Here is a 56,485-nt window from a genome sequence, read left to right as displayed (position 1 = left end):
TCGACCGTGGCCCCGGCATTCCCGACTCGGTCGCCGAACGCCTGTTCCGCCCGTTCTTCACCACCTCCAGCCACGGCACCGGCCTGGGCCTGTATATCGCGCGCGAGCTTTGCCGAGCGAACCAGGCCTCGCTCGACTTCGTCCCGGTGCCCGGCGGCGGCGGCTGTTTCCGCATCCGGCTCGCCGGAGCGAGCGCGTTGTCCCTGGTCTGAGCCATACTTGCGTGAGCGGATTCCCGATCTGGGATTCCCGATCCTGTGCGTCTTGGCCGCGACGGCCTCGTTAAGCTATCGTGGGCGGTGGAGGGCGCAATGGCAGAAACTCGTAGTGCATTGGTGGTCGATGACGAGCGCGATATCCGCGAGCTCCTGGTCATGACCTTGGGCCGCATGGGCCTGCGTTGCGACACCGCATCGGGCCTCGGCGAGGCGCGCAGCCAGCTGCTGCGCAATCGCTACGACCTGTGCCTGACCGACATGCGCCTGCCCGACGGTTCGGGCATGGACCTGATCGCCGAGATCAGCCAGAAATACCCCAATACCCCGGTCGCGATGATCACCGCCTTCGGCAACGTCGAGGCCGCGGTCGACGCGCTCAAGGCCGGCGCCTTCGATTTCGTCGCCAAGCCGGTCGACCTGGCGGTGCTGCGCGATCTCGTGCGCCACGCCCTGGAACTCAACGACACCCGCCGCAGCGCCAGCGAAGCGGTCGGCTCGCGCCTGTACGGCGAATCGCCGGCGATGATCAAGCTGCGTCAGACCATCGGCAAGGTCGCCCGCAGCCAGGCCCCGGTCTATATCGCCGGCGAGTCCGGCGTGGGCAAGGAACTGGTCGCGCGCACCATCCATTCCGAAGGCGGCCGCGCCGACGGCCCGTTCGTTCCGGTCAATTGCGGCGCGATCCCGGCCGAGCTGATGGAGAGCGAGTTTTTCGGCCACAAGAAGGGCAGCTTCACCGGCGCCCACGTCGACAAGCCCGGCCTGTTCCAGGCCGCCGACGGCGGCACCTTGTTCCTCGACGAAGTCGCCGAGCTGCCGCTGCCGATGCAGGTCAAGCTGCTGCGCGCGATCCAGGAAAAATCCATCCGCCCGGTCGGCGCCCAGGCCGAGCTCGTCGTCGACGTGCGCATCCTGTCGGCGACCCACAAGGACCTGGCCTCGCTCGTCGCCGACGGCCGCTTCCGCCAGGACTTGTACTACCGCATCAACGTGATCGAGCTGCGCGTGCCGCCGCTGCGCGAACGCCTCGACGACCTGCCCGGCCTCGCTGCGAAGATCCTGCATCGCCTCGCCGGCAGCCAGGGCCGTCCGGTGCCGCGCCTCGGCGACGACGCCCAGGACGCGCTGCGCGCCTACGGCTTCCCCGGCAACGTGCGCGAACTCGAGAACATTCTCGAACGCGCACTCGCATTGGCCGAAGGCGAAGTCCTCAACGCCAGCGACCTGCGCCTGCCGCGCCTGGCCACCCAGGCCCCGCCGGGGGAACTGCAGAACCCGGGCGCAGCGCCGCAGCAAGCGGCCGGCGCCGTCGACCCGCGCACCCTCAACCCGCGCGACACCGCGACCAGCGCCCTGCCTTCTTATATAGAAGAGATCGAGCGCGCCGCGATCCAGCAGGCGCTGCAGGAAAACCGCTACAACAAGACCCGCACCGCGGCCGCGCTCGGCATCACCTTCCGCGCGCTGCGCTACAAGCTCAAGAAGCTCGGGATCGACTGACCCGCCGCACAGGCTCGGCCGAACGACGGCGTCGTTCGGCCGTGTGCTGTGTATGCGATGCGCGTCATGTGTGCCGACAATCACTCTTGTGCCCACTCGAGTGCCTGTCGCACACCTCGGAATGAATCGTCGCCATGAACATCGGCACACGATCATACGAACACACATTTACAAGTCAGCGCCCTCGACCGAGCGCATCAGAACCCGCGCTCACACGGCGATCGCGACGCCATCGCCCGCTGCATCAGCCATGGAGCAGCGACAGCAGCCATCCGGCGACTGAAAACCGCGCCCTCAACGCACTCACGATTCGCTCTATTGCCTCATCCCGGGTGGATTCCGGACCGGCCAAGCCATGCGTGACTGGCGCCTCAATTCCGGCCAGCCAATGTGCAACATGACGCATTAGGTCACCCTCACAGCCCTTCGACTGACCCTCTGCGTCACCCCGCCCGCCGTCCCCAACTCGCTTTACGTGACCTGACTATCACTTTCGATCCCCCGGTTCATGGGTATGAAGGTTGGCATGGGATGTGCGTATTCCTCTATGCACGTGCGGCACGCACGGCTGCCGAAGGACCGAGCAATCGAGCCTGCAGGCACGTGAAGCAACTCAATCACTCCTAGGGGAAATACCATGAAGAAGCAGCAAGGCTTTACCCTCATCGAACTGATGATCGTCATCGCCATCCTCGGCATCCTGATCGCCATCGCTCTGCCGGCGTACCAGGACTACACCGTCCGCACCAAGAACGCCGAGTGCATCAACGTCGCCGCCGCCGCCAAGCTGGCCGTGTCGGAAACCGCTCAGGACCGCGGCAACCTCGCAGCGATCACCAGCCAGGCCATCACCGGCTACAGCTTCGTTGCCTCGAGCTACTGCGCCAGCGTGACCATCGCTTCGGGCGGCACGATCACCGCGACCACCCAGGCCACTGGCGCCACCACCCTCGCCAAGTTCGAGCTGGTTCCGACCCTGGACGCCGGCCGCGTCGAGTGGGATTGCAACGAAACCGGCGGTGCCAAGAAGTCGCAGCTGCCGGCCGAGTGCCGCTAATAGTCGACTGATCGTCATTGCTTCAAGCGAGGGCCCCGGTTTACCGGGGCCCTTTCTTTTTGTGTCTCGGTCGGCGGGCAGCAGCCCCTGCCGCACGACCTTCATTGAATCCAGACGGGCCAACTTTCGGATATCGGCTGACCGAACACCTCTCGCCCCTCGCCTAGCCAGCAATCCGGTGCGATAGCCACAAAAGCCGCTGCCGATCACATTTTTCAGCCTCCTCCGCAAAACTTGGCACAGGCTGTGCTTGTACTTGAACAGGTGGCTGGACATCTCGCCGAAGGCGACGACAGCCGGCCCACGCGACAGCAAATATCCAGGGGGATACGCTATGAAGCGGCAAAAAGGCTTTACCTTGATCGAGTTGATGATCGTCGTTGCGATCCTCGGGATCCTGATCGCAATCGCACTGCCCGGTTATCTCGACTACGTCAGCCGGACCAAGAATGCCGAATGCCTCAACGTTGCCGCAGCGGCAAAGCTATCGGTATCCGAAACAGCTCAGGACCGGGGCCAGCTGAGCCAAGTCAACGCAACCAACACGGGTTACAGTTTTGCGGCTTCAAGCTACTGCTCCAGCGTCGTGATCGGCGCTAACGGCGTGGTCACCGCGACGACATCGCCGAACTCGGGAGTCCCGATAATTTTCACTCTGCGCCCGACCTTGGCGGCCGGCCGAGTGGAATGGGATTGCAGTGTCCCCAGCGGAACCGACTTGACTCGGGTACCCGCTGAGTGCCGTTGAAAGTCGCCGCGGTCTTAAGCGCGATCGAAACCGCGCGCTCGGTCACCGGCCGTGCGAGCAGTGCTCGGCAGAACCTCGGCCGGCCCGTATAGTCAGCGCCAATCTTTCTGCGGAACGGACTATGCCCGCTCGTATCGTGCTGCTGGTCGCGATGGCGCTGACCTTCTTGATCTACTGGCCGGGTCTGTCGGGCCCCTTCCTGTTCGACGATTTGCCGAACCTCAATCCGGTCCAGAGCTGGCTCACTGGCGAGCTGAGCTGGCAATCGGTGGTGTTCGGCAATCAGTCCGGGATGCTCGGACGACCGTTATCGATGGCGAGCTTTCTGCTCAGCGCGGAGCTGAGCGGTCACAGCCCCTACGCATACAAGCTAGGCAACCTCGTCATCCACTTGGCCTGCGGATTCTGCGGGTGGCAGGTGATCCGACGGCTGCTCGCACAGGATGAGCGGCTGTCCGCGAACTCCGACCTGTTCGCGAGCATCGTCGTCGCACTGTGGCTGCTGCACCCGATCAACGTCAGCACGGTGCTTTACTCGGTGCAACGCATGGCACAGCTGAGCACGCTGTTCGTGTTGGCGTCGCTGTGGACTTACCTGGTCGCCCGCCGCCAACTGATCGAGGGCAAGACCCGCAGGGCCTTGCTCGGCCTGTTCCTGCTGTTCCCCTTGCTTGTTCTCGCCGGCCTGATGAGCAAGGAGAACGCAGCGGTAGCGCCTGCGCTATGTCTCGTGATCGAACTGGCTTATTTCGTTTCGCGCCAGAGGCCCAATCGGGCCACCCAAGCCTTCTTCGGGCTGTTCTTGCTGCTTCCAGGGCTGGCGGTCGTCGGCCTGTTGATCGCGACACCCGACCGCCTGCTGAGCGGCTATGCCGAGCGAGACTTCACCCTGGTCGAACGGCTGCTGACCCAGTCGCGGGTGCTGATGGACTATGTCGGGACGGTGTTGGTTCCCCGTACGCCGCTGCTCGGCCTCTATACCGACGATTTCCAACCATCCACCGGCTTGCTGTCTCCCCCGACGACTCTGTTCTCTCTGCTCGCCTTGCTCGCCATCAGCGCCGGCGCTGTCGCGCTGCGCAAGCGCGCTCCCAGCGTGTTCGCCGGCTGGTTCTTTTTTCTCGTGGCCCACGGCGTTGAATCGAGCATTCTTGCCCTGGAGCTGTACTTCGAACATCGCAACTATCTTCCCGCGTTCGGCCTGATCTTGGCCGTGGTCGGCCTGACCTCACTGGTCCCAAAAGACCTGCACACGAATGTCTTCACTCCCCGTCAATTGGGACTGGTCATCGCTGCCGGATTCGCCCTGTCGTTCGCGTTTGCGACCGGCGGACGCGCGCATGTCTGGCAAGCCGAAGACCTGCTCCTGGAACAGGGACTCAAGCATCATCCGGAATCGATGCGTGCCCAGTTGGTCCGGGCTACGATCGCCCTGAGAACGGGCGAGACTCAAGCCTCCTACGATGCCTTCGCCGATCTGCTCGCCAGCAAGAATCCGCGTAACCGGGTCATCGGAAGGATCAGCTGGGTGACGCTCGACTGCATGCGGGGCGTCGACGTTCCCCCTGCGGACCTGCAGCGCGCCCTGATCGAAGCGCGCCCGAAGCTCAGCATGGCCGAGGTTCCTGCCCTGCGCTTGCTCGCCCGCGTGGTCAAGGAACAAGGCTGCGGCAAGCTGACCGACTCGGCGATCGCCGATGGCATTTCCGTCATGCTCGAAAAGGCCGCGGCGCAGCCGGAGTACTCGCGCTCGAAATGGCTGACCCGATTCCTGGCTGCGGAAATGTTCCTGCATGCCGGTCGCACGGCGGAGGCCCAGAAGCAGGCGGAACTCGCCTGGAACGCGAGCGGCGACCTGCCGACCGGCGCCCTGCTCGCGCAGATCTATGCGGCTCGAAAAATGCGCCCGGAAGCCGAGCGTTTGCTGGCCGAATTGGATAAGCGCATGGGGCCGTACGACACGCAGGGACGCGCGGAGCTCGCGAAGACGAAACTCCTGCTGGATCAACGGTGAAGTCGAAGTGGGCCAACGACGAAACGGCGGCCGCCGTCGGACCGCTGGCCCATCGTACTTCCTGCCCAGTCCGTGACGGAGCCCGCGTCTGATGCAGGCCGGATGGCTGCCGTCCCGGGCGGCGCGGAGCACCGTCTCAAGCCCGACATCCTTCCGCCCGGACACGCAATTCGCGACTTCACTATGATCGACCGACGGCCCTAATAGGTCGAAAGCGCAAGGAGGCTGCGTGTCGATCCGCACGACGAGCGCAGCCTGGGCAGTCTCAAGGCCACCGGGGGGACGTGCTTTCGAACAAGCCCCAATAGATCGTCACCCATTCAGGACATCGATCCGCCATGAATTCGACCGAAACCAAGCCTCCCTTTCTGGTCTTTGCCGCTCCGGACATCCAGGAACCCGAGATCGCGGAGGTAGAAGCCTGCCTACGATCGGGTTGGCTGGGCACCGGTCCGCGGGTCGCCCGTTTCGAATCCGACTTCGCCCGCTATAAGGACATCGAGCCGCAGTTGGTCGCAGGGGTGAATTCCTGTACCGCCGCCATGCACGTCAGCATGGTCGCGGCAGGCTTGGAACCGGGCAGCGAAGTCATCACCACGCCATTGACTTTCTGCGCAACCGTCAACTCGATCATCCATGCCGATCTGGTGCCGGTGCTAGCCGATGTGGATCCGGTCACCCAGAACATCGATCCGGACGCGATCGAGGCCGCGATCACGCCGCGCACGCGAGCCATTCTGCCGGTGCACTTCGCCGGGCGTCCGTGCGACATGGATCGCATCATGGCGATAGCGAACAAGCACGGCCTGATGGTGATCGAAGACTGCGCACATGCCATCGAGAGCGAATATCGCGGACAGAAGACCGGTACATTCGGCGACTTCGGCTGCTTCAGCTTTTATGTCACCAAGAATGTCGTCACCGGCGAGGGCGGCCTCATCGTTGGCCGCAATGCCGAATTGATCGCGCGTGCGCGCATGTTGGCGCTGCACGGAATGAGCCAGGACGCATGGCACCGCTTCAGCGACAAGGGTTACAAACACTATCAAGTCGTCGAGTGCGGCTTCAAATACAACATGATGGATCTGCAGGCTTCGATCGGACTGCATCAACTCGCGCGAGTGGAACAGAGCTGGCAACGGAGGCAGGAGTTGTGGGGCAGCTACAGCCGCGCGCTCGCGGAATTGCCATTGGGCTTGCCTGCCGATCCGGAAAGCCATATCCGGCATGCTTTCCATCTGTACACGGTGATGATCGACCCGGCCCGCACCGGGATCGAGCGCGACACCTTCCTGAATCGCATGAATGCCCACGGCGTCGGCACCGGCGTGCATTATTTGTCCGTTGCCGAGCATCCCTACTACCGCGAGCGTTTCGGTTGGGATCCCGACCAATGGCCGAATGCGAGAAGGATCGGACAACAGACCGTAAGCCTTCCGCTTTCGCCCAAACTCAGCGACTCGGATCTGGCACGGGTCGTGGATGCCGCAACCCGTTCGCTGACGAGCTGAAGCACGGGCTGCGCACCTGTCTTATGACCACTCCGCCCCTCAGCCCGAATGAGCCCGCGCGTGCGGCGATACCGCGCCCGGATCGGCCCTCGAATCCGATCCGCAAGGCCCTGACGTGGTTGTTGGTCCTCGGGGCATTGGGATTCCTCGCTCACGCGCTCGCGCCGGAAATCTCGGTGGTCCGCAGCTCGATGGCCGCGATCGGTTGGCCGCAGGTCGTTCTGGCCATGCTGGTCGCCATCCCGATGTATGCGATCAAGGGCTGCTATCACCTGAATCTGCTCGATCGTATCGCCGGGGAGCGCAGTTCGCGGCGGATTGGGCTGCCGATCTATTTGCAAGCCCAGATCGTTCGTTACTTGCCCGGCAAGGTGTGGGGCATCGTCTACCAAAGCCAGCGCATGTCGCGTACGCACCGCCCGAGCGAGGTAGTGATCGCCAACTTATGGCAAATGGCCACGACCAATGCGCTGGCCGCGGGACTGGTTATCGGGTTGCTGCTCGCTTTTCGCTATTCCTTGGCCTGGCTATTGCTGCTCGTTCCGGTGATCGGCGCGGTGGAATGGATGCACCGCCATCCCGCGATCGAATCGTGGATGCTGAAGCAACTGGCCCGTTTTCTGCCTCGTCTCGTCCCTTTGGCGAATAGCCGGCCCTTGCCGTCTATGCCCTGGAAAGGCACCGCCTTGCTTTGTTCGGAATGGATTTTTTACTTCGCGTCGTTTTCGATCATGCTTCACGGCTTGGCGGACTGGCCGGAGCGGTTGCTGCTCGGAACCTGGTATGGCGGCGCCTCCATTCTCGCATTGGCGGCGTTCGTCGTTCCCGCCGGAATTGCCGTACGCGAAGCGATTTTCGTCGCGGCGCCGGGGTTGACCGGAGCCGACGCAGCGACACTGGCCGTCACCGCAACACTGGCACGGCTGGTTTTTCTGGGGGCGGAAATCGCGGCCGCCGTACTGTCCAGCGCATGGACTCTCGGAGTCCGACGTGACCCAGCCTGATAGGAATCAACGCGAATACTGGAACTCGTTGGCCGGAATCGATCCGGACGCGGCGATCATCGATCCCCTGGACCGCCGAGGTCAAAAGAACGCCTACCTGGCGGGTATCCGCAACAATGCGTTTCTGCGCACGCTCGAGCGCAACGGCATCGAATCAGGCCGCTTGCTCGACCTTGGCTGTGGCACCGGCAGTTCCACACGACCGCTATTGGATGCCGGCTACGCCGTGCTGGGAGTCGACATCGCTCCGGATCTGCTGCGCCATGCACGGGCACGTTGCGGCGACGAGAACTGCCTTTTCGTCGCCATGGACGGCAAGCAGCTACCGCTCGCCGATGCGTCCGTCGACGCGGTCGTGGTTTATGTAGTCCTGAGCTATCTGACCGACGACGGTCAAGCCAGTACCTTGCTCAAATCCATTCGGAACGCTCTGAAGCCGGGCGGGTCGTTGATCATGATCGAACAGGCCCGCAGGCACAGACGCGTCACCGAAAAAGGGTTGAAAGTCCAACGTACCCGCAAAGAATGGCAGAGCCTGCTGCGCTCGGCCGGGTTCGCGAGCGAGCGATCGTCCGTACTCCGACACGGCCGTTTTCCAACTACGCCGCTGATCGCCATGGGCCTGTTGCCCCGCAGCGTTTGGCCGGCGATCCGCACGCTGGAGGCGGCCGTCGCCCGTATTACCGGCGTATTGCCATGGGACTATGCAGAAGTCCTGTTCGAGGCCAAGGCATGATCGCGATCATCGGCGGCGGACCGGCCGGCATTGCGCTGGCCGCGGCACTCGACCGGCTGGGCCTGAACTACGAACTATTCGAGGCTCGCGAGATCGGAGCCACCTGGCGAGCCGCACCGTCCGACTTGCGCGTATTGAGCCCGTGGTGGACGAACGTATTGTCGTTCGGCGAACTGTTGAGCGGCAATCCGTTTCGCAAGCCGCACGCGGGCGAGTACCTGGATCATCTGTTGCGCATCGCAAGACGGCTACGCGGAAGAATCCTTGAAGGCGCCGAAGTTCTCGCCATCGAAGAGGACGGCAACGGCAACTGGAACGTCCGCACTGCGGACGGCATCTCGCCGGGATATTCGTCGGTCGCCATGGCTACCGGCTATTTCTTCTCCCCATCATGGCCGTCGCCGCCCCTCATCGAAGATGGATCCGTTCGCATCCTGCACGCCGCTCAGATCGGCGACTACGCCCAACTGGAGGAATTGCGTACAGGCGACCTGCCGGTCGTCGTCGTCGGAAGGCGGGTTACGGCAGGGCAGCTGATGCTGGAACTTAACGACCGCGGCATCCCTTGCGCGCTGAGCTTACGTTCACCCATCGAGTTTCGGCGTCACGGCTTCATAGCCGGCATCCGCGAGGCCGCCTACTTCTTCTGGGAAGAACTGCAGGCTCGATTGAGTCCCGGAATCAAACGCCCTTCCTATCCGGTGATGGATGGGGGGCGTGGTCGCGAGCTGGTCGAAAACGGGGAGATTGCGGTATGGCCGACCCTCAAACGGGTGGAAAACGGCGAGATCGTACTCAACGACGATCGGCGCATGTCCGTTGCAGCGGTGATCATGGCGACCGGCTATCGCGCGGTACTCGACCTTTTGCCCTATCCCGTCGCCCGCGATGGATTCGACGTGCCGCTCAACACCAGCTTCGAAGTGCAAGGAATGCCGGGCGTGTATCTGCTGGGCTTCGATAATCTCTACGATCATCGCAGCCGTTATCTCAGGGGAATCCGTTTCGACGCGGCGCGACTGGCGAAGATTCTAGCCGCCCGGCAAGCCCCGACGGATTGAGCTGAGCTTGTTCGACAAGCGCAATGCCGCGGTAAAAGCGCGAGCACGCAGGGGGTTCAAGGCGAGATCGCTGACGACCAGCGGGCTGTCACTGCCGCCCCATGCACGCTTATAAGCGCTAAGACTGCCTTGGCCCGCTGGCGACGGCAGGAAATCGAAACTGCTCATTCCGGCATCGCGCGCACAGCGCAACATCGTCAGGAACAGTTGGTCGGATGGATAGTGGCCGCGGGCTTCCGGTAGGTGCGCGCCGTGCATGTAGCAGGCCCGCTTGCCGCGAAATCCGGTACACACGAAGCCGGATATCGTTCCGTCCAATACCGCCACCAACGCCGCATGGGGCGCAATCGACTCGAAATAGGTCTCGGTATATCGCGACGCGCCGCTGTGGCGATGCAGCGTCGAAAGGTAGAGGCGGTGCAGATGGATGCCGTCGCCCGGGCGCCCCGCCCGGATCTCCAGCTCCGACCTCGCCAGACGATTCACGGCTCGACGCGCCTTCTCCCAACTGCGCTCGTTCCATTCGCCCAGAACCGGGATGAGGATGCTGCCGAGTTCGTGCCGGGCGAAAATGCGGGCATCTTCGGATGCGCGTTCGCTCTGAATTCGCATCAAGTCCGCCCGCAACCCGCGGGCCGCATCGACTCTCGCGGCCAAGGCAGCTTCACTCATGTCCTGTGCGCCGATCAGGAAGTCCGGATAAGCGACTCTGAAAGGGCCAGCGCGAAAGCAAGTAACCGAGCCGCCTTCATTTCCAGGCAACCGACATGTCTGCGCACCGAGCCCACCTCGAAGCGCGTTCGCCCAATGATCCGAGTCCAGGTCAATCATTCGTGGCGATCCGCTGGGCGATCCTCTCTATCGAGAAGCGTTCGTTCATGGCGCCCAAAGCCGCCTCATCGTGATCGGACCGCAGCGACACGCGAATCGCCTCGGCAAATGCATCGGCATCGACGCTTCGTGCCAGCCATCCGGTTCCTTCCCCGATCAGCGTCGGCAAATCGCCGACCGGCATCGAAACCACTGGGAGCGCAAACTTCATCGCATCGGAGAACACCACCGGAATGCTTTCTATACGCGAGGGCAACAGCAAGCGATCCGCCTCGCCGAACGCTCGCGAAGCTTGTTCGCGATCGAGATATCCACTGAGACGGACCGGTCGGCCAGCGGCCTGAAGCGCCGCGACGCCTCGATCGATCCCGTCCTTCAACGGCCCGCCACCGGCGACATGAACTTCACCGATGCGCGCCCAATCCTCATCGCCCAGGAGCGCCAGGGCGTCCATCAAGAGATCGGCCCCCTTGTTCGGATGCCAGCGGCCAAGAAACAGCAGGCGATGAGGCGCGGCCCTCGAAACCGGACGCGACCGTACCGCATCCAATTTTCGCGTGCTTGGAAGAAAATCGAACCGGCGCCCCGTAATCCGTTCGGCATCTTGCCTCAGGCGCATGCCATCGGCGTAAGCCCGGTTCGCATCTCGCGATACGCTGCCCAAGAATTCTCGAATCAGAGGGATGCGCCCGAGCGACCAGATATCGCTGCCCAGGGCCCACACGCTATAGGGGACGCCGTCCCTGTTTTTCAAAGCGCGTGCGGCCCACCCTGAGGGCAGCACCCAGAATGCGAGCGCATGACGAATACGGCCGTCGCCGTTCGCGGCAAGTACCGTTCGCCGCAGCGAACGCAAAGTACGCACGATCGACAGCCAGTTGCGCGGATCGCCTGGCGACAACAACGACAAGGGTTTGTCGGGAGCTGCGAACGACCACACTTCGACGAGCCCGTGCATGCTGATCTCTTCCGAGCGCCCCGGCGCCACGACTCTCACCGGCATCAGACCAGCGAGCTCATGCGCCAGATCGGACACGAAAGCCCCTGCCGCTTCGCTTCCGTCGCCCGCACGCGCGTAAGAAGTGCTGATCAACAAGGCGACATCGGCGCCGCTCATGACTTCGCAACTGCTTGCCGGCGGCTCATGGCTTGTCGGTGCGGGTATAGGTCAACGAAGTGATCTGCTCTGACACCAGTCCGATCAGAAAGACGATCACCGCCGCACTGAGCATCAATGCGCTCATATTGGTGAACCGGCCCTGGGTGGCGAAAGTCCAGGCGTAATGCCCCAGGCCCAGCAGCGCGAAGCTGACCGCAGCGGGCGCGAACAACTTCAACGGCGAATAGAGCGTGGCGATCTTGAAAATGATGAGCAAGAAGCGAACGCCATCGCGCAAAGGCCGGATATGGCTTTGCGTCCCGACCCGCCGCGCAACCTCGATCGGTACGTAAGTGACCGGATAAGCGCTGCGGAAGAACGCCATCGTGCTGGTAGTCGGGTAGCTGAAACCGTTCGGCAGCAGATGCAGGAACTCGCGGAACTTGGCTGCACGCACGGCCCGGAAGCCCGAGGTCAGGTCCTGGATCTTGTGCCCCGTCATCCAACTGGCCAGACGGTTGTACAAGGCGTTCGCGGCACCGCGCCCGACGCTGGCCTGGCCACCGGAATTGCGCGCGCCCACCGCCATGTCGTAGCCCGCCTCCAAGCGCTCCAGCAGCAACTGGATGTGAGCCGGGTCATGCTGGCCATCGGCATCCATGAATACGATGACTTCACCGCTCGCGGCACGGGCGCCACGCTTGATCGCCGCTCCATTGCCCATCGAGTACGGCGAAGACAGCACCGTGGCGCCCAGGCTGGCGGCGACCGCGGCGGTATCGTCGGTCGAGCCGTCGTCGACCACGATGATCTCGGCCCCGGGCAGGGCCCGGCGCAGGGCCGGCAGGGTGCCACGAAGGCCTTCCGACTCGTTTTTGGCCGGCAAAACTACAGATACGTGCATGTTCTCTCCCCAAGGGTGCAGGATAGCGTGTAGATACCGGGGCTTGAACCGCCCGACTCCAGAAAAGCGACAGCGGTCAGCTCGCCACGGTCTGAGATTGAGGTAAAGTCAGGGTGGGGAAAACTGAGGGCTGAAATGTCCAGCGTCGCGACCGCCAACTTGGTGGGTATCACCGGCATTGCCCGGCGTTTGGTCTTGGATGGAGCCTTGGACGAGGTCAAGGCACGCGAAGCCATGGCCGCGGCCAGCGCGGAGCGCAAGCCATTGGCTACCTACCTCGCCGAACATCGGCTAGCCACCTCCGCGCAATTGGCCGCCGCCAACTCGATTGAGTTCGGCGTGCCACTGTTCGACCCGAGCACTCTGGACCCCAGCCAGTCCGCGGTCCGGGCCATCAGCGAAGAGCTGATCCGCAAACACAGCGCGCTGCCGCTGTTCAAGCGCGGCAACAAGTTGTTCATCGGCCTGGCCGACCCGACCAATACCGCCGCCCTGGACGAGATCAAGTTCCAGACCAATGCCGCGGTCGAGGCCATCCTGGTCGACGAGGAGCTGATCCGCCGGACCCTGGACCGTTGGCTGGAGAATTCCGACGCCCTGGCCAATGCGGTCGGCGATGGCGAAGGGTTGGACACCCTGGAGATCGGCAAGGACGAGGACCTCAGCACCACCAGCGACAGCGGCATCGACGCCAAGGGCGACGACACCCCGGTCGTCAAGTTCATCAACAAGGTCCTGGTCGACGCGATCCGCCGCGGCGCCTCGGACATCCACTTCGAGCCCTACGAGACCGACTACCGGGTGCGCCTGCGCATCGACGGTCTGCTCAAGCAGGTCGCCAAGGTCCCGAACAAACTCCACTCGCGCATCGCCGCGCGCCTGAAGGTCATGGCGCAGCTCGACATCGCCGAGAAGCGCGTGCCGCAGGACGGCCGCATCAAGCTCAATCTGTCCAAGACCAAGCAGATCGACTTCCGCATGAGCACCTTGCCGACCCTGTTCGGCGAGAAAATCGTGCTGCGCATCCTCGACGGCAGCGCCGCCCGTCTCGGCATCGAGAAGCTCGGCTACGAGGACTACCAGAAAGAATTGTTCATCAATGCCGTGGTCAAGCCCTACGGCATGGTGCTGGTGACCGGCCCGACCGGCTCGGGCAAGACCGTCTCGCTGTACACCGCGCTGAACATCCTCAACGATGAGCAGCGCAACATCTCCACGGTCGAAGACCCGGTCGAAATCCGCGTACCCGGCATCAACCAAGTGCAGATGAACGTCAAGCGCGGCATGACCTTCGCCGCCGCGCTGCGCAGCTTCCTGCGTCAGGATCCGGACGTGATCATGGTCGGCGAAATCCGCGACCTGGAAACCGCCGAGATCGCAATCAAGGCCGCCCAGACCGGCCACATGGTGCTGTCGACCCTGCACACCAACGACGCGCCGCAGACCATCGCCCGCCTCATGAACATGGGCGTCGCGCCCTACAACATCACCTCGTCGGTGACCCTGGTCATCGCCCAGCGCCTCGCCCGCCGTCTGCACGACTGCAAACGCGAGGTGCATCTGCCGGAACACGCTCTGCTCGCCGAAGGCTTCAGCCCGGAAGAGATCGCGTCCGGATTCAAACTGTACGAGCCGGCGGGATGCCCGGATTGCACCGAAGGCTACAAGGGACGTACCGGCATCTATCAGGTCATGCCCATGACCGACGAAATCCAGGCCATCGTGCTGGAGGGCGGCAACGCGATGCAGTTCGCGGCCGCCGCCATCAAGTCCGGCGTGAACGACTTGCGCCGCTCCGCACTGATCAAGGTGATGAACGGCGTCACCGGCCTGGCCGAAATCAACCGCGTAACCAAGGACTAAGCCATGTCCGCGACCCGATCCGCCACCCGCACCGCCGCCAAACAAGCACCAGCGGTACGCCGCGCCAACCCACTGGACATGTTCGTCTGGCAGGGCACCGACAAGCGCGGCATCGTCATGAAGGGCGAACAGCAGGCCAAGAATGCCAACATGCTGCGCGCCGAACTGCGCCGCCAGGGCATCACCCCGACCGTGGTCAAGCTGAAGGGCAAGCCCCTGTTCGGCGCGAGCGGCAAACGCATCACCCCGGGCGAGATAGCGATCTTCAGCCGTCAGATCGCCACCATGATGAAGTCGGGCGTGCCGATCGTGACCTCGCTGGAGATCATCGGCGAGGGGCACAAGAACCCGCGCATGAAGACCCTGCTCAACACCATACGCGCCGACATCGAGAGCGGTTCGTCGCTGAATGAGTCGTTGTCCAAGCACCCGGTCCAGTTCGACGAGCTGTACCGCAACCTGGTCAAGGCCGGCGAGTCCGCCGGTGTGCTCGAAACCGTGCTGGATACCATCGCGAGCTACAAGGAAAACATCGAGACCCTCAAGGGCAAGATCAAGAAGGCCCTGTTCTATCCGGCCACCGTGGTCGCCGTCGCGATCCTGGTCAGCGCGATCCTGCTGATCTTCGTCGTGCCGCAGTTCCAGGCCACCTTCAAGAGCTTCGGCGCCGACTTGCCGGCCTTCACCTTGATGGTCATCGGCATGAGCGACTTCATGATCAAGTGGTGGTGGGCGATCCTGCTGCTCGTGGTCGGCGCCGCCATCGCCTTCATCATGACCAAGAACCGCTCGCCGGCGTTCGCCCACTTCCTCGACCGGGCCATGCTCAAGATCCCGGTGGTCGGGCAGATCCTGCACAACGCCGCAATCGCCCGCTTCGCCCGCACCCTCGCGGTCACCTTCCGCGCCGGCGTGCCGCTGGTCGAGGCCCTCGATACGGTCGCAGGCGCGACCGGCAACGTGGTCTACGAAAAGGCCGTGTACCGGATCCGCGACGACGTCTCGGTCGGCTACCAGGTCAACATGGCGATGAAGCAGGTCAACCTGTTCCCGCACATGGTGGTGCAGATGACCGCCATCGGCGAAGAGGCCGGCGCCCTCGACACCATGCTGGTGAAGGTCGCCGAGTTCTACGAGCAGGAGGTCAACAACGCGGTCGACGCGCTGTCGAGCCTGTTGGAACCGCTGATCATGATCATCCTGGGGGTCATCGTCGGCGGCATGGTGGTCGCGATGTACCTGCCGATCTTCAAACTTGCTGCGACGGTCTGATCGGGGAAGTATCCTTTCCGCATGGCATTTCTAGATCAGAACCCCGGCCTCGGGTACCCCCTCGCGGCCGGTTTCGGACTGCTGCTCGGCAGCTTCCTCAACGTCGTCATCCTGCGCATGCCCAAGCGGCTGATGTGGCAGTGGAAGAAGGACGCCCGCGAAATCCTGGAGCTGCCGGAGGTCTACGACCCCCCGCCGCCCGGGATCGTGGTCGAGCGCTCGCATTGCCCGCATTGCAAGCACCAGCTGTCCTGGTACGAGAACATCCCGGTGTTCAGTTACCTGGTGCTGCGTGGGCGCTGCCGTAGCTGCAAGACTCCGATCTCGATCCAGTACCCGGCGGTCGAGCTGCTGACCATGCTGTTGATGGTGGCCTGCGTGTGGCGCTTCGGCTTCGGCTGGCAGGGCTTCGGCGCGATGGTCTTCACCGGCTTCCTGATCGCGATGTCGGGCATCGACTTCAAGACCCAGTTGCTGCCCGACCAACTGACCCTGCCGCTGATGTGGCTGGGCATCGTCGCCAGCAGCGACAACCTGTATTTCCAGACCAAGCCGGCCGTGCTCGGCGCGATCGCCGGCTATATGAGCCTGTGGCTGGTCAACTGGGTCTACAAGCAGTACCAGGTCGTGGTCAGACGGGTCAAAGACCCGCATGAAGGCATGGGCCACGGCGACTTCAAGCTGCTCGCCGCGATCGGTGCCTGGGTCGGCCTCAAGGGCGTCCTGCCGACGATCCTGCTGTCGTCCTTCGTCGGCGCCGTGATCGGTTCGATCTGGCTGGCGGTCAAGGGCCGCGACATGGGCATTCCGATCCCGTTCGGCCCTTACCTGGCTATCGCCGGCTGGCTCACCTTCTTCTGGGGCGAGTCCCTGCTCCAGGCCTATCTGCAGTTCTCCGGCCTCGCCTGAGTCATGGCGGCGTTTTGCGTCGGCGTCACCGGCGGCGTGGCTTCCGGGAAAAGCGAAGTCACCCGGCAGTTCCAGGCCTTGGGCATCGTCGTGGCCGATGCCGACCTGGCCGCACGTGCGGCCGTCGCGGCCGGCAGCGCCGGGCTGGCTGAAGTCGTCGCCGAATTCGGCGCGTCCGTCCTGGACGCCCAGGGTGCGCTCGACCGCGCCGCCATGCGCGAACTCGTGTTCGGCAATGATGGCGCCCGACGCCGGCTCGAAGCCATCGTCCATCCGCGGGTCCGTTCGATGCTGCTGGACCAGTGCGCAAACGCGCCCGGTCCCTACGCAGTCGCGGCGATTCCCCTGCTCGCCGAAGGCGGCGGGCGCGAAGCGTATCCGTGGCTGGACCGCGTGCTCGTGGTCGACGTGCCGGTCGACATCCAGCAGGCCCGGGTGATGCGACGCGATCGCATCGACGGCGATCTCGCCCTGCGCATGATCGCGGCCCAGGCGACTCGTGGCGAGCGCCTGGCCATCGCCGACGACGTCATCGTCAACGACGGCCCGATCGAGGCCCTGGCGGCCCAGGTCGCGGCCCTGGATCGGCGCTATCGGGCCCTGGCTGCGAATCACACAGCCGACTGACCCGCTCGACCGAAGCCGCCAGCCGAACCTGTCAGCAGAACCCGCCAGCCAATCCAGACCGGCGCTTTAGCAGTCAGCCCGCGGCCCAAAGCCCCCGGATGGCGGCGATGCCCTGCGCGCCATAGCGACGTGCTTCGGGCAGGTCATCCGGGACCAGGCCGCCGATCGCATAGATCGGCAGCGACACCGACTCGCGCAAGGCCGAGAACGCCTCCCAGCCGATCCCCAGCACACCGGGATGGCTCGGCGTCGGCTTGATCGAGCCGACCACGGCGAAGTCGCAGCCCAGCGCCTGGGCGGCCCGCAGCTCGTCGGCGTCGTGGCAGGAGGCCGCCAGAGCCATCCCGACCGGCACCGGCCGCTCGCCCTGCTCGCGCAGTTGCACGGCGCGCAGATGCAGGCCTACGCCCAATGCGTTCGCCATGGCGGCGTCGCCGTTGACCAGCACCTCCGCCTGCACGGCGCGACAGCGCGCCACTGCCGCCACGGCCAGCCGCTGGCTGCGCTCGGCCTCGACGGTGCGCAGGCGCAGCTGCACGCGGCGTACGCCGGCCTGCAGTGAGCGCGACAGCGCATCGAGCCAGGCGGCGTCGCTCTCGCCCGGCTCGGGCGTGACCAGATAGTGTTCGGGTTGCTGCAGTGCGGCGACCACCGGGCGATCCGCCGGCGGCATCGCATAGCTGGCGAGTTTGTGCGGCGGCACCCAAACCAGCGCCTGGCCTTCGCGACCGCGCGCGGTACCGCGCCACTGACGGATCTCGCGCACGTCCAGGACCAGACGCTTGTCCGGGTAAGCCTGCGGCACGCGAATCACCGCGGTGCCGACCTCGGCCTCGATGCCCAGTTCTTCGTGCAGCTCGCGTGCGAGCGCGGCCTCGGGCGTCTCGCCGGGCTCGCGCTTGCCGCCCGGGAATTCCCACAGGCCGGCCAGATCGCGGCCTTCGGTGCGGCGCGCGAGCAGGACCCGCCCGCGCGCGTCGCGGATTACCCCGGCGACGACTTCTACCAGCCGGGAGCGGGGATTGGGAGTTCGGGATTCGGAAGCGGCTAGTGCTGCTGCAGCGGCCGCGTCGTCGGGAACCGGTTCGGATTCCGCCTTGCGACTCCCGATGCCCGACTCCCGAGCCCCGCCTTGCTCAGGCCAATTGCCCATGGCAATGCTTGAACTTCTTGCCGCTGCCGCAAGGGCAAGGATCGTTGCGACCGGCGTTGGCGAAGGCTTCCTCGGACACCTGCGCGGCTTCCTCGTCGGCGCCGAAGCCGCCGGCGGAAGCGTGCTGGAACTGCATCTGCCGCGCTTGCGCTTCGGCCTGAGCGCGTTCGAGCGCTTCCATCTCGGCGACTTCCTGCTCGCTCTGGATGCGCACGCGGGCCAGGATCGTCACCACCTCGCGCTTGACCTTGTCCAGCATCTCCGAGAACAGCTCGAAGGCTTCTTTCTTGTATTCCTGCTTGGGCTGCTTCTGCGCGTAACCGCGCAGATGGATGCCCTGGCGCAGATAGTCCATGCGCGCCAGATGCTCCTTCCAGTTCTGGTCGAGCACGTTGAGCATGATGTGCTTCTCGAGCATGCGCATGGTCTCGGCGCCGACCTGGCTCTCGCGGGTGGTGAAATGCCCTTCCACCGCATCCTGCACGTGCTGCGCGATGGTCTCGGCGTCGAGCTCCTCGGCGGTACGCGCGGTCTCGACCAGCGGCACCTGGACGTTGAACTCCTGCGCGATCGTCGCTTCCAGGCCCGGCAGGTCCCATTGCTCGTCGACCGAATTGGCCGGCACGTAGCGCTGGACCATGTCGGCGACCACGTCGCCGCGGATGCCCACCACGTTGTCCTGCACACTCTCGGCTTCCAGCAACTCGTCGCGCTGGCCGTAGATGACCTTGCGCTGGTCGTTGTTGACATCGTCGAAGTCGAGCAGGTTCTTGCGGATGTCGAAGTTATGGGCTTCGACCTTGCGCTGCGCGTTGGCGATCTGCTTGGTCACCAGCGGACTTTCGATGATGTCGTCTTCCTTCAGGCCCATGCGCGCCATCACGCGCTGGACCCAGTCGGCCGCGAAGATACGCATCAGATTGTCTTCGAGCGACAGATAGAAGCGCGAGGAACCCGGGTCGCCCTGGCGACCGGCGCGGCCGCGCAGCTGGTTGTCGATACGACGCGATTCGTGGCGTTCGGTGCCGACGATGTGCAGGCCGCCGGACGCCTTGACCTGATCGTGGCGCTCCTGCCAGGCTGCCTTGAGGCGCTTGAGGGTCACTTCGTCGACCGGCTCGCCGCCGTTCTGCGCGGCGAGCTCGGCGAGCTCGGCTTCGAGCGAACCGCCGAGCACGATGTCGGTGCCGCGGCCGGCCATGTTGGTGGCGATGGTGATCGCGCCCGGACGACCGGCCTGGGCGATGATGTTGGCTTCGCGCTCGTGCTGCTTGGCGTTCAGCACTTCGTGCGCCACGCCGGCCTCGGTGAGTTGCTGGCTCAGCATCTCCGAGACTTCGATCGAGGTCGTACCGACCAGCACCGGCTGGCCGCGCTCGTGCGCCGCCTTGATCTCGCCGAGCACCGCGCGGTACTTGCCGGCGCGATTGAGGAACACCTGGTCGGAGTGATCCTTTCGCTGCATCGGCCGGTTGGTCGGGATCACGATCACTTCCAGGCCGTAGATGCTCTGGAATTCGTAAGCCTCGGTGTCCGCCGTACCGGTCATGCCGGACAGCTTCTTGTACATGCGGAACAGGTTCTGGAAGGTGATCGAAGCCAGCGTCTGGTTCTCGCGCTGGACCGGCACGCCTTCCTTCGCCTCGACCGCCTGATGCAGACCGTCCGACCAGCGTCGGCCCTGCAGGGTGCGGCCGGTGAACTCGTCGACGATCACCACCTCGCCGTCGCGGACGATGTAGTCCACGTCGCGCTGGTAGATCGCATGCGCGCGCAGCGCGGCATTGAGGTGATGGACCACGCTGATGTTGTGGCCGGCGTACAGCGAGTCCTCGTCTTCCTGCAGGATCCCTGCCTTGCGCAGCAGGTCTTCGGCGTGTTCCTGGCCGGCTTCGGACAGATGCACCTGCTTGCCCTTCTCGTCGACCCAGTAGTCGCCCTCGCCGTCTTCCTTCTCCTGGCGGATCAGCGACGGCACGATGCGGTTGACCTTGATGTACAGCTCCGGCGATTCGTCGGCCGGGCCGGAAATGATCAAGGGCGTGCGCGCCTCGTCGATCAGGATCGAGTCGACTTCGTCGACGATCGCGTAATGCAGGCTGCGCTGATAGCGGTCTTCCTTCGACAGCGCCATGTTGTCGCGCAGGTAGTCGAAGCCGAATTCGTTGTTGGTGCCGTAGGTGATGTCGCTGGCATAGGCGGCATGCTTGTCGCTGTGCTGCATGCCCGGATAGACCACGCCGACGCTCAGGCCGAGCCAGTTATACAGCTTGCCCATCCACGCCGAGTCGCGGCGTGCGAGGTAGTCGTTGACCGTGACCACGTGCACGCCCTGGCCTTCCAGCGCGTTGAGATAGACCGGGAGCGTACCGACCAGGGTCTTGCCCTCGCCGGTGCGCATCTCGGCGATCTTGCCCAGATGCAGGACCATGCCGCCGATCAGCTGGACGTCGTAGTGACGCATGCCCAGCACGCGCCTGGACGCCTCGCGGCAGACCGCGAACGCCTCCGGCAGCAGCTTGTCGAGCGATTCGCCGTCGGCGATACGCTTCTGGAACTCCGGCGTCTTGGCCTGCAGCTGGGCATCGGAGAGCTTCTCCATCTCCGGCTCGAGCGCATTGATCCTGACGACGGATCGTTGCAGTTGACGCAGCAGACGATCGTTGCGGCTGCCGAAAACGCGGGTAAGCAAGCTGTTGAGCATGAACGGGTCCGTGTAAAGCGAACGGGGTGGCACAGGCGGGACGGTTTAAGAGCGCGCCGCCGCCGGCAAGTTCCCCAGGAATCCAGACGACCGGCCGATCCTTGCGTTCCGGTCTCCCGAAAACGCAATCGGAGGCGCCGTGCGCCCCCGATCGGATCGAGCCTGGTCTTTGGCCACACGCATTCTAGCGTGGGGGGCGACCTGAACGGTATCAAGGGGGATGTGCGCCGATCGAATGTGGGACTTTGCCCGATTCCACAGTTCGGCGGATTCCCTGGGTCGGGTGAGTCCGTACTTGGCGGGGAAATCTACGGGCTCGTCAGCCGGCTATAGGGTGTTCAGCGCGGGAGGCCCTTCGACTTGGACGGCTGTAGAGCCCGATTAGTCGGTACGCGGGCCGGCGGATATCGGCCAGGACTGTCGCCCTGTATACCCGGTTGGCCCGCCGCAGCGCGGCGGGCGTTCGACAGGCCCGCGAGCCAGTGGCTCGCGAGCGGGCCTGTCTCACCCCCTCAACGGGGATTGCTGGTTGAGGAACTTGAGCGGGTTCACCACCCGGCCGCCTTCCCAGACTTCAAAATGCACGTGGGCGCCGGTGGAACGGCCGCTGGAGCCGGCCTTGGCGATCTCCTGGCCGGCACGCACGAGTTCGCCGACCTTGAGCAGCAGATTGGAATTGTGCGCGTAACGCGTCACGTAGCCGTTGCCGTGGTCGATCTCGATCACGTTGCCGTAGCCCGAACGCACGCCGGAGTAGCTGACCACGCCGTCGGCCACGGCCAGCACCGGGTCGCCGACGTCGGCTTCGAAATCGATGCCCTTGTGGAACGCGGCGCCGCCATTGAACGGGTCGGCGCGGCCGCCGAAGCCGGAGGTGATGTAGCTGTTGGCGATCGGCGCGCGCGAGGGCACCGCGTTCATGTCGATCTGGCGGTTGAACAGCAGCGACTCGAGCACCGAGAGCTGTTCGCCCGAGGCCTTGAACTGACGGTCGAGCAGGTCCATGCCGGCGTCGAGCTCGGGCTTGGCCATGTCGCGCACCGGACCGGCGCCACCGACGCCGACCGGCTTTTCGAAATCGAACTCGCCGTCCTGCAACTGGCCGATCCGGGTCAGGCGCTCGCCGAGCGCGTTGAGACGGTTGGCTTCGGCCTGCAATTCGCCCATGCGTGCAGCAAGGGCGTTGATCTCGCGCTGCGCGTCGCGGCGCGTCGCGGTGATCTGGGCCTGCTGCTGGGTCAACTGCGCGCGTAGCATGCGGTTGTCGGCGATGCCCGCACCGGCACCGATGCTGACGCCGGTGCCGAGCAGCAATGCGATGGCGAGCGCCGGACGGCGGGAGCCGATCCGTCCGGCCTGCTGGAAGAACTCGCCCAGCCTGGCTCGTGTGTTGTCTACGATGGTTTTATAGGTCATGTGTCCGATGTCTTATTCCAAGCCCAAGCCGCCGTCGCGCGGTCCCTCGAAGCCGCGCATCGCCTTGGATGCATTGCTCGAAGATCCCGCTGGCAACCCGATCCGCCGAGCCCTTTGGCTCGACGAACTGGACCGTCGGTTACGCCCCTACCTGCCGCCTTCGCTCGCCGCGCACGCGCGGTTGGCCAACTTCGAACGCGGCAGGCTCGTGTATGTCGTCGATGCTCCGGTGTGGCGCGCCAAACTCAGGCTCGCGGCTCCGGAACTGCTCGACGCAGCCCGATCCGTCGGGCTGGAAGCGGCCGAATTCGTCGTCAAGACGACGATTCCCAACCCGGCGGCAGCGCCGGTCAGAAAGGCCAAACCCATGTCGGCTGCGACGCTGGAAGCGCTGCAAGCCGCGCTGGCGTCGCTGAAGAAACCTGATCCGTCAGGGTCCAGCGACGCCGGCTGACGCTCGGGGCGGTTCGCGTCGTCGACGCAAACCGGCGGGGGTCCGAGAGCCGGGGTCGGGGCATCCTACTGGCCCTCCCCCTCGGCTTTGTTAAAGAGCCGGAAGCATTTCAGAAAGGTTTCGTTATAAAAACGTTAATACGTCACGCGCCGTTCACGAGTGTGACCACGTTAACGTTCTTGGGTTTCCGGGCTGAGCGGCCGGTCGCGCATTCAGTTTCGGACGCCGTTTCGGCGGCGTCCACCTCATCCCGGCCGGGACGGCCGGCATTACCGATCAGGCCGGAACGGGCTCGCCATAGGCGACCGGAGTCGGCTCCGAACCGGTGTAAGTCACCTGCTCCCAGGCCGAGCGTTCGGCCAGCAGGGCGCGCACCAGCTTGTTGTTGAGCGCGTGGCCGGACTTGTAGCCCTCGTAGGCGCCGATGACGGCGTGGCCTGCAAGGTAGAGGTCGCCGACCGCGTCGAGGATCTTGTGGCGGACGAACTCGTCGGCGTAGCGCAGGCCGTCGTCGTTGAGCACGCGGAACTCGTCGAGCACGATCGCATTGTCCATCGAGCCGCCGAGGCCGAGGTTGCGTTCGCGCATGTATTCCAGGTCGCGCATGAAACCGAAGGTACGGGCGCGGCTGACTTCGCGGATGTAGTTCTCGGTCGAGAATTCGACTTGCGCACGCGACTGCGCCGCCGGAATCGCCGGATGGTCGAAGACCACGGTGAAGCCGAGGCGGAAACCGTCGAAGGGCTCGAAACGGGCGATCTTGTCGCCGTCGCGCACTTCGACCGGATGCTTGATGCGGATGAAACGCTTGGGCGCGTCCTGCTCGGCGATGCCCGCCGATTGCAGCAGGAACACGAACGGGCCGGCCGAGCCGTCCATGATCGGCACTTCCGGTGCCGACAGTTCGACATAGCAATTGTCGATGCCGAGCCCGGCCATCGCCGACAGCAGATGCTCCACCGTCATGACCTTGCCGGCGCCATAGGTCAGGCCGGTGCACAAGGTGGTCTCGGTGACCAGGTCGGCGCGCGCAGGCAGCTCCACCACCGGGTCGAGATCGACGCGACGGAACACGATGCCGGTATCGGTCGGCGCCGGGCGCAGGGTGAGAAAGACCTTCTCGCCGCTGTGCAGGCCCACGCCGGTGGCGCGGATCACATTTTTGAGGGTGCGCTGACGCAGCATGGTCGTGGGGAGACTTCCGCGGACATGGAGTGATGGTGTCGGCATCGGTCCGCAAAGCCTGCGGACGCGAAGGGGACCGAGCACTGGATGGGGGTGAAACGAAGCCGCGCAAGATTAGCACGCGCAACCCTGAACCTGAACGGAAAGGACACACTGTCCCGCCGTTGTCAACAGCGCTCGTCAAACTGACCGGTCGACCGCCCCGAGGGGTGGGGCCGACCGGCCCAAAAGCCCCCTGCGCCGGGGCGCGGGGGCAAGATGCCTGAAGCCGGGGACGAGTCCGGCCCGAGGGTGGTTCTTGAAGCAGGAACGAGTTGAGAACAGTGAGGAGTGAGCGAAAGCCGCCCTACTCGTTTCTCACTGCTGCCCACTCATTCCTGGCTTCAACGCTTCAATCCGCCTGGCGGCGCAGGAACGCCGGGATGTCCAGGTAGCTGCTGTCGCTGCCGAAATCCGCCACGGCCGGGCCGGTCGGTTCCTGGCGCGAGCTGCTGCCGCGCAGGCTGCCGCCGAAGCTCGGCATCGGCGCATGGCCGACGTCGTCCATCGCCGAAAACTCCGGCTGGCCGGTGGTGGCGTTGCGCACCAGCTGGATCGGCGCGCGCTGCGACTCGCGGTCGTGGCCGTGGCCGTGACCGCGCACCGACTGCTTGGCGGCGACGCGGTTGAGGCCGGTGGCGACCACGGTAACCCGGACCTCGTCCTGCATGTCCGGGTCGAGCACGGTACCGATGACCACGGTCGCGTCTTCGGAAGCGAAGTTCTCGATGGTGCGGCCGACTTCGTCGAACTCGGCCATGGTGAAGTCCGGACCGGCGGTGATGTTGACCAGGATGCCGTTGGCGCCGGCCAGGTTGACGTCGTCGAGCAGCGGGTTCTGGATCGCCGATTCGGCCGCGGCCTGGGCGCGGTCGTCGCCGCGTGCAGCGCCGGTGCCCATCATCGCCAGACCCATCTCGCTCATGACCGTGCGCACGTCGGCGAAGTCGACGTTGATCAGGCCCGGACGCACGATCAGGTCGGCGATGCCCTGCACGGCGCCGAGCAGCACGTCGTTGGCGGCACGGAAGGCCTGGATCATGGTGGCGTTGCGGCCGAGCACGGTGATCAGCTTCTCGTTCGGGATGGTGATCAGCGAATCGCAGTGGTGCGACAGCTCCTCGATGCCCTTCAGCGCGACCTGCATGCGGCGGCGGCCTTCGAACGGGAACGGCTTGGTGACGACCGCGACGGTCAGGATGCCCATCTCCTTGGCGAGCTGGGCCACGACCGGCGCCGCGCCGGTGCCGGTGCCGCCGCCCATGCCGGCGGTGATGAAGACCATGTCGGCGCCGGTCAGCGCATCCATGATGCGTTCGCGATCTTCCAGCGCGGCCTGGCGACCGACTTCCGGATTCGCGCCCGCGCCCAGGCCCTTGGTGACGTTGCTGCCGAGCTGCAGCTGCAGCTTGGCGCCGCAGTTCTTGATCGCCTGCGCGTCGGTGTTGGCGGTGATGAACTCCACCCCGTCGACGTTGCCGCTGACCATGTGCGCCACGGCGTTGCCGCCGCCGCCGCCCACGCCAACGACCTTGATGACCGCGTTCGGGGCCATTTTTTCAACCAGTTCGAAATGTGCCATGTCCTCGTCCTCTTATTAGTGCCGGGATTCGGGGCTCGGGATTCGGGACTCGTAGAGCCCGGTTCCGCGCCTTCACTGCCGACGTTTTGTTTTTTCTAATGGTGAACAACTCGCTCGATCTACCGCTGTACCACTGACTTCCCTGCCGCCCTGTTCCGCTTTTGCTACTGCGAGTCCCGAGTTCCGAGTCCCGCTCGCGGCACTCAAAACTCGCCGCGATACCAGTTCTTGATCTTGTTGAAGAAGCTGCCGGCGCGACCGGTGGAGATCACCGGGCGGCGCGGGTTCTCGATCTGGCTGCCCATCAGCAGCAGGCCGACGCCGGTCGCATGGACCGGGTTGCCGACCACTTCGCCCAGGCCGGTGACGTGCTGCGGAATGCCCACGCGCACCGGCATCTGCAGCATTTCCTCGGCCAGCTCGACCACGCCTTCCATCTTCGAGGCGCCGCCGGTCAGGACCATGCCGGCGCGCACGTGGTGCTCGAAACCCGAGCGGCGCAGTTCGGCCTGGATCATTTCGAAGATTTCCTCGTAGCGCGCCTGCACCGCCTGCGCCAGCGAGTGCCGCGGCATGCGCCGCGGCGGGCGGTCGCCGACGCTCGGCACCTGGATCGATTCCTCGGCCGTCGCCATCTGCCCCAGCGCGCAGGCATAGCGGACCTTGATCTGCTCGGCTTCCGGGGTCGGCGTGCGCAACATGTGGGCGATGTCTTCGGTGACCTTGTCGCCGGCGATCGGCAGGCTCGCGCTGTGCGCGATCGCGCCCTGCACGAACACCGCGATGTCGGTGGTGCCTGCGCCGATGTCGACCAGGACCACGCCGAGCTCGCGCTCGTCGCTGGTCAACACGGCGTTGCTGGAGGCCAGCACGCCGAGAATCAGGTCGTCGACCTGCAGGCCGCAGCGCTGCACGCACTTGCTGATGTTGGCCGCGGCCGACTGCGCGCACACGACCAGGTGCGCATGCACTTCCAGGCGCACGCCGGTCATACCGACCGGGTTGCGGATGCCTTCCTGCGAATCGTCGAGCACGTAGTCGCGCGGGATCGCGTGCAGGATCTTCTGGTCGGCCGGGATCGCCACCGCCTTGGCCGCTTCGAGCACGCGGTCGAGATCGCCATAGGTGACCTCGCCGTCGCGGATCGGCGCGATGCCCTGCGAGTTGCGGCACTGGATGTGGTTGCCGGAGATCGAGGCGTAGACCGAGCGAATCTCGCAGCCGGCCATCAGTTCGGCTTCCTCGATCGCGCGCTGGATCGACTGCACCGTCGATTCGATGTCGACCACGACGCCGCGCTTGAGACCGCGCGATTCGTGCGAACCGATGCCGATGACTTCGATCGGAGTGCCGGGCCGGCCGTCCGAAGGCGTGTACTCGCCCACCAGCGCCACCACCTTGGAGGTGCCGATGTCGAGGCCTACGATCAGCGACTTGTCGCCTTTGCGGTTCATGACTGTCCTTGCTGCTGTTTCGGTGCCGCCGCGGGTGCCTGCACGGGCGCCCAGGACAGCGAAAAACCATTGGTGTAACGAAGATCGGCGCGCGCGAGCACTTGCACGCGCTGAGCCAACAACTGCGGCAACAACCTGACGAAGCGGCCCAGGCGGGCGCGCGCTTCGCTGCGCCCGACCACGATCTGCGCGCCGTTGCCCAGACCGAGCGTCCAACTGCCGCGCTGGTCGACCTCGACCTGCCTCACGTCCATGCCGACCGGTGCGAACAGCTCGCGCGACTCGTTGTACAGCGCGACCACATCGGCGACCCGCGCGTCGGGCCCGCCGAACTGCGGCAGGCCGTCCGGCACCTGGATGTCGTTGACCGGGAACAAACGTCCCTGCTCCGACAACAACTGATCCTTGCCCCAGCGCGCGAACGGCTTGTGTTCGATCACGCTGACCTCGAGCACATCCGGCCAGCGCTTGCGCACTTCGGCATGCTCGACCCAGGGCAGCTTGGCCACCGAGTCCTGCGCCGCCGCCAGGTCCACCGCGAAGAAACCGCGCTGCGCATACGGCAGCAGGGTCTTGCGCAACGACGCCGCATCCACCCGCTCGAACTCGCCGGTCACGCGCAGGCGCTTGAGCGGCCACTGGTTCGCGCCGACCCAGCCGTTGAGCACGGCAACGACCGGCAGCGCGACCAAGGCCAGCGCAAGCAACCATCCGACGAGGCGGAGCATGGCGTTCACGCCGCGTCACCTCCTACGGCGGGCGGCGCGACCACGGTCGCCTCGAGCACGCGCCAGCACAGCTCGTCGTATTCGATGCCGACCTGGCGCGCAGCCTTCGGCACCAATGAGTGGCTGGTCATGCCCGGCGCGGTGTTGACCTCGATCAGATACAGCTGGCCGCTGTTGCGGTCGCGCATCACGTCGACCCGGCCCCAGCCCTTGCAGCCCGCGGCGACGAAGGCTTCCATCGCCAGCAGGCGGATCTCGACTTCGTCGGCGCCATCCAGGCCCGGACACAGGTACTGGGTGTCGTCGGCGATGTACTTGGCGTGGTAGTCGTACCACTCGCCCTTGGGCACGATGCGGATCGACGGCAGCGCGCTGTAGCCCTCGCCGTTGACCAGCACGGCCACGGTCAGCTCGTCGCCGATCACCATCTGCTCCATCAGCATCTCGCCCGGATAGCGCGCGGCGAGCGCCACGGCCTCGTCGATGTCGGCGTCCTTGAGTACGCGCGACACGCCGACGCTGGAGCCTTCGCTGGATGGCTTGATGATCACCGGCAGGCCGATCTCGCGCGCCGCCGCGTGGACGTCGTCGCCTTTGGCGATGCGCTTGTAGCGCGGGGTCGGCAGGCCGGTCGACATCCACACCTGCTTGGTGCGGATCTTGTCCATAGCCAGCGCCGAGCCGAGCACGTCCGAACCGGTATACGGCACGCCGAGCGCTTCCAGCACGCCCTGCAGCACGCCGTCTTCGCCGCCGCCCTTGTTGCCGTGCAGGATGTTGAAGACGCGGTCGACGCCGCCGCTGCGGATCGTATCCATCAGCGCCGGGATGCCGTCGACCGCGAACGCATCGACCCCGCGCGAGCGCAGCGCTTCGAGCACGCCGCGCCCGGAATCCAGCGACACTTCGCGCTCGGCGCTGGTGCCGCCCATGAGCACGGCGACGCGGCCGAACACGGCCGGGTCGGTGACGCGCAACGGCGCGAACTGCGGACTTACCACGCTCACTTCGATTCTCCCTGGAAACCATGGCTGGCGAGCTGCTGCGCGGCGGCGCCGATGTCGCCGGCGCCCATCAGCAACAACAGGTCGCCGTCGTTGAGCACGTCGGGCAGCACGCCGGCGAGATCGCCGGCACCGCTGACCACGACCGGATCGATGCGGCCGCGCGCGCGGATCGCGCGCGCCAGCGACTTGGCGTCGGCGCCGGCGATCGGCGCTTCGCCGGCCGGATAGACCTCGGTCAGCACCAGCGCGTCGACCGAGGACAGCACCGCGGCGAAGTCGTCGAACAGATCGCGGGTACGGCTGTAGCGGTGCGGCTGGAACGCCACCACCAGGCGTTTGTCGGGCCAGCCGCCGCGCGCCGCGGCGAACACCGCCTCGAGCTCTTTCGGGTGATGGCCGTAGTCGTCGACCAGTTGCACCACGGCGCCCTTGTCGGTGCGCAGTTCGGCGAGCAGGTTGAAGCGGCGGCCGATGCCTTCGAATTTCTCCAGCGCGCGCGCGATCGCGTCGGGCTGCACGCCGAGCTGCCAGGCCACCGAGGCCGCAGCCAGCGAGTTGAGCACGTTGTGACGGCCCGGCAACGCCAGGGTCACCGCGGTGCGCGAGGCGTCCGGCAGGCACAGGGTGAAATACATCGCGCCGCCGCGCTGGCTGACGTCCTCGGCGCGCACGTCGGCGGTCTCGTCGAAGCCATAGGTCATGACGTGGCGCGGCGTCTCGGCGGCGAGCCGGGCGACGTTGGCGTCGTCGATGCACAGCACGGCCAGGCCGTAGAACGGCAGGCGGTGCAGGAATTCCTCGAACGCGGCCTGGACCTTGGCGAAATCGCCGCCGTAATTTTCCAGGTGATCGGCATCGATGTTGGTGACGATGGCGATCTGCGGGTTCAGGCGCAGGAAGCTGCCGTCGCTCTCATCGGCTTCGGCGACCAGCCACTGGCCGCCGCCGAGGCCGGCATTGGCGCCGGCGGCGAGCAGCTTGCCGCCGATCACGAAGGTCGGGTCGATGCCGCCTTCGGCCAGCACGCTGGCGGTCAGCGAGGTGGTGGTGGTCTTGCCGTGGGTGCCGGCCACGGCGATGCCGCGGCGGAAGCGCATCAGCTCGGCCAGCATCTCGGCGCGCGGCACCACCGGAATGCGCTGGGCGCGCGCTTCCATCAGCTCGGGGTTGTCGCGCTTGATCGCGCTCGACACCACCACGCAATCGGTGCCCAGCACGTTGGCCGCGGCGTGGCCGCGATGGACGCTGACGCCCATCGCCTCGAGCCGGCGGGTCACCGCGTTGTCGGCCATGTCCGAACCGGACACCTGATAGCCGAGCGTGCACATGACTTCCGCTATCCCGCTCATGCCGGTGCCGCCGATGCCGACGAAATGCACGCGCGGAAAGGCCTTGGCCAGATCGCCGGTATGTTGCAGGCGGCGGCGAAGTGCGGTGCTCATGCTGCGTTCCTCGACGGGACTCGGGACTCGGGATTCGGGACTCGCGAAAACGCGCGTTCGTCGCCGAACTGCTGCAAACCTGCTGCTGCCACTACCACTCCTCTTACGAATACATCCGAAGGAACCCGGCTCTTGGCCGCGTCCCCAGTCCCGAGTCCCGAATCCCGTAGCGAAGAAGTCATCGCCCCGCCTCCAGCACCACATCGGCGACGCGTTCGGCCGCGTCGGGTTTGGCCAGGGCGCGTGCGGCGCTGGCCATCTGCAGCAGCACGCCGCGCTCGGCCAGGATCTCGATAGTCGCCGACAGGCGTTCGGCGAGGTCGCCGGCCTGCGGCAGCAACTGCGCCGCGCCGCGATCGACCAGGAAACGCGCGTTCTTGGTCTGGTGGTCGTCGACCGCCTGCGGAAACGGCACCAGCACGCTGCCGACACCGGCCGCGCACAGTTCGGCCAGGGTCAAGGCGCCGGCGCGGCAAACCACCAGGTCGGCCCAGGCGTAGGCGGCGGCCATGTCGGCGATGAAAGGTTCGACCGAAGCGACCACGCCGGCTGCGGCATAAGCGCGCTCGGCCTCCTCGCGCAGCTTCTCGCCGCACTGGTGCCGCACCTGGCAAGGCACGCGGCCGCGCAGGCCGGCGATCGCCGCCGGCACGCCGGTGTTGAGCGCGCGCGCGCCCTGGCTGCCGCCGAGCACGAGCAGACGCAACGGGCCGCTGCGTTCGGCGAAACGTTGCGCCGGCATCTCGATCGCCGCGATTTCCGCGCGCACCGGATTGCCGACCACTTCTTCGTGCCCGCCCGGGAAGGTGTCCGGAAAACCGGTCAGCACGCGGCGCGCGAAACGCGACAGCACGCGGTTGGTCATGCCCGGGGCGCGATTTTGTTCGTGCACGATCAGCGGCACGCCGGCCAGGCGTGCGGCCAGGCCGCCGGGGCCGGCCGCATAGCCGCCGAAACTCACCACCGCGCGCGGTTCGCGCTGGCGCAGCACGCGCTGCGCCGCACGCACCGACGACAGCAAGCGGAACGGTGCGCGCAGCAACGTGGCCAGGCCCTTGCCGCGCACAGCGCTGATCGCGATGGTGTCGATGGCGACGTCGTGCTGCGGCACCAGGCGCGTTTCCATGCCGCCGTCGGCACCCAGCCAACAGACCGGGACGCCGCGGCCGCGCAAGGCCTTGGCCACGGCGAGACCCGGGAAGATATGCCCACCGGTGCCGCCGGCGAGAATCATCACCGGACGTTCGTTCGCGCGAAGTTCGCTCATGCGGACCTCCCGAGCGAAGGCTCCACGCGCTGGCGCAGGCGGCTGGTGCCGCGCGCGTTGTCGTGGTTGCGCGCATTGGCCGAGGGCGCGGGACCGGCGTTCGACGGCGTCGCCGCCGGCGCTACCGCACCCTGCCCGGCTTCGCCGCGCAGACGCGCGACCTGGCGCTGGGCGCGATCGAGTTCGTAGGACACGCGCAGCAGCACGCCGAGCGCGGCGCAGCTCATCAGCACGCTGGAGCCGCCGTAGGAAATCATCGGCAGGGTCAGGCCCTTGGTCGGCAGCAAACCCAGATTCACGCCGATCGAGACGAAGCTCTGCAGCCCCATCCACAGGGCGATGCCGAAGGCCACGTAGCCGGAGAAGTGGCGGCGCATCTCCACGCACTTCAGGCCGATCCACAGCGCGCGCCCGGCCAGCAACACGTACAGGCCGACCACGGTGCAGACGCCGGCGAAACCGAATTCTTCGCCGATCACCGCCATGATGAAGTCGGTGTGCGCTTCGGGCAGGTAGGACAGCTTCTGCACCGACGCGCCAAGGCCGACCCCGGTCCACTCGCCGCGGCCGACCGCCATCAGGGCGTTGGTCAGCTGATAGCCGGTGCCGAACGGGTCGACCCAGGGGTTCAGGAACGAGGTCAGGCGGGTGACGCGGTAGGGCTCGGCGATGGCGATGATCGCCAACACCGGCAGGCCGATCAGCACCGGGCCGAACATGCGCGGCATGTTGACGCCGCCGAGCACCAGCATGCCGGCGGTGATCGCCAGCAGCAGCGAGGACGAACCGAAGTCGGGCTGCATCAATAACAAGGCGACCAGCACCACGGCCACGCCGATCGGCTTGAGCATCGCGCCCCAGGTGGCCGAGATGTCTTCGCTGAAGCGCTTGAGGTAACTCGCCAGCCAGACGATATAGAGCAGCTTGACCGCCTCGACCGCCTGGAAGCTGGCCGGGCCGAGGTTGATCCAGCGCTTGGCGCCGTTGACCTGCTTGCCGATCACCGGCACGAACACCAGCAGCAGCAACACCACGCAGACCAGCAGCAGCCACTGGTTGTGCTGCTCGATGGTCTTGAGTTCGGTGCGCATCAGCCAGAAGCCCAGGCCCAGGCCGATCGACAGGAAGATCAGGTGGCGGGTCAGGAAGTAGAACGGATCGACGGCATGGGTCGCGGCGACGCCGAGCGAGGCCGAGCCGACCATGATCACGCCCGCGCAGGCCAGCGCCGCGGACACGGCGAGCAACCACGGGTCGTAGCGCCCGTGGATGGCGTCGAGTCGCGTTGCCTGGCGTGCGGAATTTTCCATCAACGGACCTTGAGGGTGGCCAGACCGACCAGCACCAGCACCACCGAGATGATCCAGAAGCGCACGATCACGCGCGGCTCGGGCCAGCCCTTGAGTTCGAAGTGGTGATGGATCGGCGCCATGCGGAACACGCGCTTGCCGGTGAGCTTGAACGAGGCGACCTGGATCATCACCGACAGGGTCTCGATGACGAACACGCCGCCCATGATCACCAGCACCAGTTCCTGGCGGACGATCACCGCGATGGTGCCGAGCACCGCGCCGAGCGCGAGCGCGCCGATGTCGCCCATGAACACCATCGCCGGATAGGTGTTGAACCACAGGAAGCCGAGCCCGGCGCCGGCGATCGCCGCGCAGATGATCACCAGCTCGCCGGCCCCGGGCACCTGCGGGATCTGCAGGTACTTGGAGAACTCGGCGTGGCCGGAGGCATAGGCGAACACGCCCAGCGCGCAGGCGACCAGCACCGTCGGCATGATCGCCAGACCGTCGAGGCCGTCGGTCAGGTTGACCGCGTTGGAGAAGCCGACGATCCAGAAATAGGCGACCACGATCAGCCCGGCGCCGAGCGGAATCGCGATGGCCTTGATCAGCGGCACGTAGAAAGTCGTGCTGGCCGCGGTCGCCGGATCGGCGGTGAAGTACAGGAAGGCGCCCGCGGCCAGGCCGAAGATCGACTGCAGCAGATACTTCCAGCGCGACTTAAGGCCGTTGGGATCGCGGTGGACGATCTTGATCCAGTCGTCGTACCAGCCGATCGCGCCGAACGCCAGCATCACCGCCAGCACCAGCCAGACATAACGGTTGCGCAGGTCGCCCCACAGCAGCACCGAGGCCAGCACCGTGACCAGGATCAGCGCGCCGCCCATGGTCGGCGTGCCGGCCTTGGAGAAATGCGTCTGCGGGCCGTCCTGGCGGATCGGCTGGCCGCCCTTGTACTGGGCGAGCTTGCGGATCACCGCCGGGCCCCACCACAACGACAGCGCCAGCGCGGTCAGCGCGCTGAGGATGCCGCGGAAGGTGAGATAGCCGAACAAGCCGAACAGGCTCTGCAGTTGTTCGAGCCAGCGAGTCAATTCAAGCAACATGCGTCGTCCCCTTCCCCTGTTCGGGTTTCTGCGCGGACAGCAACGCCGTCACGATCCGATCCATCGCACTGCTGTGCGACCCCTTGACCAACACCCGTACGCCGTCGCGCAGGTCGGCGGCCAGCGCCTGCGCGAGCGCGGCGTGGCTCGCGTGGACGCTGGCGCCCTCGCCGAAGGCCCGGGCCGCTTCGCTGCTGAGCGCGCCGAGCGCGTACAGGCGGCGGATGCCGGAGGCCTTGGCGCGGCGGCCGATGTCGGCGTGCATGGCGATTTCGTCCTGGCCGATCTCGCGCATGTCGCCGAGCACCAGCCAGTTCTCGCCACCGATCTCGGCCAGCGCGTCGATCGCCGCCGCGGTCGAGCCGGGGTTGGCGTTGTAGCTGTCGTCGATCAATACCGCGCCGTTGTCGAGACGGTGGGTGATCAGGCGTCCTTCGACCGGCTGCGCGGCGTTGAGGCCGTCGACGACCGCGTCGAATCCAGCGCCGGCCGCCAGGGCCAGCGAGGCCGCGGCGAGCGCGTTGCGCACGTTATGGCGACCCACCAAATTGAGAGCGATGTCCGCCTGGCCCTGCGGCGTCGCCAACACGAACGTCGAGCCGTCCGTGCCGACGCGAATATCCCGAGCCGTCACCTCGGCGCTCGCGTCCAGGCCGAAACGGATCGTCCGGCGCCCGGCCGCACGCTCGCCGAAATACGGAGCGAAGGCGTCGTCGGCATTGATCACCGCCACGCCGTCGGACGGCAGCGCGTCGTAGATCGCCGCTTTGGTGTCGGCGATGCCGAGCAGGCTGCCCATGCGCTCCAGATGCGCCGGGGCGACGTTGTTGACCAGGGCCACCTGCGGGCGCGCCACGCGCACCAGGTAGGCGATGTCGCCGGGTTTGCCGGCGCCCATCTCGTAGATCGAGAACTGCGCGTCCTCCGGTGCGTCGAGCACCGCCAGCGGCAAGCCGATCTCGTTGTTGCGGTTGCCCGGCGTCGCATAGGTGCGGCCGGCGCGGTCGAGGATCGCCGCGGTCAGGGCCTTGACGCTGGTCTTGCCGTTGCTGCCGGTGATGGCGACGACGGTGTTGCCGCTGCGCTGCGCCTGCACGGCGGCAGCGAGGTCGGCAAGCGCGCGTTCGCTGTCGGCGACCACGACCTGCGCGACCGGGGCATCGATCTCGTGCGCGACCAGGGCGCCGACGACCGCGGTGCCGGCGAGCTTGGCGACATGGTCGTGGCCGTCGAAGCGCTCGCCCTTGAGCGCGACGAACAGCGCCGCGCCGCGCTCGGGCAGCGCGCGGGTGTCGGTGACGACCCGTTCGATGGCCGCATCGGCGCCGTGCAGGCGGCCGCCGGTCATGCGCGCGATCTCGGACAGCAGCAGGCTCTTCATGGTCGCTCCTGCCCATCCTGGGCCCGCGCCACTTGCACATCCATGTGCGGCGCGCGAGCCTCCAGCGCCGCACGGGCTACGTCGGTGTCGTCGAAGGCATGACGCACGCCATGGATCTCCTGATAAGGCTCGTGCCCCTTGCCGGCGATCAGCACGATGTCGTCGGGATCGGCCTGGGCGATGGCGTGGTCGATCGCCGCGCGACGGTCGCGCAGGACCAGCGCACGCTGCGGATCGCGCAAGCCGGCCATGATGTCGGCGACGATGACGTCGCCGTCTTCGCCGCGCGGATTGTCGTCGGTGACGATGACCAGGTCGGCGCCGTACTCGGCGATCGCCGCCATCTGCGGGCGCTTGCCGCGATCGCGCTCGCCGCCGCAGCCGAACACGCAGATCAGGCGCGCGCCGGCATGCGAGCGCAGCGAGGCCAGCGCCTGTTCCAGCGCGTCGGGCGTATGCGCGTAATCGACCACCACCAAGGGCGCGACGCCGTCGCCGCCGAGACGGTTCATGCGGCCGTGGATGGGCTGCAACTGCGACAGGGTCTCGGCGATCTGCGCCGGCTCGTCGCCGAGCGCATACAAGGTGCCGGCCACGGCCAACAGGTTGTCGACATTGAACCGACCCAGCAGCGGCGACACCACCGCATGGGTCTGGCCGTCGACCACCAGGTCGAAGCCGATGCCGCGGTTGTCGAAGTTCAAGGTCTCGGCGCGGACCACGGCGTTGTCGCGATCGCGCGAGCTCAAGCCCACCGCGCGTACCGACTTGGGCAGCTTGGCTATCAGTTCGCGGCCGAACTCGTCGTCGAGGTTGATCGCCGCAGCCTTGAGGCCGGGCCAGGCGAACAGACGCGCCTTGGCCGCGCCGTAGGTCGCCATGTCGCCGTGATAGTCGAGATGGTCGCGGGTCAAGTTGGTGAACACGCCGACGTCGAAATGCACGCCGGCGACGCGGCCCTGGTCGAGCGCGTGCGAGCTGACTTCCATCACGATCGCGCTGGCGCCGGCCTCGTGCATGTCGGCCAGCAGCTCGTGCAGTTGCAGCACCAGGGGCGTGGTGAAGCCGGTCGGGACGATTTCGCCGTACAGGCCGGCGCCGAGCGTGCCGACGCTACCGCAGCGGATGCCGCGCAAGGCCCAGGCCTGCGCGATCAGCTGCACGGTCGAGGTCTTGCCGTTGGTACCGGTCACGCCGACCACGGTCATCGCCTCGGTGGCGCGGCCGTGGAAGCGGTCGCCCATCTCGCCCAGGCGCGCACGCAGGCCGGGGACGGCGATCGCATCGGCCGGGGCCGGCAGGTCGTCGGGCGCGGGCGGCTCGAACAGGATCGCGCTGGCGCCGGCGGCGCGCGCCTGCTCGACGAAGCCCAGACCATGCGCGCCGAAACCGGCGATCGCCACGAAGGCATTGCCGGGACGCACCGCGCGGCTGTCCATCACCAGGCCGGTGATACGCAGATCGCCGGGGATGCCGGCGATGTCGGGCAACAGTTCGGCCAGGGGCATCAGGCGGCTCATCGCGCCCCTCCCTGGACCAATGCGCTCGCCGCGATCGGTGGCGGCGAAGCGACGGTGTGCGTCGCCACCGGAACCACCGGGCCGCTCGGCTTGCCGCCGTTCTGCTTCTGACGCTTGGCTTCGGCCGCGGCCTGCACCGCCAGCCAGGTCTCGATATCGTCGGGCGCCACGTCCATCAGGCGCAGCGCGCCGTCCATGACGTTGCGGAACACCGGGCCGGACACCGAACCGCCGTAATACCCCTTCTTGGTCGGATCGGGTTCGCTGACCACCACCACCATCGAGAAGCGCGGCTTCTCCACCGGCACCACGCCGGCGAACAAGGACACGTACTTGCGCGAATAACCGCCGGTGGCGCTGAACTTGCGGGTGGTGCCGGTCTTGCCGGCGACGTGATAGCCGAGGATCGCCGCCTGCTTGGCGGTGCCGCCCGGCTCGGTCACGGTCTGCATCATGCGCATGATCTCGCCGGCCACCGCCGGCTCCAGCACCTGGCGCGCTTCGTTGCGCTGACCCTTGACGAAGGTCGGCTGGATCAGCCGGCCGCCGTTGGCCATCGCCGCATAAGCCATGGCGATCTGCACCGGCGTCGCCGACAGGCCGTAGCCGTAGGACATGGTCGCCTTGGTGGTGCCGCTCCAGCGCGACGGCGGCGCAAGCAGGCCCGAGGACTCGCCCGGGAAGCCGCTGTTGGGCTTCTGCCCGTAACCGAAGCCGCGAATGAAGTTGTAGTAGTAGTCGTTCGGCAACGGCAGCGCGAGCTTGGCCGCACCGACGTTGGAGCTCTTGGTGATCACGCCGGTGACGGTCAGCACGCCGTTGTTGTGGGTGTCGGTGATGCGATAGCGGCCATTGGGCATCCAGCCCGGCGTGGTGTTGACCAGGGTCGTGGGCTTGACCGCGCCGGCGTTGAGCGCGGCGGCGACGGTGATCGGCTTCATCGTCGAACCCGGCTCGACCACGTCGGTGACCGCGCGGTTGCGGTGGGTATCGCGGTTGCCGGCGCTGAGCAGGTTCGGGTTGTAGGTCGGCAGGTTCGCCATCGCCAGCACTTCGCCGGTCTCGATGTCGAGCACCACGGCCGACGCGCTGCTAGCGCCGGTATCGACCAGCGCACGGCGCAGCTCGCGGTAGGTCAGGTATTGGATGCGGCGGTCGAGGGTCAGGGTCAGGTCCTTGCCCGGCTCGGCCGACTGCACCAGGTCGACGTTCTCGACGATGCGGCCGGCGCCGTCGCGGATCACCCGCTTGGTGCCGGGCTTGCCGCGCAGCTCGTGGTCGAACGCCAACTCCAGGCCTTCCTGGCCGCGGTCGTCGATGTTGGTGAAGCCCAGCACGTGCGCCATCGCCTCGCCCTGCGGGTAGAAGCGGCGGAACTCGCGCTGCGAGAACACGCCCGGCACCTTGTGGGCCAGGATCTTGCGCGCCTCGTCCGGATTGATCCGGCGCTTGAGGTACATGAATTCCTTGCCGGCGCGCTGGGCCAGCTTGCGGGTCAGCTCGTCGCGCGACACGCCCAGCGCCTTGGCCAGTTCCGGCAGACGCTCGGGGTTCTTGGCCAGTTCCTTGGGGTTGCCCCAGATCGACTCGACCGGGGTCGACACCGCCAGCGGCTCGCCGTTGCGGTCGGTGATCATGCCGCGCGAGGTCGGGATAGGGATTTCGCGCAGCGAACGCGCATCGCCCTGCTGGCGATAGAAATCGTTGCTGATGACTTGCAGGTCCAGCGCGCGCCCGACCAGGGCGATCGCGCACAGGCCGAGCGAGCCGCCGACCAGGATCAGGCGGTTGCGCAGGTTGAACTGGGCCACGCGACCGCGCGGCTTGTTGCCGCGCGAGCCGCGGTCTTCGCGGGCACGCGCGAAGCGCTCGCCGATGCCTTCGACCAGACGGTCGAAACCGCCGCCGCGGCCGCGGTCGCCGAGCACGCGATCGAGCGGCCCGCTGCGGGTGGGGCGCTGCGGCTTGCGACCGTTCATGGCCGGATCACCACGGTTTCGGCGCCTTCCGGGAATTTCATCCCGATGCGCTCGCGCGCGACCTGGTCGATGCGGTTGCTCTCCGCCCAGGTCGCCTGTTCCAGCTGCAGGCGGCCGAACTCGATGTTGAGTTCATCGCGCTCGCGCTGGAGCTTGTTGAGTTGCACGAACAACTGGCGGTGCTCGTGGCGCGCGAACACCACCAACAGGGCCGAGACCACGTTGGCGACGATCAGCAGGGCGAGCAGCAGGCGCATCATATGGTCGGGACTCGGGTTTCGGGACTCGGGACTCGGCCAGGAGCCGGGACTCGGAACTCGGGACTCGGGACTCGGTAAGGCGCTTGGACCTCTAACTGATGAAGGTGCTTCGGCTTCGGGGGCACGGGGGCCGTCCTCGCGTGAGCGAATCCGGAGCCTTGAGTCCCGACATCCGGCTTTTGGGTGAGTCCCGAGTCCCGAAACCCGAGTCCCGGCTCCTGGCCGAGTCCCGGCTCCTGGCCGAGTCCCGAGTCCCGAGTCCCGAGTCCCGGCAGCTTCTCGGCCACCCGCAACACCGCGCTGCGCGCGCGCGGGTTGCTCGAGGTTTCTTCGTCGAAGGCCTTCTGCGCACCGCCGATCGCCAGCAGGGTCGGGGTGAACGCCAGCTCGATCGGCATGCGCCGGTTGGCCGGCGGTGCCTTGGAATGGCGGGCGATGAACTGCTTGACGATGCGGTCTTCGAGCGAGTGGAAGCTGATCACCGCCAGACGGCCGCCGGGCTTGAGGCGGGCCATCGCGGCATCCAGGCCGGCTTCGAGATCGGCCAGCTCGCGGTTGATGAAGATGCGGATCGCCTGGAAGCTGCGGGTCGCCGGGTGGATCTTGTTGTCGCCGCGCGGCATCACCGAGGCGATCAGGTCGGCCAGCTGGGCGGTACGCAGCAAGGGCTGCTCGCTGCGGCGGGCGACGATGGTACGGGCGATCTTGCGGCTCTGGCGCTCTTCGCCATAGGTCCACAGCACGTCGGCGATCTCTTTCTCCGACGCCGAGGCAAGCCACTGCGCCGCGCTCTGGCCACTGTCCGGGTCCATGCGCATGTCGAGCGGGCCGTCCTTGCCGAAGCTGAAGCCGCGCTCGGCGACGTCGAGCTGCGGCGAGGACACGCCCAGGTCGAACAACACGCCATCGAGGCCGGCCGCGGTTTCGTCCCAGTGGGCCAGGTCGGCGAAGCTGCCGCGATAGATCGACACGCGCGCATCGCCACCGAACTCGCGTTCGGCCACGGCGATCGCTTCCGGGTCCTTGTCCATCACCAGCAGCCGGCCTCCGGCTTCCAATAGCTCGAGCACGCCACGGGCATGCCCGCCGCGTCCGAACGTGCCGTCGAGATAGGCACCGTTCCCGAGCACCCGCAGGCCATCCAGCACCTGCCGGTACATCACGGGAAGGTGGCCGGATCGCGCGTGCGTGCGTTCCATGCCACCGCCCGTCATAGCTGCAGGTCGAGCAGTTCGTCGCTCAGATCGTCGTCGGTGATCGTCTGACGGATCTGCGCGTGATGCGCCTGCTCGCTCCATAACTCGAATTTGTCGCCCATGCCCAGCAAGACGGCTTTCTTCTCGATGCCGACCGCGGCGCGATGGCTGCCCGGCAGGGTGATACGGCCGTTGCCGTCGAGTTCGACGAAGGCGGCCGCGCCGACCAACTTGAGCTGCATGTTGCGATTGACCTTTTTGGCCTTGGGCAGCTTGTTGACCTGGTCGCGGACGCGTTCCCAGATCGACAGCGGATACAGATAGAGAGAGCCCGACTCGAACGGGTTGTAGGTGACGACCAGGCGGTTGTCGCATTCACGCGCGACGACGTCGCGGTAGGCGGTAGGTACCGCCAGCCGTCCCTTGTCATCGATCGTGATGGCGGTTTCGCCCTGGAACATTGCGCACCTTTGCGGTTCCCGTCTCTACCGGACGGGTCACCTCGTTCATTCGCCCGGTTGGACGGCTGGCCTCGAAAACCCACAAAAACCCAGGTTTTCCCTCGGATGTCCACATTAGCAGGGTGCACAAGGTTGTCAACAACTTTCCGGGGCAAATTTCACCAAGCACATCAATGGCTTGCGGCGAACTTCAGAGTCTTATTCAAGACTTATCCACTAACCTTTGTTTCGTCTCACATTTTGAGACTCAGCACGTCACAAAGTGACCCTCGCGCGATGGCCGTCACAGTTGTTAAAGTCCTGTTGCGCAGCAGCAAACCGTGCCGATCGGCGCAGAAGGTCGGACTTGCGCGCATGATCGGCAGCAACTATCGGAACATCCGCAAGCGAATGGATGGCCAATGACTGCCGCGTTCCGACACCTGGTTAACGCCGCTCGGCCTAGGGTCGGCGTTTACCCCGAGCCGAGCCCGACCGTGCCCCAGCGCCCCACCCTCCGCACCGGCCTGGCGCTCGCCGCCCTGGCCGCTGCGCTCCTGGCCGGCTGCGCCCGCGACGAACCGGCCAAGCCGGTGCTGACCGCTGCCGCCGCCGACACTGACCTGCTCAAGCGGCTGCAGACCCAGCAGGCCCAGGAAGAGCAACACCTGGCCACCTTCGACGAACTCGACTTCGTCCACTACAGCGGCCAGCAATGGCAGGACTTCCACAAGAGCCACGCCGAGAACATCGTCGTCCACTACCCCGACGGCCACACCACCACCGGCCTGGCCGCGCATATCGCCGAGCTCAAGCCACAGTTCGTGTTCGCCCCGGACACCCGGATCAAGGTCCACCCGATCAAAGTCGCCCAGGGCGACCGCACCGCGGTGATCGGCGTAATGGAAGGCAGCTTCACCCGGCCCATGCCGACCGCCGACGGCAAGACCATCGCCCCGACCAACAAGCCCTTCAAACTCGAGATGGCGACCATCGGCCGCTGGGAAAACGGCGTCATGGTCGAAGAGTGGCTGTTCTGGGACAACCAGACCTTCATGAAACAGATCGGATTGGCGCAGTAACGGCCAACGACGCGAAGCGCGCTGGGCCCTGACTCTCGTATTGAGTCGCTGAGCGAAGGCAAGCCGCGACAGCACTGACGCCTGCCCTCACCCCAACCCTCTCCCGCACGCGGGAGAGGGAGATAAGCCGCACAGCCCACCCAATCAAATGCCCGATGTCGAGAGTCCCTTTTAGTAAAGGGGGCGCCCCAACGGGGCGGGGATTTGGAAGCGCATAGCGGGGCCCGAAGTTTGCACAGCAAACTTTGGGGTTCGTAGGGCGTAGCCCGCAGAACGCCTGCCCTCACCCCAACCCTCTCCCGCACGCGGGAGAGGGAGACAAGCCGCAGCGGTCGTTGCAACCTCGCGACGTAACCATAATAAAGCGAAGCAAGCAGCCCACCCAATCAAATGCCTGATGTCGAGAGCCCCTTTTAGTAAAGGGGGCGCCCCAACGGGGCGGGGATTTGGATGCACATAGCGGGGCCCGAAGTTTGCACAGCAAACTTTGGAGTTCGTAGGGCGTAGCCCGCAGAACGCCGTCCCTCACCCCAACCCTCTCCCGCCAGCGGGAGAGGGAGCCAAGCGAAGCAACAACACCTGTCGTCCCCTCGGTATCGAGAGCCCCCTTTAGTAAAGGGGGCGCCCCAACGGGGCGGGGATTTGGAGATGCAGAGCGGGGCCCAAAATTTGCCCTGCAAATTTTAGGGTTTTCCAGGCGCAGCCTGGAAAAGCGCGAAGCCGGCCGATAAGCCGGGTTCTGTCGTGGACAGTCATTCCTCTAGGCGCAACGTCGCCGTTACGCTCAAGCAACCTACCCGGAGACATCGCGGGCCGCGACATAGTCTCCCTATTTGGTTTTGCTCCCGGTGGGGTTTGCCGTGCCGGTCTGTTGCCAGACTCGCGGTGCGCTCTTACCGCACCGTTTCACCCTTACCACGCACCCTTGCGGGCCGTTCGGCGGTCTACTCTCTGTTGCACTTTCCGTCGGCTTGCGCCGCCCAGGCGTTACCTGGCACCGTGCCCTGTGGAGCCCGGACTTTCCTCGGCACCGGATCTTGCGATCCGATGACGCGACTGCCTGGCCGACTCCGCGCCGGTATTGTCGCACGCGCCGCGCCAAACCGCCGCCGCGCGGTTAAATTAACGAAAACGACCCCATCCACGGCAAGGATCGGCCGAGCTCATGCAAAACGACTCCCCCGAAGATCATTACCCGCTGTATCCATTGGGCATGCTGCGCCGACATGGGCTGGTCGGCGCCCAGGACCTGGCCGAGCGTCTGCCCTCATGGAGCGAAAGCGAGCTGCGCGACGCCTTCTGGCCCGCCTATCGCGCGATCCGCACAACCGACATCGAACTGGAGCAATGCTTCGGCATCGACGGCGGCGAACGGGTCATGCAGCTCAACGGCCAGCCGATCTTCGTCTCGGAAGACATCTGGAACTTCCAGGTACGGGCCGGCGCCGACCTGATGGACGCACTGGTCGCCGCGCTCGAAGGTCAGCGCGCGGCCTCCCGGGGCTGATCGGCGCCCTAATCGCCGCTGCCGTACAAGGCCTTGCGCGGCGCGCCACTGAGTTCCGCCGCCAGCTTCGCCGCGGTCGACGGCGGCAGGTGCTCTTTCAGCTTGGCGTACAGGCGCAGGCCTTCGACGATCTTGGCGTCGGCATCGTCGCCGGCGCCCTCGACGATCACCACGAACTCGCCCTTGCGCTGGTTCGGGTCGGCCTTGACCCGCGCGGCGAGGTCGCCGAGCGAGCCGTCCAGCACGGTCTCGAACAACTTGGTCAGCTCGCGCGCCAGCACCGCCGCGCGCTCGAAGCCGAACACGTTGACCATGTCGTCGAGGGTTTCCTCGATCCGGTGCGAAGACTCGTAGAACAACAAGGTCTGCGGTTCGGCGGCGAGCCGGGTCAGGCGTTCGCGCCGGGCCGCACCCTTGGCCGGCAGGAAACCTTCGAAACTGAACCGATCCGAGGCCAGGCCGGCGACGCTGAGCGCGGCGATCGCGGCGCAGGCGCCGGGCACCGGCGAGACGCGGATGCCGGCGGCGCGCGCCGCGCGCACCAGGCGAAAGCCCGGATCGCTGACCAGCGGGGTGCCCGCATCGGACACCAGGGCCAGCGAGTCGCCGGCCTGCAGGCGCGCTACCAACTGCGCCGCCTGCTGCTCCTCGTTGTGCTGATGCAGCGCCAATAACGGCCGTTCCAGGCCGAAATGCGCCAACAACTGGCGGGTGTGGCGCGTGTCCTCGGCGCAGATCGCCGCGACCGTGCGCAAGGTATCGAGCGCGCGCGGCGACAGGTCGCCGAGGTTGCCGATCGGGGTTGCCACAATATGAAGGGTGCCGGAGGTCTGCATCGTACGGTTACGGTAAGGGCGGGTAGAATCCTAACCGGTCCCACAGGAACGCCGCTGGACGGCGGATGCAAGCCGATGAATCAAAAGAAAAACCGGCCCGCGACGACATGGATGTTCAGCCTTTTGGCCGCAACCGCCCTGCTCGGCGGCTGCGCCACGGTCGAAACCCGTCCGGTCGCCGCGATCAATGCGGCCAATCCGCTGGTCGCCCAGGCGGCTCACCTCGCCCGCAATAACGCCAGCCTCAGCGGCGCGGCGCGGACCGAGAACGAACAACAGATCGAACGCCTGCTGTCGCAGTTGGACAACGCCGCCCTGGCGCGCGAAGCCGATGCCGTGCCGGTCGGCGATCCGCTCTACAACTACCTCGGCCGCCAGCTGATGCAGCGCGGCCTGCCCTTGCCGCGCCCGTTCGACCAGACCTCGAACTGGAGCTTCAGCGGCGCCGGCCAGCGTCCGCCGGCCGAGAGCGACGGTTATCGTCCGCCGGTCAAGCTCGCGGTGCTGCTGCCGCTGACCGGTGCGCTCGCGACCGCTTCGGCGCCGGTGCGCGACGGCCTGCTCGCCGGCTACTACGGCGAAAGCCGTCGTCGCCCCGAGATCGTCTTCTACGACACCTCCGGCACCGCCGGCGGCACCCTCGCCGCCTACGACAAGGCCGCCGCCGCGGGCAACGACTTCGTGATCGGCCCGCTCGGCCGCGACGAAGTCAGCGCCCTGTTCGGCAAGACCGCGCTGCCGGTGCCGGTGCTCGCGCTCAATCGCGGCAACGTCGCTCCGCCCAGCGGCAACGTCAGCTTCTCGCTGACGCCCGAGGACGAAGGCATCGCCGCGGCCGACTACCTGCTCGAGCGCAAGGTCGCGCGCGTGCTCGCCATCGGCGGCGGCGACGAAGGCCAGCGCCGCGCGATCGCCGCGCTCAAGGAGCGCCTGGCCGCACGCGGCGCCCAGGTCACCGACACCGTCGGCGAAGGCACCGCCGACCTGGCGCCGTTCGTGGCCAAGGAAGGCGGCGTCGACGCCGTGTTCCTGGCGACCAAGGGCAGCGCCGCACGCACCCTGATTCCGAAGCTCGCCCTGGTCGGCCTGGCCGACAAGCCGCGGGTGGCGACCTCGCAGCTGCTGTCGGGTACCGGCAAGCCGGAGCAAGACCGCGTTCTCGATGGCATCGCCTTCCCGTCCGAATCCTGGACCAGCGGCGGCGTGCGCGGCTTGCCGCCGGCGGTGGGCGCCGCGGCGACCCTGCCGACCGCGCGCGGTCCCGGCGCGCGCCTGTTCGCCTTCGGTTACGACGCCTGGTTGCTGTCGGCCTACCTCGAACGCCTCGCCACCCGCTCGGACGCGTTCGTCTCCGGCGCCACCGGCGTGCTGCGCATCGACGGCTTCGGCAGCGTGCTGCGCACGCCGGCCTGGTCGACCTTCAGCAGTGGCGTCGCGGTGCCGCTGGCGGATGCCTCGCGCCGCTGATCCCAGCCCAGTGCCGACGCCGCCGGCGTCGGACCGGCGCGCGCGCGGCGCCGCGGTCGAAGCCGCCGCACGCGCGCACCTGCTCGCCGCCGGCCTGCGCGAGGTCGCGGCGAACGCCAACTACCGCTTCGGCGAACTCGACCTGGTGATGCTCGACGCCGCCGTGTTGGTGTTCGTCGAAGTGCGTTACCGCCGCGACGACCGCTACGGCGGCGGCGCGGCCTCGGTCGACGCACGCAAGCGCCGCAAGCTGGTGCTGGCGGCGCAAAGTTTCCTCGCCGCCCATCCCCGCCTCGCCGACAGCGCCTGCCGCTTCGACGTGGTCGAGGCCGACGGCGACCCCGCCGCGCCGCGCCTGAACTGGTTGCGCGACGCCTTCCGCGCCGACGATCTCTGAGACGACCGCACGATGCCGACCGTGATGACCCATGCCGTGGTTCCCCTTGCCCTGGGTTGGGCCTTGGGCTCGCGGGTGATCGACCGCCGCCTGCTGATCGCCGGTGCGCTCGCGGCGGTGTTGCCGGACGCCGACGTGGTCGCGTTCAAGCTCGGCATCGCCTATGCCGACGACTTCGGCCATCGCGGCGCCAGTCATTCGTTCGCCTTCGCGATGTTGATCGCCGCACTTGGCGCGCTGGCCTCGCGCTGGCTGCGCACGCCGCCTTGGACCGCGGCCGTCTCGCTGTTCGTCTGCACCGCGTCGCATCCCTTGTTGGATGCGCTCACCGACGGCGGCCTCGGCGTCGCCCTGTATTGGCCGTGGTCGGACCAGCGCATCTTCGCGCCGTGGCGTCCGATCGAGGTCTCGCCGATCGGCGCGCGTTTCTTCAGCGCGCGCGGCCTGCAAGTGCTGTGGTCGGAGGCGCGCTGGATCGCCCTGCCCGCGCTCGCGCTCGGCCTGCTGGGCGCGACCATGCGGCAGTGGCTGCCGCGTTCGGAACCCGCGCAATGACCGCCCTGCCCGACGAGTTGCAACGCGAGTTGTCGGGCTTGCTCGGCGAAGCCTGGTTGACCGACCCCGGCGAACGCCTCGCCTACGCCTACGACAACTCGCGCCGCCACGCGATGCCCGATGCGGTGGCGCTGCCGCGCACGCGCGAACAGGTGCTCGCCCTGGTGCGCGCCTGTCGCCGCCACCGCGTGCCGGTGATCGCGCGCGGCCGCGGCACCAACACCACCGGCGCCTCGGTACCGGTCGCCGGCGGCGTGGTGGTCTCGTTCGAACGCATGAACCGCATTCTCGAGATCCGCCCGGGCGACCGCTGCGCGATCGTCGAACCCGGCGTGCTCAACGGCGATCTACAAGCCGCGCTGAAAGCGCACGGCCTGTTCTGGCCGCCGGACCCGACCAGCGCCGCCTTCAGCACGGTCGGCGGCAACCTGGCCTGCAATGCCGGCGGGCCGCGCGCAGTGAAGTACGGCGCCAGCCGCGACAACGTACTCGCGGTGACCGCGGTGACCGGCGCCGGCGAGTTGATCGTCTGCGGCACCGCGACCACCAAGGGTTCCACCGGTTACGACCTGCATCGCTTGCTGGTCGGCAGCGAAGGCACCCTGGCCTTGATCGTCGAGGCGAGCCTGCGCCTGACTCCGGCCGCGCCGGCGCGTGCGGCCTTGCGCGCGATCTATCGCGATGTCTCGGCGGCGGCGCAAGCGGTGGCGCGGCTGATGGCGCAGCCGGTCACGCCGTCGATGCTCGAATTCATGGACGCGCGTGCGGTGCAACTGGCCCGCGACGTCGGCGGCGCCGACCTGCCGGCGGATGCAGGCGCCTTGCTGATGATCGAGGCCGACGGCGATGCGCAGACCCTGCCGCATTCGATCGCGGCCTTGAAACGCGCGGCGCAAGGCGACGGCCTGATCTCGCTCGACGACGCCAGCGACGAAGCCGCGCGCGAAAAACTCTGGGCCGCGCGCAAGGCACTGTCGCCGTCGCTGCGCACGCTGGCGCCGGGCAAGATCAACGAAGACGTGGTGGTGCCGGTGTCGCGCATCCCCGAGCTGGTCGACGGCGTGCAGGCGCTGGCGCGCGAGTTCGACCTGCCGATCGTGTGCTTCGGCCATGCCGGCAACGGCAATCTGCATGTCAACCTGCTCTACGACCCGGCCGACCATGCGCAGAACGAACGCGCCCACGCGGCGATGTCGCGGGTGTTCGCCCTGGCCCTGGCGCTCGGCGGCACCTTGTCCGGCGAACACGGCATCGGCCTGGCCAAACGCGAGTTCATGCCGCAGGCCATCGACGCGGCCACCCTGGCGCTGATGCGTCAGCTGAAGACTGTGTTCGACCCCGACGGCATCCTCAACCCGGGCAAGCTGCTGCCGGACGCCTGAGTCTCGCGAGGATCGGTGTTCGCTCGCGGCTGCACCGCGCGCCGATCAACCGATCAGCCGATCAGGAATCGTCGCTCAAGAATCGAAATGCTGATAACCGCGACGACTCGGCTGCCAGGCCGAACCGTCCGGAGCTCGCACGCGCAGACCCGACTCGGCTTCGATTACACCGATGACCTGCGCCGGTGTGTTCGCCTCGGCCAACCCCTGCACGATTGCGGCGCGTTGCGCCGGTGCCGCGGTGAAGCACAGCTCGTAGTCGTCGCCGCCGCCGAGCTGCAGGCCCCAACGCGCGGGTCCCTCGCAAGCGGCGGCGAGCGCGGGCGAGGTCGGCAGCGCGCCGGCGTCGATGCGCGCGCCGAGTCCCGACGCCGCGCAAACGTGGCCCAGGTCGGCCAGCAGGCCATCGGAAATATCGATGCCGGCATGGGCGAGACCGCGCAAGACACGGCCGGCGCTCACTCGCGGCGTCGGCCGCCGCAGGCGCTCGTGCAAGCGCTCGTTGTCGGTGGCCGGGTCGCCGACGCAATGGCGCACCGCGGCGTCGCGGTACGGCGCGATGCCGGCCAGGGCCAGCGCCGCGGCGGCATCGCCGAGCGTGCCGGTGACCCAGACCTCGTCGCCAGCCTGCGCGCCATCGCGGCGCAGCGCCGCGCCCGGCGCGACGAAACCGAGCACGGTCACGCACACCGACAAAGGACCACGAGTGGTGTCGCCGCCGACCAAGGCGATGCGATGCTCGGCGGCGAGCGCGATGAAACCGTCGAGAAAGCCGTCGACGAACGTCTCTGTCGCGACGCCGGCCTCGGCCGGCAGGGACAGCGACAAGGTGCACCAGGCCGGGGTCGCGCCCATCGCGGCGAGGTCGGACAGATTCACCGCCAGCGATTTCCAGCCGATATCGGCCGGCGCGGCATCGTCGGCGAAATGCACGCCGCGGTTGAGGGTGTCGGTGGCGACGACCAGTTGTTGGCCGGCCGGCGGCTGCAACAAGGCGGCGTCGTCGCCGATGCCCAGCACCACATCGTCCCGCGGCGCCAGACCGGCGCCGATGCGGGCGCGAATGCGGGCGATCAGGTCGAACTCGGCTGCGCTCATCGCGGTCTCGTCGCTGTCCGCGCTCGGAACCGAGCGCTCGGCAATCCATCTCGCTCGGGCGTTGCCTGGCAACGCCCGGAAGATTCGCTCAGCGCTTCTTCGACGCGGCGAACTCGGTCGCGCGCCAGTCGGCGGCGGCATGGTCGAGCACGCCGTTGACGTAGGTGTGGCCGTGCTCGGCACCGAAGCGCTTGACCGTCTCGATGGCTTCGTTGATGACCACGCGATACGGCACGTCGAGGCGATGGCGCAGCTCGTAAGCGGCGATGCGCAGCGCGGCGCGTTCGATCGGGTCGACCTGTTCGACGTCGCGGTCGAGGAACGGCGCCAGGGCGACGTCCAACTCTTCCTGATGCTTGTCGACGCCGCGCACGAGGTCTTCGAAATAATCGAGGTCGGCGACTTCATGGGCCTGCTCGTGGGCGAACTGGCCGATCACATTGGTGACCGTGGCGCCCGACAACTGCCAGGCATACACGGCCTGCAGTGCGCGGCGGCGGGCGCGCGAACGCGCGACCGGGTCGATGCCATCTTTTCTGTTGTGCCTGCTCATGCTTCGACTCCGCGCGTCATTCGCAAAGGCATGCCGATTCCATCCTGACGACGGCGATTCATGGCAATTGCCCCAGCAGATGGCTCATTTCGAGGGCGGCCAGCGCCGCTTCCTCGCCCTTGTTGCCGTGATTGCCGCCGGCGCGGGCCTCGGCGTCCTCGTGACGTTCGACCGCCAACACGCCGTTGGCGATCGGCAGGCCGTAGTCGAGCGAAACGCGCATCAGGCCGTCGGAGCAACCGTCGGCGACTTGTTCGTAATGGCGGGTATCGCCGCGCACGACGCAGCCGAGCACGACCACGGCCGCATGCTGGCCGGCCACGGCCAGGCGCGCGGCGACTACCGGCAGTTCCCAAGCGCCGGGGACGCGGACCACGTCGATGGCGTCCTCGGTGACGCCGTGCTCGGCGAAGGTCTTGCGGGCGCCGGCGACCAGGGTGTCGGTGATGCGCGGGTTCCAGCGGCTGGCGATGATGGCGTAGCGCGCGCCCTCGGGGCTGCGCAGGTCGCCTTCGTAATGGGGCATGAGGGGGAATCGGCTGGACGAAAGGGGTAGTTTAACGGCTGGGGACCGCCGGTGCCGGGCGCCGGGACGCTTCCGTCCGCGGCGCCGGCCTGGCGAACCGGCCGCGATGAGCCGCCGCCGGCCTCGCCGGGGCTCAACCGAGCTTGGCGATGTCGACGTACTCGACGACTTCCAGGCCGAAGCCGGCCAGGCCGATCTGCCGGCGCGGGGTGCCGAGCACGCGCAGCTTGCCCAGGCCGAGGTCGGCCAGGATCTGCCCGCCGGCGCCATTGCGGCGCCACTCGGCCAGCGCATGACCGCGGGTCGGTACCGGCGCAACGGTGTGCGCGGCCTCGTCTCCCGAAGCCGCATCGTGCGCAGCCTCGCTCGGCGCGGCCTCGCGCACGCGCGCCAGCAGGCTGTCGGCGTCGGCGTGATCGGCCAGCACCACCAGCGCGCCGCTGCCTTCGCGGGCGATCGCCGCCAGCACGTCGCCGACCGCCGGACCGAAGTCCGACCGGCGCCAATGCAGGACATCGGCGAGCGGGTTCTGGATATGCACACGGACCAAGGTCGGCACGCTCGCATCGGGCTCGCCGCGCTGCAGGGCGAAGTGCAAGGCATGGGTCAGGCGGTCGCGATAGCTCAGCAGGCGGAACGGCCCGTGCTCGGTCTCGATGGTGCGCGCATCGACGCGCTCGACCGTGTGCTCGGTGGCGAGGCGATAACGGATCAGTTCCTCGATCGAACCGATCTTGAGCCCGTGCTCGGCGGCGAAGGCTTCCAGTTGCGGGCGCCGCGCCATGCTGCCGTCGGCATTGAGCACCTCGACCAGTACGCCGGCCGGTTCCAGGCCCGCAAGCAAAGCCAGATCGCTCGCCGCTTCGGTGTGGCCGGCGCGGCTGAGCACACCGCCGGGCTGCGACATCAGCGGGAAGATGTGGCCGGGCTGGGCCAGGTCGGAGGGCTTGGCGTCGGGTCGCACCGCGGTGCGCACGGTGTGGGCGCGGTCGTAGGCCGAGATGCCGGTGGTCACGCCCTCGGCGGCTTCGATGCTGACGGTGAAGTTGGTGTGGTGCGAGGACGTGTTGTCGCGCACCATCGGCCCCAGGCCGAGTTGCAGGCAACGCTCGCGCATCAGCGACAGACAGACCAGGCCGCGCGCATGCGTGACCATGAAGTTGATGTCGGCCGGGCGCACCAGTTCGGCGGCCATGATCAGGTCGCCTTCGTTCTCGCGGTCTTCGTCGTCGACGATCACGACCATGCGGCCGGCGCGGATTTCCTCGAGCAATTCGGGGACGGTCGCGAAATTCATGCAGCGGCTCCGGCAGCGTGGGGGTCGGTTTGGTCAGAGCCCGCTTGATAAGAGCCGGTCCGACGGGCGCCGAGCAGGCGCTCGACGTAACGCGCGACCAGATCGATTTCCAGATTGACCGCATCGCCGACCGCGGTCTGCGCGAACGCGGTGTGCTCGACGGTGTGCGGGATCAACGCGACCTCGAAGCCTTCGTCGTCGACTTCGTTGACGGTCAGGCTGACGCCGTCGACGCAGATCGAACCCTTCTTGGCGATGTAACGCAGCAGCGCGGCCGGCGCGCGGAAACGCCAGCGCTGGGCGCGTGCGTCTTCGTGCACGCCGAGCACCGCGCCGACGCCGTCGATGTGGCCGCTGACCATGTGGCCGCCGAGCCGATCGGTCGGGCGCATCGCCCGCTCGAGGTTGACGATGGCGCCATGCTTGAGCGCGCCGAGGGTGGTCAGCGACAAGGTCTCGGTGGAGGCATCGGCCTCGAACGAGCTTTCGTCGAACGAAATCACGGTCAGGCAGACGCCGTTGACGGCGATGCTCTCGCCGAGCTTGGGCGCGCTGAAATCGAGGCTGCCGGTAGCGATGCGCAGGCGCACGTCGCCACCGAGGTCTTGGCTGGCGGCGAGCGAGCCGACGCCTTCGATGATGCCGGTGAACATCAGCGGATCTCCTGGCGGAGCGCCGCTGCGGTGTCGCGATGGAAGTGAGTCATGAAACGTTTCCCGCATGATGGTGAGCGAAAAACGCCTCAAGGCATGGGCCAGCGCACGACCCGCGGCGTCGCCGCGGGTTCGGTGTTCCCCGCTCTTGCGAGAGGAGTCGCGCATGGCCGTCTTCTTTCATCCGGACTGTGACCGTCGGCTCCGGCATCGGACCGGATCTGCTGACCCTGCAGGCCGGGTCCGGGACGTAACCACGCCTTCGGAACCGTGGCCTGCAGGCGCTCGCGGGCTCGCGCGTGACCGCGCCTACCGCCGGTGGGGAGTTTCGCCCCGCCCTGAAGACGTTACGTAATGAAGCGCCGGCGAACCGGCGGGCGCAGTTTAGCACCCGGGTCGCGCCGGGCCGGTCGTCCGCCGCGGTCGGCTGCGGATGCACTGTTCCGCCCATGGCGCTGCGCCCGGACACGACCCGGCTGGGTCTGGCCGGCACGGGCTTCAGGCATACTCGTAAGAAACGCTCGGATTTCCCGGCCCTGCCCGCGGCATCCGGCAGGCATCGCAGGCTCTAGCGGCCCGCCACGCCCACCCCAGCTCACTCCCGCGCCGGTGCTCAGCCCGGCTTGCGCCGCAGATGCAGGAACAGCGGCCATTGCAGGGTCCGCATGTCGCCCGATGCGCCCCAGGCCGCCGACAGCGCCGGCCCATGCCGCGCGACCGGGTCCTCGCCGGTCGCCGCGCGGCATCGCGCGGTCGCCGACATGCTGTTCAAGTAGCCGAGAAAGCGCCGCAGCCCCCACTCCGCTTCCAACCACAGCGCCGGTGCCGGCAAGGCCGGGAACGGCCAGTCGTAGCCGGCATAACGCTGCTCGATCTGGACCCGCTCCGGCGGCCAATGTTCTTCGATCTGCTCGCGGAAGTCCGCGACCGCGCCGACCATGCCCTCCGGCGCGAGGAAATCGCAGTAGCCCCAGGCCGCGAGCACGCCGCCGGGCGCCAATACGCGCTCGCACTCGGCGAAGAAGCGATCGCGCTCGAACCAGTGCAGCGCCTGCGCGACCGCGATCAGCTGCACGCTGGCGTCGGCCTGTTCGGTGCGCTCGGCCGGTTCGATCGCCAGGCTGACGTTGCCGCTGCCGCGCAGGGATGCATCGTGCGCCCAGTGTTGTTCGATCTGTTGCGCGCTCGGCTCGGTCGCGTGGACCTGGGCGAAGCGCGCGGCCAGACCGCGCGTGGCCTGGCCGCTGCCGCAACCGGCCTCCCACACCCGCGCAGTCGCCGGCACTTGCGCCGCGATCAGGTCGAACAAGGCCTCGGGATACTCGGGCCGCGCCGCCGCATAGCTGCCGGCGAGCGCGGAGAAATGATCCTTGAAGGCGTTTTGATTCATGGGAGGCGAGGAGTGAGGAGTGAGGAGTGAGAAACGAGCAGAGCCGAAACGCGGCGAGCTTTTCGCCCGGTCCCCGCTTCCGTCGTCGAGCTTGCATCACCCAAGGGAAGCAGGAAGTGAGGAGCGCGAAGTCAGAAGTGAGTAAAGCGGCGCGCCGGGCTTTCGCTCACTCCTCACTACTCACTCCTAATTCCTAGCTTCATCCCCCTGCCGCGGCCGCAACAGCACCCGCGTGTCTTCGCCGATGCGGCGCACGTCGACCAGGTCGAGGCGCAGCTTGTCCTTCATCGCCTCGATGCCGAGCCCGTCGAACAAGGGCCGTGCGCTTTCGCCGAGCAACACCGGTGCGACGTACAGCAAGACTTCGTCGACCCAACCGCCGGCGAGGAAGGCACCGGCCAGGGTCGCGCCGGCTTCGAGCTGGATCTCGTTGACGCCGCGCTCGGCGAGCAGCTTGAGCACCGCTTCCAGGTCGATCCGGCCCTCGTGCATCGGCACCGCCGCGTGCTGGGCGGCGAAGCCGCGCGGCGGTTTGGCGTCGGGCGCGTGCAGGTACAGGGTCGGCGCATCGCCTTCGCGCACGCGGCCGCGCGCGACCGTGGCCAGGCCCGGGTCGAGCACCACCCGCAAGGGCGCGACGAAAGCGGTGTCGTCGCCGAGGCGCACGGTCAGGGAGGGATCGTCGGCAAGCACGGTGCCGGCGCCGGTCACGATCGCACCGGCGCGCGCGCGCCAATGTTGCACGTCCAGGCGCGAGGCCTCGCCGCTGATCCACTTGGATTCGCCGCTGGCGAGCGCGCTGCGCCCGTCCAGGCTGGTCGCCAGCTTGACCCGCAGCCACGGCCGGCCGCGTTCGATGCGCGAGAGGAAACCGCGATTGAGCGCACGCGCCTGCGCTTCCATCAGGCCGCTCGCGACCTCGATGCCGGCGGCCTGCAGCTTGGCGAAACCGGCGCCGTCGACCTGCAGGAACGGGTCGCGCATGGCCGCGACCACGCGTGCGACGCCGGCCGCGATCAAGGCCTCGCTGCACGGCCCGGTGCGCCCGGTGTGGGCGCAGGGTTCCAGGGTCACGTAGGCGGTCGCGCCACGTGCACGCTCGCCGGCCGCACGCAAGGCATGCACTTCCGCATGCGGCTCGCCGGCGCGCTCATGCCAGCCTTCGCCGACGACCTCGCCGCCATGGGCGATCACGCAGCCCACCAGCGGGTTGGGCTTGGTCGTGTACGCGCCTTTCTCGGCCAAGCGCAGGGCGCGGGCCATATGCAGGTGATCGGTGGCGGTGAATGGCGTGGTCATGGCGCGCGCTTGAAGTGGGTGGCGTCGGGGTAATCGGAGATCAGGCTGCGGTCGGCCTGCAGGGTCAGGGTCATCACGCCGCCTTCGGCCGCGCCGGTGGCCTGCGCATCGAACTCGATCAGGTACAGCAGCTTGGTCGGACCGTCCACCGTCAGCCAACGCGGCGTATCGGGCTGCTCGGGGAAGCGTACGCCGATCGCTTTCACCGCCGCATCGGCGGGCAAGCCGTCGAACTCGAACTCCCCGTCCGAGCCCTGCACCGTACTTTGCTCCACCACCCGGCCGTCGGCCATTCGCAACATGCCCTTGGCATCGCCCACCGCCAGACCATAGCGCGGCTCGTAGACCTTCAGCCGCACGGTCTCGCCGGGTCGACGCGACCGATGCGCCCACCAGCGCCCCATCGGCAGCAGACCCGCGTCCACCGCCTCCTGCAGGGTGCCGATGCCATCGCCACGCACCTTCTCCAGATCGGTTTCGGTCAACGGCGGCGGCAGCATGCGCTTGATGCCGTTCTCGCTGTCGGGCGCGCGCTCCACCAGCACGACGGTCTGCTCGCTGCGTTGCCAGCAGCCGGCCACGTCCATGCCGGGCATCGGCACGTCGCGCATGCGGAAGCTGCCGTCCTGGCTCAACTGCAGGCTCGGCGTCGTCTTCGCTTCGGTACCGGCATAAGCCCCCACCAACGCCGCGTCGGCCGGCTCGCAAGCGGCGACGGCGGACGTTGCCGGAAGCACGAAGCATGCGATCGCAGCGAGCGCGCTGGCATAAACCGCGGGGCCCGCGCGTCGCGTGACTCGCTCAAGGCCGGCCGACGCGGCCGAGGTCATGATGCGACCTCGCATGGCGATCTCATGGTGCATCGCATCCTCCTGTAGACACTCAATGCCGCATATAACGACCCGGGATCTGCGGCGCGATCAGACCGCCTTCGTCCTGGGTCAGGATCAGTTGTTCGAACGACGCGGGCATCGCCGCGGCGGTGTCGAGGCGGATCGCGAAAATGCGGCCTTTGCTTTCGTCCAGCGCCAGGGTTTCGCGCGGACGGTCGGCCGGTTGCAGGATCGCTTGAGTGAGTCGCACGCCGGGACGCTGCACCGCCAGGGCCCAACCGCCCGGACTGGTCTCGGTGCGCTCGCTGCGGCCGTCGGAATACACGAACTCGACGCCGATCCCCTGGGCGCGATAGCCGCGCTGCGGGTCGCCGATCACCACTGCATAGCCGCCTCGACCCTCCGCCTTGGCCGCCGGGTCCAGGCAGCGTTCGCGGTCGAATCGCGGAGCGGGCTGCTTGGGCATGGCGCGGCCCGCCGTCGCGTGCAGTGCGGCGACTTGCTCCAGCCTCTGCAGATAGGTCCGCACCGCGATATCCGCCGCCACCTCGCCGTCTTCGAGCACGCCGTCTTCGAGCATGCCGTCTTGTTCTGCGCCGTCATCATTCGCGTTAGCTGCAGCTGCAGCAGCCGCCGCATTGCCGAGCGGCG

The 56,485-nt window shown here is 67.0% G+C and carries 49 protein-coding genes, 1 other RNA gene, 2 pseudogenes and 1 riboswitch (2 of these 53 cut by a window edge); of the genes and pseudogenes, 20 read left to right on the top strand and 32 right to left on the bottom strand.

What is annotated here, in order from left to right; genetic code table 11:
- The 9 genes from ACTOWK_RS03455 to ACTOWK_RS03415 form a co-directional block, all read left to right on the top strand.
- Positions 1-212, top strand: partial view of a sensor histidine kinase gene (locus ACTOWK_RS03455; RefSeq protein WP_441328796.1) — the end only. The gene continues 1,414 nt to the left of window position 1, outside the view; the window shows 212 of its 1,626 coding nt (coding positions 1,415-1,626); its start codon lies beyond the left edge, outside the window; it ends in the stop codon at positions 210-212.
- A gap of 99 nt (positions 213-311) precedes the next feature.
- On the top strand, positions 312-1,718 hold the full coding sequence (locus ACTOWK_RS03450) for a sigma-54-dependent transcriptional regulator (protein WP_441328795.1): 1,407 nt from the start codon (positions 312-314) through the stop codon (positions 1,716-1,718).
- A gap of 637 nt (positions 1,719-2,355) precedes the next feature.
- Positions 2,356-2,775, top strand: a complete 420-nt coding sequence (locus tag ACTOWK_RS03445) for a pilin (RefSeq protein ID WP_031371623.1) — start codon at positions 2,356-2,358, stop codon at positions 2,773-2,775.
- A 334-nt stretch (positions 2,776-3,109) separates the two neighbouring features.
- Complete coding sequence (locus ACTOWK_RS03440; protein WP_441328794.1) at positions 3,110-3,523, top strand: pilin; 414 nt, start codon at positions 3,110-3,112, stop codon at positions 3,521-3,523.
- 121 nt (positions 3,524-3,644) lie between these two features.
- Positions 3,645-5,537 (top strand): tetratricopeptide repeat protein, encoded by a 1,893-nt coding sequence (locus ACTOWK_RS03435; protein WP_441328793.1) that lies wholly within the window; start codon positions 3,645-3,647, stop codon positions 5,535-5,537.
- A gap of 338 nt (positions 5,538-5,875) precedes the next feature.
- The gene (locus tag ACTOWK_RS03430; RefSeq protein WP_441328792.1) at positions 5,876-7,048 is read left to right on the top strand and encodes a DegT/DnrJ/EryC1/StrS family aminotransferase; all 1,173 of its coding nucleotides are present in this window, start codon (positions 5,876-5,878) and stop codon (positions 7,046-7,048) included.
- A gap of 23 nt (positions 7,049-7,071) precedes the next feature.
- Positions 7,072-8,052 (top strand): hypothetical protein, encoded by a 981-nt coding sequence (locus ACTOWK_RS03425; RefSeq protein ID WP_441328791.1) that lies wholly within the window; start codon positions 7,072-7,074, stop codon positions 8,050-8,052.
- Positions 8,039-8,788: a class I SAM-dependent methyltransferase gene (locus tag ACTOWK_RS03420; protein ID WP_441328790.1), complete on the top strand. Its 750-nt coding sequence runs from the start codon at positions 8,039-8,041 to the stop codon at positions 8,786-8,788. Before ACTOWK_RS03425 ends, ACTOWK_RS03420 begins: the two co-directional genes overlap by 14 nt.
- Positions 8,785-9,849 carry an NAD(P)-binding domain-containing protein gene (locus tag ACTOWK_RS03415; RefSeq protein ID WP_441328789.1) on the top strand — a complete coding sequence of 355 codons (1,065 nt, stop codon included), beginning with the start codon at positions 8,785-8,787 and terminating at the stop codon, positions 9,847-9,849. The genes ACTOWK_RS03420 and ACTOWK_RS03415 overlap by 4 nt, the downstream gene beginning before the upstream one ends.
- Here ACTOWK_RS03415 and ACTOWK_RS03410 read toward each other — a convergent pair.
- The 3 genes from ACTOWK_RS03410 to ACTOWK_RS03400 all read right to left on the bottom strand — a co-directional run bounded on the left by ACTOWK_RS03410 (position 9,820) and on the right by ACTOWK_RS03400 (position 12,683).
- Entirely contained in the window at positions 9,820-10,521 is a 702-nt protein-coding gene (locus tag ACTOWK_RS03410; RefSeq protein WP_441328788.1) for a GNAT family N-acetyltransferase, read from the bottom strand. The two genes, ACTOWK_RS03415 and ACTOWK_RS03410, sit on opposite strands and share 30 nt — an antisense overlap.
- 151 nt (positions 10,522-10,672) lie before the next feature.
- Positions 10,673-11,797, bottom strand: coding sequence for a glycosyltransferase (locus tag ACTOWK_RS03405; protein WP_441328787.1), 1,125 nt, complete (start codon positions 11,795-11,797; stop codon positions 10,673-10,675).
- A 25-nt stretch (positions 11,798-11,822) separates the two neighbouring features.
- Positions 11,823-12,683 carry a glycosyltransferase family 2 protein gene (locus ACTOWK_RS03400; RefSeq protein ID WP_441328786.1) on the bottom strand — a complete coding sequence of 287 codons (861 nt, stop codon included), beginning with the start codon at positions 12,681-12,683 and terminating at the stop codon, positions 11,823-11,825.
- Between the two features lie 135 nt (positions 12,684-12,818).
- Between ACTOWK_RS03400 and pilB the strand changes: the two genes are divergently transcribed.
- Genes pilB through coaE form a run of 4 tightly spaced genes read left to right on the top strand, consistent with a single transcriptional unit; the run spans position 12,819 to position 17,354 of the window.
- Positions 12,819-14,546, top strand: coding sequence for a type IV-A pilus assembly ATPase PilB (gene pilB, locus ACTOWK_RS03395; RefSeq protein WP_441328785.1), 1,728 nt, complete (start codon positions 12,819-12,821; stop codon positions 14,544-14,546).
- A gap of 3 nt (positions 14,547-14,549) precedes the next feature.
- The gene (locus ACTOWK_RS03390) at positions 14,550-15,818 is read left to right on the top strand and encodes a type II secretion system F family protein (protein ID WP_441328784.1); all 1,269 of its coding nucleotides are present in this window, start codon (positions 14,550-14,552) and stop codon (positions 15,816-15,818) included.
- Between the two features lie 21 nt (positions 15,819-15,839).
- Complete coding sequence (locus ACTOWK_RS03385) at positions 15,840-16,727, top strand: prepilin peptidase (RefSeq protein WP_441328783.1); 888 nt, start codon at positions 15,840-15,842, stop codon at positions 16,725-16,727.
- Positions 16,728-16,730: 3 nt separating this feature from the next.
- Positions 16,731-17,354, top strand: coding sequence for a dephospho-CoA kinase (gene coaE / locus ACTOWK_RS03380; RefSeq protein ID WP_441328782.1), 624 nt, complete (start codon positions 16,731-16,733; stop codon positions 17,352-17,354).
- A 73-nt stretch (positions 17,355-17,427) separates the two neighbouring features.
- On the opposite strand, the gene ACTOWK_RS03375 is transcribed toward coaE, so the two are convergent.
- The 3 genes from ACTOWK_RS03375 to ACTOWK_RS03365 form a co-directional block, all read right to left on the bottom strand.
- Complete coding sequence (locus ACTOWK_RS03375; protein WP_441328781.1) at positions 17,428-18,507, bottom strand: Nudix family hydrolase; 1,080 nt, start codon at positions 18,505-18,507, stop codon at positions 17,428-17,430.
- A complete protein-coding gene (gene secA, locus ACTOWK_RS03370) occupies positions 18,491-21,211 on the bottom strand; it encodes a preprotein translocase subunit SecA (protein WP_441328780.1) in 2,721 nt (906 codons plus the stop codon). The genes ACTOWK_RS03375 and secA overlap by 17 nt, the downstream gene beginning before the upstream one ends.
- A gap of 504 nt (positions 21,212-21,715) precedes the next feature.
- Positions 21,716-22,627, bottom strand: a complete 912-nt coding sequence (locus ACTOWK_RS03365; RefSeq protein ID WP_441328779.1) for a peptidoglycan DD-metalloendopeptidase family protein — start codon at positions 22,625-22,627, stop codon at positions 21,716-21,718.
- 7 nt (positions 22,628-22,634) lie between these two features.
- Between ACTOWK_RS03365 and ACTOWK_RS03360 the strand changes: the two genes are divergently transcribed.
- Positions 22,635-23,081 carry a DciA family protein gene (locus ACTOWK_RS03360; RefSeq protein WP_441328778.1) on the top strand — a complete coding sequence of 149 codons (447 nt, stop codon included), beginning with the start codon at positions 22,635-22,637 and terminating at the stop codon, positions 23,079-23,081.
- Positions 23,082-23,357: 276 nt separating this feature from the next.
- Here ACTOWK_RS03360 and lpxC read toward each other — a convergent pair whose 3' ends face one another.
- The 15 genes and pseudogenes from lpxC to mraZ all read right to left on the bottom strand — a co-directional run bounded on the left by lpxC (position 23,358) and on the right by mraZ (position 40,980).
- Entirely contained in the window at positions 23,358-24,266 is a 909-nt protein-coding gene (gene lpxC, locus ACTOWK_RS03355; RefSeq protein ID WP_441328777.1) for a UDP-3-O-acyl-N-acetylglucosamine deacetylase, read from the bottom strand.
- A 391-nt stretch (positions 24,267-24,657) separates the two neighbouring features.
- On the bottom strand, positions 24,658-25,887 hold the full coding sequence (gene ftsZ / locus ACTOWK_RS03350) for a cell division protein FtsZ (protein ID WP_441328776.1): 1,230 nt from the start codon (positions 25,885-25,887) through the stop codon (positions 24,658-24,660).
- 203 nt (positions 25,888-26,090) lie between these two features.
- Entirely contained in the window at positions 26,091-27,341 is a 1,251-nt protein-coding gene (gene ftsA, locus ACTOWK_RS03345) for a cell division protein FtsA (protein ID WP_441328775.1), read from the bottom strand.
- A gap of 56 nt (positions 27,342-27,397) precedes the next feature.
- Positions 27,398-28,078, bottom strand: a pseudogene (locus tag ACTOWK_RS03340) (cell division protein FtsQ/DivIB); the annotation flags it as partial.
- Complete coding sequence (locus ACTOWK_RS03335; RefSeq protein WP_441328920.1) at positions 28,075-29,070, bottom strand: D-alanine--D-alanine ligase; 996 nt, start codon at positions 29,068-29,070, stop codon at positions 28,075-28,077. The gene ACTOWK_RS03335 and the pseudogene ACTOWK_RS03340, both read right to left, overlap by 4 nt.
- A 2-nt stretch (positions 29,071-29,072) precedes the next feature.
- A complete protein-coding gene (gene murC, locus ACTOWK_RS03330; RefSeq protein WP_441328774.1) occupies positions 29,073-30,518 on the bottom strand; it encodes a UDP-N-acetylmuramate--L-alanine ligase in 1,446 nt (481 codons plus the stop codon).
- A gap of 178 nt (positions 30,519-30,696) precedes the next feature.
- The gene (murG, locus tag ACTOWK_RS03325; protein ID WP_441328773.1) at positions 30,697-31,785 is read right to left on the bottom strand and encodes an undecaprenyldiphospho-muramoylpentapeptide beta-N-acetylglucosaminyltransferase; all 1,089 of its coding nucleotides are present in this window, start codon (positions 31,783-31,785) and stop codon (positions 30,697-30,699) included.
- Entirely contained in the window at positions 31,782-33,095 is a 1,314-nt protein-coding gene (ftsW, locus tag ACTOWK_RS03320) for a putative lipid II flippase FtsW (protein WP_441328772.1), read from the bottom strand. Before ftsW ends, murG begins: the two co-directional genes overlap by 4 nt.
- Positions 33,095-34,183, bottom strand: a complete 1,089-nt coding sequence (gene mraY, locus ACTOWK_RS03315; RefSeq protein WP_057916935.1) for a phospho-N-acetylmuramoyl-pentapeptide-transferase — start codon at positions 34,181-34,183, stop codon at positions 33,095-33,097. Before mraY ends, ftsW begins: the two co-directional genes overlap by 1 nt.
- Entirely contained in the window at positions 34,173-35,564 is a 1,392-nt protein-coding gene (locus ACTOWK_RS03310) for a UDP-N-acetylmuramoyl-tripeptide--D-alanyl-D-alanine ligase (RefSeq protein ID WP_441328771.1), read from the bottom strand. The genes mraY and ACTOWK_RS03310 overlap by 11 nt, the downstream gene beginning before the upstream one ends.
- Positions 35,561-37,084, bottom strand: coding sequence for a UDP-N-acetylmuramoyl-L-alanyl-D-glutamate--2,6-diaminopimelate ligase (locus ACTOWK_RS03305; protein WP_441328770.1), 1,524 nt, complete (start codon positions 37,082-37,084; stop codon positions 35,561-35,563). Before ACTOWK_RS03305 ends, ACTOWK_RS03310 begins: the two co-directional genes overlap by 4 nt.
- Positions 37,081-39,063 (bottom strand): peptidoglycan D,D-transpeptidase FtsI family protein, encoded by a 1,983-nt coding sequence (locus ACTOWK_RS03300; RefSeq protein WP_441328769.1) that lies wholly within the window; start codon positions 39,061-39,063, stop codon positions 37,081-37,083. Before ACTOWK_RS03300 ends, ACTOWK_RS03305 begins: the two co-directional genes overlap by 4 nt.
- Positions 39,060-39,323, bottom strand: coding sequence for a cell division protein FtsL (gene ftsL / locus ACTOWK_RS03295; protein WP_031371593.1), 264 nt, complete (start codon positions 39,321-39,323; stop codon positions 39,060-39,062). Before ftsL ends, ACTOWK_RS03300 begins: the two co-directional genes overlap by 4 nt.
- A gap of 227 nt (positions 39,324-39,550) precedes the next feature.
- Positions 39,551-40,537: pseudogene (gene rsmH / locus ACTOWK_RS03290) on the bottom strand (16S rRNA (cytosine(1402)-N(4))-methyltransferase RsmH); the annotation flags it as partial.
- Positions 40,534-40,980 carry a division/cell wall cluster transcriptional repressor MraZ gene (mraZ, locus tag ACTOWK_RS03285; RefSeq protein ID WP_441328768.1) on the bottom strand — a complete coding sequence of 149 codons (447 nt, stop codon included), beginning with the start codon at positions 40,978-40,980 and terminating at the stop codon, positions 40,534-40,536. The pseudogene rsmH and the gene mraZ, both read right to left, overlap by 4 nt.
- A 476-nt stretch (positions 40,981-41,456) precedes the next feature.
- Here mraZ and ACTOWK_RS03280 point away from each other — a divergent pair, with 476 nt between their 5' ends.
- Positions 41,457-42,041, top strand: coding sequence for an ester cyclase (locus tag ACTOWK_RS03280; protein WP_441328767.1), 585 nt, complete (start codon positions 41,457-41,459; stop codon positions 42,039-42,041).
- 712 nt (positions 42,042-42,753) lie between these two features.
- Here ACTOWK_RS03280 and rnpB read toward each other — a convergent pair.
- An RNA gene (gene rnpB, locus ACTOWK_RS03275) (RNase P RNA component class A) lies at positions 42,754-43,113 on the bottom strand.
- 93 nt (positions 43,114-43,206) lie between these two features.
- Here rnpB and ACTOWK_RS03270 point away from each other — a divergent pair.
- Entirely contained in the window at positions 43,207-43,548 is a 342-nt protein-coding gene (locus ACTOWK_RS03270) for a hypothetical protein (RefSeq protein ID WP_441328766.1), read from the top strand.
- An 8-nt stretch (positions 43,549-43,556) separates the two neighbouring features.
- Here ACTOWK_RS03270 and rsmI read toward each other — a convergent pair whose 3' ends face one another.
- Positions 43,557-44,384, bottom strand: coding sequence for a 16S rRNA (cytidine(1402)-2'-O)-methyltransferase (rsmI, locus tag ACTOWK_RS03265; RefSeq protein WP_441328765.1), 828 nt, complete (start codon positions 44,382-44,384; stop codon positions 43,557-43,559).
- A 111-nt stretch (positions 44,385-44,495) separates the two neighbouring features.
- Between rsmI and ACTOWK_RS03260 the strand changes: the two genes are divergently transcribed.
- Genes ACTOWK_RS03260 through ACTOWK_RS03245 form a run of 4 tightly spaced genes read left to right on the top strand, consistent with a single transcriptional unit; the run spans position 44,496 to position 48,185 of the window.
- Positions 44,496-45,851: a penicillin-binding protein activator gene (locus ACTOWK_RS03260; RefSeq protein ID WP_441328764.1), complete on the top strand. Its 1,356-nt coding sequence runs from the start codon at positions 44,496-44,498 to the stop codon at positions 45,849-45,851.
- Entirely contained in the window at positions 45,835-46,248 is a 414-nt protein-coding gene (locus ACTOWK_RS03255) for a YraN family protein (protein WP_441328763.1), read from the top strand. The genes ACTOWK_RS03260 and ACTOWK_RS03255 overlap by 17 nt, the downstream gene beginning before the upstream one ends.
- Before the next feature lie 12 nt (positions 46,249-46,260).
- Positions 46,261-46,803 carry a metal-dependent hydrolase gene (locus tag ACTOWK_RS03250; protein ID WP_441328762.1) on the top strand — a complete coding sequence of 181 codons (543 nt, stop codon included), beginning with the start codon at positions 46,261-46,263 and terminating at the stop codon, positions 46,801-46,803.
- The gene (locus ACTOWK_RS03245) at positions 46,800-48,185 is read left to right on the top strand and encodes an FAD-binding oxidoreductase (RefSeq protein WP_441328761.1); all 1,386 of its coding nucleotides are present in this window, start codon (positions 46,800-46,802) and stop codon (positions 48,183-48,185) included. Before ACTOWK_RS03250 ends, ACTOWK_RS03245 begins: the two co-directional genes overlap by 4 nt.
- A gap of 75 nt (positions 48,186-48,260) precedes the next feature.
- Here ACTOWK_RS03245 and thiL read toward each other — a convergent pair whose 3' ends face one another.
- The 9 genes from thiL to ACTOWK_RS03200 form a co-directional block, all read right to left on the bottom strand.
- On the bottom strand, positions 48,261-49,283 hold the full coding sequence (gene thiL, locus ACTOWK_RS03240; RefSeq protein WP_441328760.1) for a thiamine-phosphate kinase: 1,023 nt from the start codon (positions 49,281-49,283) through the stop codon (positions 48,261-48,263).
- Positions 49,284-49,371: 88 nt separating this feature from the next.
- Positions 49,372-49,836, bottom strand: a complete 465-nt coding sequence (nusB, locus tag ACTOWK_RS03235) for a transcription antitermination factor NusB (RefSeq protein ID WP_441328759.1) — start codon at positions 49,834-49,836, stop codon at positions 49,372-49,374.
- A gap of 58 nt (positions 49,837-49,894) precedes the next feature.
- Complete coding sequence (ribH, locus tag ACTOWK_RS03230; RefSeq protein ID WP_441328758.1) at positions 49,895-50,362, bottom strand: 6,7-dimethyl-8-ribityllumazine synthase; 468 nt, start codon at positions 50,360-50,362, stop codon at positions 49,895-49,897.
- Positions 50,363-50,495: 133 nt separating this feature from the next.
- Positions 50,496-51,659 (bottom strand): 3,4-dihydroxy-2-butanone-4-phosphate synthase, encoded by a 1,164-nt coding sequence (gene ribB / locus ACTOWK_RS03225; RefSeq protein WP_441328757.1) that lies wholly within the window; start codon positions 51,657-51,659, stop codon positions 50,496-50,498.
- Positions 51,656-52,312, bottom strand: coding sequence for a riboflavin synthase (locus tag ACTOWK_RS03220; RefSeq protein WP_441328756.1), 657 nt, complete (start codon positions 52,310-52,312; stop codon positions 51,656-51,658). Before ACTOWK_RS03220 ends, ribB begins: the two co-directional genes overlap by 4 nt.
- 168 nt (positions 52,313-52,480) lie before the next feature.
- A riboswitch (FMN riboswitch) is annotated at positions 52,481-52,662 on the bottom strand.
- Between the two features lie 263 nt (positions 52,663-52,925).
- Complete coding sequence (locus tag ACTOWK_RS03215) at positions 52,926-53,702, bottom strand: class I SAM-dependent methyltransferase (RefSeq protein ID WP_441328755.1); 777 nt, start codon at positions 53,700-53,702, stop codon at positions 52,926-52,928.
- Positions 53,703-53,888: 186 nt separating this feature from the next.
- Entirely contained in the window at positions 53,889-55,001 is a 1,113-nt protein-coding gene (gene ribD, locus ACTOWK_RS03210; protein ID WP_441328754.1) for a bifunctional diaminohydroxyphosphoribosylaminopyrimidine deaminase/5-amino-6-(5-phosphoribosylamino)uracil reductase RibD, read from the bottom strand.
- The gene (locus tag ACTOWK_RS03205) at positions 54,998-55,846 is read right to left on the bottom strand and encodes a hypothetical protein (protein ID WP_441328753.1); all 849 of its coding nucleotides are present in this window, start codon (positions 55,844-55,846) and stop codon (positions 54,998-55,000) included. Before ACTOWK_RS03205 ends, ribD begins: the two co-directional genes overlap by 4 nt.
- 37 nt (positions 55,847-55,883) lie before the next feature.
- Positions 55,884-56,485, bottom strand: partial view of a hypothetical protein gene (locus ACTOWK_RS03200; RefSeq protein ID WP_441328752.1) — the 3' portion only. Its footprint extends 595 nt past the window's final position; the window shows 602 of its 1,197 coding nt (coding positions 596-1,197); its start codon lies beyond the right edge, outside the window; the stop codon is at positions 55,884-55,886.

Source organism: Lysobacter sp. CA196, assembly GCF_052078695.1.
Lineage (GTDB): Bacteria > Pseudomonadota > Gammaproteobacteria > Xanthomonadales > Xanthomonadaceae > Lysobacter.
The sequence above is the reverse complement of the archived record's forward strand: the minus strand, read 5'-3'. Positions and strand labels throughout refer to the sequence as shown.

Excerpts from the sequence above, each read along its gene's own strand:
- ACTOWK_RS03450 (WP_441328795.1), top strand. The coding sequence starts at position 312 with ATGGCAGAAACTCGTAGTGCATTGGTGGTCGATGACGAGCGCGATATC.
- ACTOWK_RS03445 (WP_031371623.1), top strand. The coding sequence starts at position 2,356 with ATGAAGAAGCAGCAAGGCTTTACCCTCATCGAACTGATGATCGTCATC.
- ACTOWK_RS03440 (WP_441328794.1), top strand. The coding sequence starts at position 3,110 with ATGAAGCGGCAAAAAGGCTTTACCTTGATCGAGTTGATGATCGTCGTT.
- ACTOWK_RS03435 (WP_441328793.1), top strand. The coding sequence starts at position 3,645 with ATGCCCGCTCGTATCGTGCTGCTGGTCGCGATGGCGCTGACCTTCTTG.
- ACTOWK_RS03430 (WP_441328792.1), top strand. The coding sequence starts at position 5,876 with ATGAATTCGACCGAAACCAAGCCTCCCTTTCTGGTCTTTGCCGCTCCG.
- ACTOWK_RS03425 (WP_441328791.1), top strand. The coding sequence starts at position 7,072 with ATGACCACTCCGCCCCTCAGCCCGAATGAGCCCGCGCGTGCGGCGATA.
- ACTOWK_RS03415 (WP_441328789.1), top strand. The coding sequence starts at position 8,785 with ATGATCGCGATCATCGGCGGCGGACCGGCCGGCATTGCGCTGGCCGCG.
- ACTOWK_RS03410 (WP_441328788.1), bottom strand. The coding sequence starts at position 10,521 with ATGAGTGAAGCTGCCTTGGCCGCGAGAGTCGATGCGGCCCGCGGGTTG.
- ACTOWK_RS03405 (WP_441328787.1), bottom strand. The coding sequence starts at position 11,797 with ATGAGCGGCGCCGATGTCGCCTTGTTGATCAGCACTTCTTACGCGCGT.
- ACTOWK_RS03400 (WP_441328786.1), bottom strand. The coding sequence starts at position 12,683 with ATGCACGTATCTGTAGTTTTGCCGGCCAAAAACGAGTCGGAAGGCCTT.
- pilB (WP_441328785.1), top strand. The coding sequence starts at position 12,819 with ATGTCCAGCGTCGCGACCGCCAACTTGGTGGGTATCACCGGCATTGCC.
- ACTOWK_RS03390 (WP_441328784.1), top strand. The coding sequence starts at position 14,550 with ATGTCCGCGACCCGATCCGCCACCCGCACCGCCGCCAAACAAGCACCA.
- ACTOWK_RS03385 (WP_441328783.1), top strand. The coding sequence starts at position 15,840 with ATGGCATTTCTAGATCAGAACCCCGGCCTCGGGTACCCCCTCGCGGCC.
- coaE (WP_441328782.1), top strand. The coding sequence starts at position 16,731 with ATGGCGGCGTTTTGCGTCGGCGTCACCGGCGGCGTGGCTTCCGGGAAA.
- ACTOWK_RS03375 (WP_441328781.1), bottom strand. The coding sequence starts at position 18,507 with ATGGGCAATTGGCCTGAGCAAGGCGGGGCTCGGGAGTCGGGCATCGGG.
- secA (WP_441328780.1), bottom strand. The coding sequence starts at position 21,211 with ATGCTCAACAGCTTGCTTACCCGCGTTTTCGGCAGCCGCAACGATCGT.
- ACTOWK_RS03365 (WP_441328779.1), bottom strand. The coding sequence starts at position 22,627 with ATGACCTATAAAACCATCGTAGACAACACACGAGCCAGGCTGGGCGAG.
- ACTOWK_RS03360 (WP_441328778.1), top strand. The coding sequence starts at position 22,635 with ATGTCTTATTCCAAGCCCAAGCCGCCGTCGCGCGGTCCCTCGAAGCCG.
- lpxC (WP_441328777.1), bottom strand. The coding sequence starts at position 24,266 with ATGCTGCGTCAGCGCACCCTCAAAAATGTGATCCGCGCCACCGGCGTG.
- ftsZ (WP_441328776.1), bottom strand. The coding sequence starts at position 25,887 with ATGGCACATTTCGAACTGGTTGAAAAAATGGCCCCGAACGCGGTCATC.
- ftsA (WP_441328775.1), bottom strand. The coding sequence starts at position 27,341 with ATGAACCGCAAAGGCGACAAGTCGCTGATCGTAGGCCTCGACATCGGC.
- murC (WP_441328774.1), bottom strand. The coding sequence starts at position 30,518 with ATGAGCACCGCACTTCGCCGCCGCCTGCAACATACCGGCGATCTGGCC.
- murG (WP_441328773.1), bottom strand. The coding sequence starts at position 31,785 with ATGAGCGAACTTCGCGCGAACGAACGTCCGGTGATGATTCTCGCCGGC.
- ftsW (WP_441328772.1), bottom strand. The coding sequence starts at position 33,095 with ATGGAAAATTCCGCACGCCAGGCAACGCGACTCGACGCCATCCACGGG.
- mraY (WP_057916935.1), bottom strand. The coding sequence starts at position 34,183 with ATGTTGCTTGAATTGACTCGCTGGCTCGAACAACTGCAGAGCCTGTTC.
- ACTOWK_RS03310 (WP_441328771.1), bottom strand. The coding sequence starts at position 35,564 with ATGAAGAGCCTGCTGCTGTCCGAGATCGCGCGCATGACCGGCGGCCGC.
- ACTOWK_RS03305 (WP_441328770.1), bottom strand. The coding sequence starts at position 37,084 with ATGAGCCGCCTGATGCCCCTGGCCGAACTGTTGCCCGACATCGCCGGC.
- ACTOWK_RS03300 (WP_441328769.1), bottom strand. The coding sequence starts at position 39,063 with ATGAACGGTCGCAAGCCGCAGCGCCCCACCCGCAGCGGGCCGCTCGAT.
- ftsL (WP_031371593.1), bottom strand. The coding sequence starts at position 39,323 with ATGATGCGCCTGCTGCTCGCCCTGCTGATCGTCGCCAACGTGGTCTCG.
- mraZ (WP_441328768.1), bottom strand. The coding sequence starts at position 40,980 with ATGTTCCAGGGCGAAACCGCCATCACGATCGATGACAAGGGACGGCTG.
- ACTOWK_RS03270 (WP_441328766.1), top strand. The coding sequence starts at position 43,207 with ATGCAAAACGACTCCCCCGAAGATCATTACCCGCTGTATCCATTGGGC.
- rsmI (WP_441328765.1), bottom strand. The coding sequence starts at position 44,384 with ATGCAGACCTCCGGCACCCTTCATATTGTGGCAACCCCGATCGGCAAC.
- ACTOWK_RS03260 (WP_441328764.1), top strand. The coding sequence starts at position 44,496 with ATGTTCAGCCTTTTGGCCGCAACCGCCCTGCTCGGCGGCTGCGCCACG.
- ACTOWK_RS03255 (WP_441328763.1), top strand. The coding sequence starts at position 45,835 with ATGCCTCGCGCCGCTGATCCCAGCCCAGTGCCGACGCCGCCGGCGTCG.
- ACTOWK_RS03250 (WP_441328762.1), top strand. The coding sequence starts at position 46,261 with ATGCCGACCGTGATGACCCATGCCGTGGTTCCCCTTGCCCTGGGTTGG.
- ACTOWK_RS03245 (WP_441328761.1), top strand. The coding sequence starts at position 46,800 with ATGACCGCCCTGCCCGACGAGTTGCAACGCGAGTTGTCGGGCTTGCTC.
- thiL (WP_441328760.1), bottom strand. The coding sequence starts at position 49,283 with ATGAGCGCAGCCGAGTTCGACCTGATCGCCCGCATTCGCGCCCGCATC.
- nusB (WP_441328759.1), bottom strand. The coding sequence starts at position 49,836 with ATGAGCAGGCACAACAGAAAAGATGGCATCGACCCGGTCGCGCGTTCG.
- ribH (WP_441328758.1), bottom strand. The coding sequence starts at position 50,362 with ATGCCCCATTACGAAGGCGACCTGCGCAGCCCCGAGGGCGCGCGCTAC.
- ribB (WP_441328757.1), bottom strand. The coding sequence starts at position 51,659 with ATGAATTTCGCGACCGTCCCCGAATTGCTCGAGGAAATCCGCGCCGGC.
- ACTOWK_RS03220 (WP_441328756.1), bottom strand. The coding sequence starts at position 52,312 with ATGTTCACCGGCATCATCGAAGGCGTCGGCTCGCTCGCCGCCAGCCAA.
- ACTOWK_RS03215 (WP_441328755.1), bottom strand. The coding sequence starts at position 53,702 with ATGAATCAAAACGCCTTCAAGGATCATTTCTCCGCGCTCGCCGGCAGC.
- ribD (WP_441328754.1), bottom strand. The coding sequence starts at position 55,001 with ATGACCACGCCATTCACCGCCACCGATCACCTGCATATGGCCCGCGCC.
- ACTOWK_RS03205 (WP_441328753.1), bottom strand. The coding sequence starts at position 55,846 with ATGCGAGGTCGCATCATGACCTCGGCCGCGTCGGCCGGCCTTGAGCGA.